This window comes from Reyranella sp. (assembly GCF_017305915.1).
Classification (GTDB): Bacteria; Pseudomonadota; Alphaproteobacteria; order Reyranellales; family Reyranellaceae; genus Reyranella.
Genome location: NZ_JAFKJN010000005.1, coordinates 334,772 through 388,380, shown reverse-complemented (window position 1 = coordinate 388,380; position 53,609 = coordinate 334,772). Strand labels below are relative to the sequence as shown.

Genomic DNA, 53,609 nt, shown 5'->3' with positions numbered 1-53,609 from the left:
TGGGACCCTCCGTGTAGACAACCAATATGCGGATTGTCCGGCGGCACCGGAACAGACATGATCCGAACTCAGTCTTCCAGAGAATGGAATAATCCATGGACCGCCTGGACGAGCTCGCGATCTTCGTGCGCATCGTGGAGGACGGCAGCCTGGCCCGCGCCGCCGCCCGCCTGCGCCGCTCGCCGCCGGCGGTGACTCGCGCGCTGGCGGCGCTCGAGGGCCGGCTGGGCGTGCGCCTGGTCGACCGCACGACGCGGCGGCTGGCGCCGACCGAGGCCGGCCGCCTGCTCTACGACAAGGCGCGCGGGCTGCTGGGCGACTACGAGGCGGCGACGCTGGGCGTCCGCGAGGCGCCGGTGCGCGGGCTGCTGCGGATCGCAGCACCCGTCCAGTTCGGTCGCCGCCACGTCGCGCCGATCGCGACAGCCTTCCTCGACGCCCATGCCGACCTCGAGGTCGAGCTGCTGCTGAGCGACCGCAACGTCGACCTGATCGACCAGGCGATCGACATCGCCGTGCGCATCGGCCCGCTCGCCGATTCGGGCCTGACCGCGCGGCCGGTCGGCGCGGTGCGGCGGCTATGGGTCGCGAGCCCCGCCTATCTCGAGGCCCGCGGCACGCCGCAGACGCCGGCGGCGCTCAGCAGCCACGAGGCGGTGCTCGGCACCTTCCGCACGGCGCAGTCCTGGACCTTCGCAAGGGCGCGGCGCGCGGCCGTCCGGGTCGCCGGGCGGCTCAGGGTCGACGATGTCGAGACCCGCCTGCAGGCGGTGCTCGATGGCCGCGGCATCGGCCAGTTCCTGTCGTACCAGGTGGCCGATGCGCTGATGGCCGGCCGGCTCGTCCGTCTGCTGCGCGCCTTCGAGCCGCCGGTCCTCCCGGTTCATCTGCTGACCAAGGGCCGGACCAACCGGCCCCCGAAGATCGAGGCGTTCCTGGGCTTCGCCGCCGAACGCCTTCAGGCCTTGCCCGTGCTCGCGGACACAATCAGAGGATCCGCAGCACGAGGAACAGGCCGGCCGCGAACAGCGCCGAACCCAGGATCACGCAAGCCGGCAGGGTGAGCACCCAGGCCAGCAGGATGTTGCGTAGCGTCTCCTTCTGCAGGCCCGAGCGGTTGGCCGCCATGGTGCCGGCGATGCCCGACGACAGGATGTGGGTGGTGCTGACCGGCAGGCCGAACCCGTCGGCCACGCCGATCGTGGTCATGGCGACCAGCTCGGCCGAGGCGCCCTGCGCGTAGGTGAGGTGCGACTTGCCGATCTTCTCGCCGACGGTGACGACGATGCGCTTCCAGCCGACGGTCGTGCCGAGGCCGAGCGCCACCGCGACCGCGATCTTGACCCACAGCAGGATGAAGTCGGTCAGGCCCTGCAGCTCGCTGCGCAGCTTCGCAAGCGCGGCCTTGTCCTTGGCGTCCTTGATCGTGCCCGCCTTGTTGAGCTTGGCGATGCCTTCCTCGACCAGGTAGACGTCGCGCCGCACCCGCGAGCGCTGCTCGGGCGTGAACTCGCTGACCGACTTCACCGTGCCGAGCGCCAGCGCCACGGCGCCGTTCTTGACCGCGAGCGAGGTCATGGTCTGGTCGGTCGGCTTGCCGCTGGTCAGGAAGCGCGACAGCTCGGCATCGGCGACGTCGTTGGCGAGCCTGTCGGACGCATCCGGTCCCTTGCCGAACACCGGCGCCGCGGCCTGCGAGGCGGCGACGATCGACTGCAGCTTGCTGGCCGCGGCATCGAGATTGAGGGCGTAGGTCGCCGGCACGATGCCGATCAGGATCAGCATGATCAGGCCCATGCCCTTCTGGCCGTCGTTCGAGCCGTGCGCGAAGCTGACGCCGGTGCAGGTCAGCACCAGGATGCCGCGGATCCACAAGGGCGGCGGCGTCTTGCCCTCGGGCGCCCGGTAGAGCGCGGGATTGCGGATGACGACCTTCGCGGCGAGCAGCAGCAGGCCGGCCGCGACGAAGCCGACCACCGGCGAGATCAGCAGCGCCATCGCCGTGTCCTGCACCTTGCCCCAGTTGACGCCTTCGCCGAACTGCTGGCCGCTCGAGATCAGCGAGTTCATCAGGCCGACGCCGACGATCGAGCCGATCAGCGTGTGCGAGGACGAGGCCGGCAGGCCGAGATACCAGGTGCCGACGTTCCAGATGATCGCCGACAGGAGCAGCGCGAACACCATCGCGAATCCGGCGCCCGATCCGACGTTCAGGATCAATTCGACCGGCAGCAGCGCCACGATGCCGAAGGCGACCGCGCCGGTCGAGGTGAGCACGCCGAGGAAGTTCCACAGGCCCGACCAGACCACCGCCTGGGTCGGCGTCAGCGTGTGGGTGTAGATCACCGTCGCCACCGCGTTGGCGGTGTCGTGGAAGCCGTTGACGAACTCGAAGCTCAACGCCAGCGCCAGCGCGGCGAACAGCAGGATCACCGTGCCGATGCCGACCGGGCCGCCGAAAAACGATTCCATCGTTATCCCCCTGTACCTGCTTGCCTCCGGGTTCGCAGGCGCGATCGCCCCACGATCTTCGTGGCCGCCCGCGAACCCCGATTGCGCCGATACGACGCCTAGTGTTTGCCGTGATGCTCGGCGTGATGCTTGCTCGCCTCGCTCGCGTGATGCGTGGCGTGCGCGGAATGGCCGTGCGCCGAATGGGCGTGATGCGCGGCCTTCTCGTGGGCGTCGGACTCGTGATGCCTGGCGGCCTCACGATGATGCCGGGCGGCGTGCTCGTGGTGCTCCGCGGCGGCGTGATGATGCTCGACGATCTTGTCCTTGGACATGCATGCCCTCCATGGGGTGAGCGGCGAAGCCACGCTTCGTCGCCCGACCGACTGTAGGAAGGGGATGTTGCACGGCCGTTAAGTTGCGGCCGCAGTCAGTGTGAGGTCAGGCGGGCGTGGACTCAGTCGGGCGTGACGCCGAAGCGGCGCTGCCAGAACTCGCGGCTGCGCCGCTCGCCGACGTCGCAGCCCAGCTCGTACTCGGGCCGCACGAACTTGGTGTAGTCCTCGTCCTCGCGCACGCGCGACGGCCGGCCGGTCTGTGCCAGCTGCGTGCCGTCCGGCAAGGGTCCGAGGCCGATATCGGTATCGGGCCGCGGGCCCCAGTGAGAACCCAAGTCGGCCACTTCCTGCAGCAGCTTCTTCCGCACCGCTCTCGGGAAGTCCTCGAAGCTGCGCGCGACCTCGACGAAGGAGCGCGGGCCGCCGGTCACGCAATGCAGATAGTAGCGGTCGAGGTCGGCTTCGTTGGGGAAGCCGAACGGGTTGGGCCGGTCGTTCATGATCGGCAGGCCGTTGATGATGATCTTCTCCTTCAGCGCCTCGTAGCGTATCTCGGTGACCATGCCGCCGTCGTTGTTCGAGCCGTCGCCCGAGATGTCGAGCACCTTGCGCTGCGGCTCGTAGGGGCTGCGGCCGAACAGCGGGATCGCGTAGCGGATCGCGCCGCTGATCGAGGTGCGCCGCGCGATCGAGATCGGCATGTCGCTGAGGCGGCGGGCGAAGGCTGCGATCGCCGCCTCGCTGTCGAGCAAAGTCCAGTCGATCAGCAGCTTCTGCATCCAGCTGTCGGACCATTCGTAGTAGGCGACGGCGATGCGGCCGTTCGGTCCGCCCAGGATCGCCTTGACGATCACCGGATCGCTGAAGGCGGCGACATAGCCCTCGCGCTGCAGCTTGGCTTCGTCGGGATCGATGCTGCCGGAGATGTCGATGCCCAGCGCCAGCGCGAGGTCGACGTCCTTCTTGTCCTGCGCCGCCGCCGGCAGGGCGAGCAGGATCAGGGTGAACAGCCAAACGAGAGTACGCATGCACGCCTCCTGGTCGATCTCGTTGAGCCCTGGGCGGCGACGCAAAAAGCATACCGCCCCCGCAATGGCGCTGCTAGAGCGCATGCCGTCCGGCTCGCCGGATGGGATGCGCCCGTGTGATCAACATCGCCAGTGCGCGCGTTTGGAGCCAGATGGAACCGCAAGCGGTTCCATCTGGCTGCAAACCGCTCTAGCCTGGGCCGAAAGAAGGAGAGAAACGCCGATGGATCTCAGCCTCAGTGCGGAGGATCAAGCCTTCCAGGACGAGGTGCGCCGCTTCCTCGACGACAACCTGAGCGAGGATCTGCGCGAAGCCGGCGCCAAGACCGGCGGCGTGTTCGCCGACTTTGCAGCCGGTCTGCGGTGGCACAAGGTGCTGGCCAGGCGCGGCTGGTCGGCGCCGAGCTGGCCCCAGGAATATGGCGGCACTGGCTGGAACGCCACACAGCGCTACATCTTCGCGCGCGAATGCACGGCGGTGGACGCGCCGCGCATCTTCTCGATGGGCCTGCGCATGGTCGGGCCGGTGATCATGAAGTTCGGCACGCCCGAGCAGAAGGCCAAGTACCTGCCGAAGATCGTCGCCGGCGACATCACCTTCTGCCAGGGCTACTCCGAGCCGGGCTCGGGCTCCGACCTCGCCAGCCTCAAGACGCGCGCGGTGCGCGACGGCGACGACTACGTGATCAACGGCACCAAGATCTGGACGACCGGCGCCCATGTCGCCGATCACATGTTCTGCCTGGTGCGCACGGCGGCCGAGGGCAAGCCGCAGGACGGCATCTCCTTCGTGCTGATCGATTCGATGCAGACGCCCGGCCTCAGCGTGAAGCCGATCGTGACGCTGGCCGGCGACCACGAGGTCAACCAAGTGTTCTTCGACAACGTGCGCACGCCGGTCGCCAACCGCATCGGGCCGGAGAATGCCGGCTGGACGGTCGCCAAGTACCTGCTCGAGTTCGAGCGCGGCGGCGACGCCTACACGCCGAACCTCTATGCCCGTATCGAGGACGTGCGGCGCATCGCCAGGGAGGAAGCCGCCGACGGCTCGGGTCGGCTGATCGAGGAGCGCGGCTTTGCCGAGCGGCTGGCCGAGGCCGAGATCGCCATCCAGGCGCTGGAGATGATCGAGCTGCAGGTGCTGTCGGATCTCAGCAAGGGACGCAATCCCGGCGCCGTCTCCTCGCAGATGAAGATCCGCGGCAGCGAGACCTTGCAGGCGCTCGATCATCTCGGCGTCGAGGCGCTCGCCTGGTACGCGGCGCCGTTCGAGCCCGAGGCCCGTACGATGGGCCGCAACGAGCCGACCGTGGTGCCCGACCTCGGCCTGACGGCGATGCCGCTCTACCTCAACAACCGGGCGGCCACGATCTACGCTGGCTCCAACGAGATTCAGCGCAATATCGTCGCCAAGGCCGTCCTGGCCCTCTGATTCAGGGGACCGCGGGATTCTAGCCCGCTCATGAGCGCGCAGGAAGCGCGCGCTCCAATGAGAAGGGAACGTGGACAACCTTTCCGCGTTTCCTTGCGATGCCCTCAGCCACGCTTCCAACCACGATCATGGGTTACGTGCTGCGCACCTCGGGTAAGCACCAACTCGGGCTCGCAGCGCTGGCGGTAGGGGTGTTCGGGCTGACCTCCGTGCCGCTTGAGATCCAGCGCCGCATCGTCAACGACGCCATCAAGAACGGCGCCACCGAGACGATCGTGTGGCTGGCCATCGCCTATGGCGGCGTGGCGCTGCTGGAACAGGCCTTCAAGCTGGCGCTCAACGTCTATCGCGGCTGGGTCAGCGAGGATGCGGTGCGGACCTTGCGCCGGACGCTGCGCGAGGTCGGCCTGCACGAGCCCGCGCATCGCGACGTGAACCGCGAAGCCAAGAGCGAGGCTACCCCGGACGATGACAGCGAGACCGGTACGCACGCCGCCATGGTCGTGTCCGAGGCCGAGCCGATCGGCGGCTTTGTCGGCATGGCGATTTCCGAGCCGCTGCTGCAGGTCGGCATCCTGGTCAGCGTGATCGGCTACATGACCTCGCTCGAATGGTGGGCGCTGCTGCTGAGCGCGAGCTTCCTGCTGCCGCAACTCCTGTTCGTGCCGATGCTCCAGCACGCCATCAACATGCGGGCGGCCGAGCGGGTGACGACGCTGCGTCACGTCGGCGGCGACATCGTCTCGAGGGGCGTGCCGGAAGAGGAGGGCATCCAACGCGTGTTCGAGCTGAACATGGGCATCTACAAGATCAAGTTCAGCATGAACCTGGCGATGAACTTCATGTATCACGCCGCCGTCGCCATCGCGCTCGGCGTGGGCGGGCTGATGGCGGTGCAGCACAAGCTCGAGGTCGGAACGGTGGTGGCGATCGTGTCGGGCCTGGGCAAGCTCAACGACCCGTGGGGCGACCTCGTGAACTGGGGCCGCGAGCTCTCGGTCGATTCGGTGAAGTACCGGCTGTTCGCCGATGCCGTGAGCCGGCGGGGCCTTGCAACCGCCTGAACCCGCACAATATTTGGGGCCATGAGCGATCCCTATACCGTCCTGGGGGTGAGCCGGACCGCCTCGGACGAGGAGATCCGCAAGGCCTTCCGCAAGCTCGCCAAGAAGCACCATCCGGACCTCAATCCGGGCGACAAGGCTGCCGAGGCGAAGTTCAAGGAAATCTCCCAGGCCAACGAAATCCTCTCCGACGCCGAGAAGCGCCGCCGCTTCGACGCGGGCGAGATCGACGCGACCGGCCAGGACGTGCCGCCGCGCGGCTTCTATCGCGACGCGGCCGGCGGGCCGGGCGGCTTCAAGTACAGCCGCGGCGGGGGCCACGAATCCTTCGCCGACATGGGCGACATCTTCGAGATGTTCCGCCAGCGCAGCGGCGGGGCGCGCGGCTTCGGCTTCGGCGGCGAGCGCCCGGGCTTCGATGAGCAGGGCTTCGACATGGGCGGCATGCCGCTGACCTATTCGCTCAGCGTGCCGTTCCTGGTGGCGGCGCGCGGCGGCAAGCAGCGGGTCGGCCTGCCCGACGGCCGCACGCTCGACATCGACGTGCCCGAGGGCACCGCCGACGGCACGACGCTCAGGCTGAAGGGGCAGGGCATGCCCGGCCGCGAGGGCCAGCCCGCGGGCGACGCCTATGTCGAGATCCGCGTGCAGCCGCATCCCTTCTTCGAGCCGCGCGACAACGACGTCCATGTCGAGCTGCCGGTCACCGTCACCGAGGCGGCGTTGGGCGGCAAGGTCAAGGTGCCGACGGTCGGCGGCCCGGTGATGCTGAACATCCCGGCCGGCTCCAACACCGGCAAGTCGCTGCGGCTCAAGGGCCGCGGCCTGCTCGACCGCCGCACCAAGCAGCGCGGCGACCAGTATGTGAAGCTCAAGGTCGTGCTGCCCGACGCGCCCGACGACAAGTTCAAGGAATTCCTCCAGTCGTGGGAGCAAGGCAAGGCGTACGATCCGCGCGCGGCGATGGAGCCGTTCACATGACCACGCTCGCCGAGCTGCTCAGCCTGCACGACCGGCTGACCGCGATGCATGTCGAGCGCTGGGTGGCGCGTGGCCTGCTGCGGCCGACCGGCAGCGGTGACGCCTGGAGCTTCGAGCAGATCGACGTGGCGCGCGTGCGCCTGCTGGCCGAGCTCGAGGGCGACATCGGCTTCGACAACGAGGCGGTCGAGACGATCGTCGGCCTGGTCGACCAGGTCCACACCCTGCGCGGCCAGCTCGACCTGCTGGCGCACGCGATCGCCGCGCAGCCCGTCGAGATCCGCGAAGCCCTCGCCGCCGCGCTGCGCCGCCTCGGCCGCACTTAGAGCGAAATTGGTCTTGCTGAATCGCGCGCCGCAATCCTCCCCTTTTGACTGGGGCGGAAGGCTGCTCACTTTGTGGATAACCCGCCGCGTGGCGATTCCATTATGGGCAATGGACTACCGATTCGAGCCCTAATTTCTTAGAAAAAAAGCCAGTCCATTGCCCGTAATAGGTGTTCGGCGCGCCCTGATGCAGTGTGGCGCGCATGATCAGTCGCGTTGCGCCCATCGCCGTTGCCCTCGTCCTCCGCTATCGCCGCTTGGCGGCGAAAGCGGGTGTTTTTCGAGGGGGTGGGGGGTGTCGGTGGATTCGTGGACTCTCGGGCGAAAACGCTGATCCATCAAAGACTTGGGAGTCCAGTCAGAAGTCCGCTCCGGTGGACGATCGTGGACTTTTACCGGCCCTTGGCGAGCGCTTGCCAGACCTTCTCGGCCGTGATCGGCATGTCGAGATGGCGCACGCCGAACGGCGCCAGCGCATCGAGCACGGCATTGGCCACCGCTGCCGGCGCGCCGTTGGTCGGCAGCTCGCCGACGCCCTTCAGGCCCATGAAGTTATTGGGCGAGGGCGTGACGATGGTCTCGATCGCCATCGACGGCAGGTCGTCGGCACGCGGAAGCGCATAGTCCATCAGGGTCGCGGTCAGGAGCTGTCCCGTCTCCTCGTCGTACTTCGCTTCCTCCATCAGCGCATTGCCGACGCCGTGGGCGATGCCGCCGTGGAGCTGGCCCGCCAGCAGTCGCGGGTTGATCACCACGCCGCAGTCCGCGACCTCGGTCAGCCTGTCGAGCGTCACGGCGCCGGTGTCGCGATCGATCTCGACCTCGCAGACCATCACCGCGGTCGGGAAGGTCTCGATCTTGTCGGCGAACGTGGCATCGCCCTCGAACGGCTTCCACGCCGCCAGCTCGAACAGGCCGATGCGGCGGTCGGTGCCGACCACCTCGAACTGCCCATCGCGATAGGCGATGTCGGCCGGCGCCGTCTCCAGCCGCTCGGCGGCTGTTTCGCGGCCGCGCTGGATCACCACGTCGGCCGCGCGCTTCAAGGTCGTGCCGCTGATGATGGTCGACGAAGAGCCGCCGGTGCCGCCGCCATGCGGGATGGTGCGGGTGTCGCCCTGGCGGACCTCGATGCGCTCGACCGGCACGCCGAGGCCCTCGGCGACGACCTGCGCGAAGACCGTCTCGTGCCCCTGGCCCTGGCTCTGTGTGCCGGCATACGCGATCAGCCGATCGGGCGTCACCTGGATCACGGCATGTTCGTCGGCGATGCCGCCGGTGCCGTGCAGGTGGCAGGCGACGCCCAGGCCGCGCAGCTTGCCCCTGGCCTCGCTGGCGGCGCGGCGCGCGGCGAAGCCTGCTTCGTCGGCCGCCCTCAGCGCCGTCTCGAACAGGCGCGGCGCATCGGCGGCATCGTAGGTGTAGCCGCTGGCCGCCTTGTACGGCATGTCGCTACCGTGCAGGAAATTGATCCGGCGCAGGTCGGCCGCCGTCCGGCCGGTCTCGCGGGCGGCGATGTCGATCAGCCGCTCGAGCAGGAACAGCGCCTCGGGCTTGCCGGCCCCGCGGATGGCGTCGACCGGCACGGTGTTGGTGAAGGCGCAGTCGAACAGGATGTGCATCGCCGGGATGCGGTAGAGACCCGACATCACCTTGGCGAGGCCGGTGGTCGGGATCGACGGCGCGAACATCGACAGGTAGGCGCCGAAGTTCGCCTCGGCCTTCACGCGCAGCCCGAGGAACCTGCCGTCGGCGTCGAGCGCCAGCTCGGCCGAGGCGACGAGGTCGCGCGAATGACTGTCGGACAGCGCATGCTCGGCGCGATCGGCGCTCCAGCGCAGCCCGCGCCTGAGCTTGCGTGTCGCCCAGGCGATCAGCGACGACTCGGGAGAGATCGGATACTTCGGCCCGAAGCCGCCGCCGACGTCCTGAGTCACCAGCCGCAGCTTGTCCTTCGGCAGGTCGAGGACCTTCTCGCACATCAGCCGATGCGGGATCTGCACGCCCTGCGAGGCGAAGGTGACGGTGACGAGGTCCTCGGCCGCGTCCCAGGCCGACCATGCGGCGCGCGTCTCCATGTAGTGCACGACCTGGCGCGGCGAGCGGATCGACAGCGTCGAGACATGCGCGGCCTGGGCGAAGGCGGCAGCAGTTGCGGCTTCGTCGCCGCGCGGCCACAGGCACATCAGGTTGCCGGGCGCCTCGTCGTGGACCAGCGGCGCGCCGGGCGCCAAGGCCTGGGCAACGGTGACGACGGCGGGCAGGGGATCGTAGTCGATCGCCAACATCTCGGCGGCGTCGCGCGCCTGGTCGAGCGTTTCGGCGACGATCATCGCGGCGATGTCGCCGACATGGCGGACCTTGCCGACCGGCATCGGCAGGTGCGGCGGCTCGCGATGGCGGTTGCCTGCGGCGTCCTTGATCTCGCTGATGCAGGGCAGGTGGCCGAGCCTGTCGGCGGCCGTGTCCTCGGCGGTGTAGATCGCCGCGATGCCGGGCAGGGCCAGCGCCTCGGCCTTGTCGATGCCGACGATCCGCGCATGGGCGTGCGGCGAGCGCACGAACAGCACCGCGAGCGCCTCGCGCGGTGCGGTGTTCTCGGTGTAGCGGCCGCGCCCGGTGAGGAAACGCTGGTCCTCGCGCCGCTCGAGCGGCTGGCCGATGCTCACGCCGCCATCACGTCGCTGATGACCTTGAGCGCGGCGTCGATGTCGGCACGGTTGACGTCGAGATGCGTCACGGCCCGGATGCGCGTGGTGCTGCCGGCGCTGGTGCCCATGCCGACGCCGCGCTCGTTGCAGGCGGCGACGAACTGCGCGCCGGTCATTCCCGGCTTCTTGATCTCGAAGAACACCAGGTTGGTCTGCATCTTGGCGACGTCGCAGTCGAGGCCCCTGACGTTGGCGAGGCCGGCCGCGAGATGGTGGGCGTTGTCATGATCCTCGGCCAGGCGATCCCAGTTGTGCTCCAGGGCATAGAGCGCGGCCGCGGCGATCACGCCCGACTGGCGCATCGAGCCGCCCAGCATCTGCTTCTGGCGCCAGGCTTCCTTGATGAAATCCTTGGAGCCGGCGAGGCTCGCGCCGACCGGCGCGCCCAGGCCCTTGGTGTAGTCGAGCCACAGCGAATCGGTGCAGGCGGCATAGTCACGGGCTTTGGTGCCGGACTTCACGGCGGCGTTGCACAGCCGCGCGCCGTCCATGTGGACCGCGAGGCCAGCATCGTGCGCGACCTTCGACACACCCTGCAGCGTCGCCAACGGCCATACCGTGCCGAAGCCGCCGTTGGAGGTGTTCTCGACCGAGACCAGCCGCGAACGCGGGGCGTTGCGGCTGTTGGGATCGCGCAGGGCGGCCTTCACCTGGTCGGCGGTGAACACGCCGTTGGGGCCGTCGAGCATGCGGATCATGACGCCGGAATTGGCCGCCGTGCCGCCGGTCTCGGCGTTGATGATGTGGGCGGTCCTGTCGGCGATCACCTCGTCGCCCAGCCGGCAATGGACGCGGATGGCGGCCTGGTTGCACATCGTGCCGCTCGGCATGAAGACGGCGTCCTCCTTACCCAGGATCTCGCAGATCCGGTCGCGCAACCGGTTGACGGTGGGGTCCTCGTACTTCTGCTCGTCACCCACGTCGGCCTCGGCCATGGCTTTCCGCATGCCGGGCGAGGGTTTGGTCTTGGTGTCGCTGTAGAGATCGATGAACCGATTTTGCATGGCGTACGTTGTTCTCCTGCGCCACCATACCGGCAAACCCCGGAGGGAGGAAACATGAGCCAATTTGCGGCTCAGCCTGCATCGCAGGTCATGCCGGAAGAGCTGCTGTATCGCGTCGATGGGCCGATCGCGACCGTGACGCTGAACGCGCCGCAGCGCATGAACACCATCTCCGGCCCGATGCTGAAGCAGCTCACCGATGCGCTGGTGAAGGCAGCGGAGGATCGCGAGGTGCGGGTGATCATCCTCACCGGCACCGGCCGCGCCTTCTGCGCCGGCCTGAACCTCGAGGCGCAGAGCAAGGGCACCGACAATCTCTCGGTCGGCTCGGGCGCCACGCCGACCAACATCGATCTGCGCAACACGCCGCCGCCGGTGCTGCACGCGCTCGACAAGCCGGTGATTGCCGCCCTCAACGGCTCGGCCGCGGGCTACGGTCTCGACCTGGCGCTCGGGGCCGACATTCGCGTCATGGCGCAATCGGCCAAGCTGGCGGCCTCCTACGCCAAGCGCGGCGTGCTGCCCGAGTCGGGCGGCACCTGGTACCTGCCGCGCATGCTGGGCTGGGCCAAGGCGTCCGAGCTGATCTTCACCGGACGCACGCTGAACGCGCAGCAGTCGCTCGAGCTGGGGCTGGTCAACCGCGTCGTGCCCGACGCCGAGGTGATGGGCACCGCCCGCGAGCTGGCGCTGGAGATCGCGGCCAACGCGCCGCTCGCCATCCAGGCGGCCAAGCGCATGATGCGCATGGCCTGGAACGAGCCGTTCAACGAGCATGTTCATCACGTCTTCCTGCAGCTCCTGCCGCTGATGCAGACCGAGGACATGAAGGAGGGCATCAAGGCCTTCCTCGAGAAGCGCGAACCCAAGTTCACGGGGCGATAGATGCTGCCGTCGCACCGAGCGAAGCCGAGGGGCCTCTTTTCGTCGGCCGCGAAAAGAGGTCCCTCCACTCCGCTGCGCTCCGGTCGGGACGACGAGGGAGGGATGCGATGAAGTTCACCTGGTTTCACCTGATGCCCTGGCCGCACATGCCGGACGACTTCCGGCAGAAGCACCGCTCGGTCTGGGTCGATCTGCCCAACAGGATGTACCAGCCGGAGCTGGGTCACATCGCCTACCACCAGTATCTCGACCAGCTCGAGTACGCCGAGAAGGTGGGCTTCGACGGCATCGGCGTGAACGAGCATCACGCCAATGCCTACGGCCTGATGCCGTCGCCCAACATCATGGCGGCGACCTTGACGCGGCGGACCTCGAAGGCGGCGCTGGTCGTGCTGGGCAACTCGATCGCGCTCTACAATCCGCCGCTGCGCGTGGCGGAGGAGATGGCCATGCTCGACGTCCTGTCGGGCGGCCGGCTGATCGCGGGCTTTCCGGTCGGGACGTCGATGGACACCAACTACGCCTACGGCACGATACCGTCGCTGACCCGCGAGAAGTATGCCGAGGCGCACGAGCTGATCCGCAAGGCCTGGGCGGCCGACGAGCCGTTCGCCTTCAACGGCCGCTACACCAAGCTGCGCTACGTCAATTGCTGGCCCAAGCCGATCCAGAATCCGCCGCCGGTCTTCATCCCGGGCGGCGGCTCGGTCGAGACCTACGACTTCTGCCTCGACAACACCTATTCCTATTCGTACCTCAGCTACTCGGGCTACCTGCGCGCCAAGCTGCTGATGGAGGGCTACTGGAAGCGGGTGGCCGAGCGGAAGGCCGACGAATCGCCCTACCGTGCGGGCTTCGCCCAGGTGATCTGCGTCGCCGACACCGATGAAGAGGCCGAGCGGCTGTACGGCCCGCATGTCAGCTACTTCTACAATCGCTGCCTGCACGTCTATCCGGGCTTCGCCGACGCGCCGGGCTATCGCACCATCAAGACCATCCAGACCGGCGCGCTGTCGCAGTTCGCGCCGGGCACCGGCCGCGACTATCCCAGCATGAGCTGGAAGGACCTGACCGAGGGCCGCTACATCGTCGCCGGCTCGCCCGAGACGGTGCGCCAGCAGATGGAGGAGCTGATCAAGACGCTGCGGGTGGGCAACGTCTTCTGCCTGCTGCATATCGGCGACATGCCCGACGACAAGGTGCGCCATTCGACCAGGCTGTTCGCCGAGAAGGTGATGCCGCATCTGCGCAACCTGTGGCCGGACTGGAAGAATCACGATGACCGCTTCTGGTGCCATCCCATGCACGAGCCGGTGCCGACGCGGATCGCTGCCGAATGACGGCCCGTGGCCGTCACCCCGAGGCTTTGCGAGGGGTCTTTCCGCAATCCATAGAGTCCTCGCTGAAGCGCGGGGATTACCCCGCGCGACTCGGAATGACACGATGCTGACGTTCAAGAATCCGCCCACTCGCATCGAGGTGGTGCAGACCGGTAAAGGCCGCGACCTCCTGTTCCTCCACGGCGCCGGCGGCCACATGCCGAACGATCCGCTGATCGCGGCGTTGGCCACCAAGTATCGCGTCTCCGCGCCCCTGCTGCCGGGCTACGGCCGGTCGGAGGGCGAGGAGGGCTTGCGCGACATGCTCGACGTGACGCTGCATGCGCTCGACGTGCTGGAGAAACTGAAGCTCAGCAAGCCCATCGTGGTCGGCCATTCGATGGGCGGCATGATCGCGGCTGAGATGGCGGCGATCGCCCACACCGAGATCGAGAAGCTCTGCCTGCTGGCGCCGGCCGGGCTGTGGCTCGACGACCATCCGATCGCCGACATCTTCGCCAAGCTGCCCTACGAGCTGCCGTCGCTCTTGTTCCACGACGCCGAGGCGGGCCGCCGGATCCTGACTGCGGGCGGCGGCGACATGGGCGACATCGAATTCCTGAAACAATTCCTGGTCATGAATGCCCGGCGGCTGGGCATGGCCGGCAAGCTCCTGTTCCCGATCCCCGATCGGGGACTGGCGGGGCGGCTGTACCGGGTCACGGCCAGGACGCTGATCGTCTGGGGCCGGGAGGACGTGCTGATCCCGCCGGTCTATGGCGATGCCTTCAAAAAGGCGATATCCAAATCGAAGCTCGTCCGGATCGGCCGGGCGGGCCATGCGGTCGGACAGGAGAAGCCGGCCGCGGTGCTTGACGCGATCCAAGACTACTTTTGATGACGGGGGAGCAGGGGAGCGATGAGGACTTTGACGCTGGGGATGGCCCTTGCTCTTTTCGGCATCGGTGCCGCCTGGGCCGAGGCCGCGGTCTACAGCCTGACCGGCATGGGCACCGGCGTCGCCGGCACCTCCAGGTGCGCGACTTATCAGATCACCATCGACGTCACCGTGGACGGCAAGGCCGTGAAGGGCCTGTTCAAGCAGCAGGGCCGGCCGGAGCGGGCGTTCACCGCCACCCTCGACGACAAGGGCGCCTTCAAGACCAAGGCCGATGTCGGCGAGGGCAACACCATGGATGTGAACGGCACGATCTCGGACAAGGAAGGCCGCATCCTGCTCGACGGCTATTGCAAGTTCGAAGGCAAGCTCAGCCGCAAGTCGTAGTTCTTTGATCAGGGAGACGAGTACCGTGACCAAGCAAGCGATCCTCGCCAGTGTTTTCGCCACCGCTCTGTTCGCTGGCGCGGCTTTTGCCCAGCAGGCGGCCTATACCTGGACCGGCATGGGCCAGAACGTGGCCGGCAGCTCCAAGTGCGACCGCTACAAGATGACGATCAACGTCACGGTCGAGGGCAACGCGGTGAAGGGCCAGTTCCAGCAGGAAGGCCGCGACCAGCGCCATTTCGAGGCGACTCTCGGCCAGGGCGGCGTGTTCAAGACCAAGGCCGTGGTCGGCGGCGGCAACACCATGGACGTGACAGGCACCATCAACGGCACGGAGTCCAAGGTGCTGCTCGACGGCTACTGCAAGTTCGACGCCAAGCTCGGCAAGAAGACCAGCTAGAGCATATTCCGTTCGGCTGGAATCAGCCGAACGGAATATGCCTGCTGCAACAACAACCCCCGTGCGCGCAATTCCGAGCAGATGGAACCGCGAGCGATTCCATCTGCTCGGAATTCGCTCTAACCTTCCGGCACCGCCAGCGCGATCTGCTCCAGGCAGGTCTGGCGCTTGAGGCTGTAGTTGGACGGCGTCCGCCAGCGGTCGCCGTTCTCGGCGACGTGGCTCAGATCTTCGATGTGCAGGCAGCGCCATTCACCCTTGAACGGCAGGCTGCTGGTCGTCTCGCCGCGATACTGGAAGACGAAGGCGGCCGGGACGTTCTTCGAGGTGAAGCCCACGGCATGCGGCGCGAAATGCCGGCGCGTGCGCTTGTGGATCGCCGTCAGGCAGCGCTTGTCGCGGATCGCTTGTGCGAGGATGTCAAGGATCATTCAATCGTAACGGCGACCCGGCCGGTGACGCTGCGCTCCAGCAGAGCCTGCATCGCCTGCGACGCCTCCTCGAGCCTGTAGGTGCGGTCGACATGCGGCCGGCAGAGCCCCGCCTCGCACCAGCCGCGGATGCGCTCCATCAGCGCGAAGGTGCGGTCGGCCTCCTCGAAGCGCGCATCGTGCGGGCTCCAGCCGACATAGTAGCCGTAGTTGAAGCCCATCACGGCGATCGACTTGACCAGCAGGATGTTGGCAGGGACCTGCGGGATCGTGCCGCCGGCGAAGCCGATCGGGCAGATGCGCGCCTCGACCGCCATGCAGCGCAGCGACTGGGTGAACACCTCGCCACCGACCGGATCGTAGACGCGATCGACGCCGCGGCCGCCGGTGAGCTTCAGCACCTCGTCGCGGAAGTCGGCGGCCCGGTAGTCGATCACGTGGTCCGCGCCGCGCTCCTTCGCGAAGGCTACTTTGCGCGGCCCGCCCGCGGTCGCGATCACCGTCGCGCCCAGGATCTTGCCGATCTCGACCGCCGCCATGCCGACGCCGCCTGCCGCCGCATGGACCAGCAGGGTCTGGCCCTTCTGCACGTCCAGCACGTGCGGCCAGGTCAGCGACCCCGCCGAGGTCGGATAGGAGATCGCGAGCTGGATCGCCTCGACGAAGCCCACGGTCTTCGGCTTCGGGAAGACATTGACCTCGTGAGCGACGGTCTCCTCGGCGAGCCCGCCCCAGTCGAGCACCGCCACGACCTCGTCGCCGACCTTGAGGCGTGTGCAGCCCGGCCCGACCTCGGTGACCACGCCCGAGCACTCCGTGCCCGGCGCGAACGGCAGCGGCGGCTTGCGCTGGTACTTGCCGGCGATCACCAGCGTCGTCGCAAAGCTCACGCCCGCCGCCTTGATGCGGATGCGCACCTGGCCGTCCTTGAGCGGCGGCGGCGCGACCTCCTCGAGCGCCAAGTCTTCGGGGCCGCCCCACCGGCGGCAGATCATCGCTTTCATGCCGCCGACTATAGCGCGCCCTATAGCAGGACCGGCAGGCTCTTCACGCCGCGCAGGATCAGCGAATCGTGCCACTCCGGCTCGCCCTCGCCGCTGAGCCGGATGCCGGGCAGGCGCTCGGCCAGGCGCTGTGCGGCGATCTTCGATTCCAGACGGGCCAGCGGCGCGCCGAGGCAGAAGTGGATGCCGTGACCGAAGGTCACGTGCGGGTTGGCCGGCCGGCCGATGTCGAACCGCTCGGGATCGTCGAACGCCTCGGGGTCGCGGTTGGCCGAGTTCATGAAGGCGAAGACGCGCTGGCCCTCGCGGATCGCCTTGCCGCCCATCTCCAGGTCGGCCGCCGCCACGCGCGCCAGCGCGCCCGACGGGCCGTCGTAGCGCAGATATTCCTCGACCGCCAAATCGGCCAGGGCCGGATCGGCGACCAGGCGCTGCCACTGCTCGCGATTCTTCATCGAGTAGAGGAAGCCGTTGCCGATCAGGTTGGTCGTGGTCTCGTGGCCGGCGAATAGCAGCAGGATGCAGGTGCCGATGATCTCGTCGGTCGAGAGTGCGTCGCGGTCGTCGCGCGCCAGCACCAGGTGGCTGATCATGTCGTCGGTCGGCGCCGCGGCGCGCGCCTCGATCAGGCCGCCGAAGTAATCGGACATCGCCTTCGCGCCCGCCTCGGCACGCAGGTACTTGTTGCCGGCGACCTGGGCGGTGCCGATGAACAGCGCGATGTCGTCCGACCACAGCTTCACCCGGTCGAGATCGGCGCGCGGCACGCCCAGCAGGTCCATGATCACCGAGGCCGGCAGCGGATAGGCGAAGTCGGCGATGAAGTCGACCGGCTCGCCGCGCCGCGCCCGCGCCTCCATGCTGTCGATCAGGTGGGCGACGATGCCCTCGATGTTGGGCCGCAGGTTCTCGACCGAGGTCGGGGTGAAGGCCTTGGTGAACAGCCGGCGCAGGCGGGTGTGGTCGGGCGGGTCGCGGAACACCATCCAGTGATTGAGGTAGCGCACCAGGCTCTCGATCGAGCCGCGCCGGTACTCAGCGTTGGTCTTGAAGAACGGGGTCAGCCGGTCGGCCGAGATCTGCCGGTTGTTGAGTGCGACCTGCTTCACATCGGCGTAGCGGGTGACGATCCAGGCCTTCATCGCCGGCGACCAGTGCACCGGGTCCTCGGCGCGCAGCCGCGCGAACTCGGGGAACGGGTTGGCGTTGGTCTCGGGCCGGCCGAGGTCGAAGACGTACGACATGGCCTGAGGCTAGCGGCAGCCGGCTTACCAAACAAGTGTTTGGTTGATAGACTCGGGCCGACATGTCGCGCGCCAAGCTCCTGTCGGTATCGGCCCGGCTGTTCGCCAAGAACGGCTTCGAGGCGACCTCGATGCGCGACATCGCGGCCCGCGCCGGCATGCTGGCCGGCTCGATGTATTACCACTTCCCCTCGAAAAACGACCTGATCGCCGCCGTCTATGAGGCCGGCGTGGCCGAGATCGGCGCCGCGGTCGACGAGGCGCTGGAGAAGGCGCGCGGGCCCTGGCCGCGGCTCGAGGCGGCCTGCGCGGCGCATCTCGGATCGCTGCTGGCCGATGCGGCGCACGCCGCGGTTATGACGGCGGACCTCGGCCAGCTCGACAGCCGGCTGCGGCGCCGGCTGGTGACCCTGCGCGACGGCTACGAGAAGCGCTTCGTCGAGCTGGTCGCGGCGCTGCCGCTGCCGGCCGGCACCGACCGTAGCCTATGGCGCTTGCACCTCTTGGGCGCGCTCAACTGGACGCGCACCTGGTACCGGCCCGGCGGCAAGTCGCCGGCCGAGGTTGCCCGAGCGATGGTCGTTGCCTTGCGCTGACTTTGGCTGGGGGCACGCCCCTCCAGCACGTCAATGCAGCGACGCGATGCCCAGCGCCTGGCCGAAGCGGCGGCTGCAATCCTGCGGATCGCCGTACTTGCGATGCCGCGCGGTGTGCTGGGCGGCGGCAAGCAGCAGCCGGCCGCGGCCGGGATTGCGGTTCTTGCCGAAATCCTCGAGCTGGCAGAGCGCGATCTCCTGGTTGTGCGGATCGTTGCCCAGCCGCGAGCAGGCCATCGCCAACGCCCGCACCAGCGGCGCCGTGTCGTGCCCGCTCTCCAGATAGGCCTGCGTCCAGCCGACCGCCTTGGGTGCGTCGAGCGCCAGCGTCGCGGCCTCGACCGCGGCCGCGATGCGCTCGGCGTCGAGGCCGGAAGCGTCGGGTTTCTCGATGCGCGGCGGCAGCAGGTCGCCGGTCAGCCGCTGGTGGTGCGCCGCCTGGTTGAGATAGGCGGCCGCGAGATAGAGCAGCTTGATCCGCTGCGGATGCTCGAAGCTGTCCCAGAACCAGCCCAGCGTGTTGTGGTACTCGTAGCAGTGCTGCGGCAGGGAGAAGTTGAGCTCGTTGTGCGTCTCGATCACGACCTGGGCAGCGCCGACCTGCAGCGCATCGAGGATCGAGCGCGCGCTCCTGCCGGCCTTCAGGAGCTCGGTGACCTTGAGCAGGTACGCCGGCTCGGGCTGGCGCAGCACGGCGTCAAGCAGCGCGTCGGACTCCGGCTGGCTGAGCGGCGCCTTGTTGTTGGCGAGGATCTCGCGCTCGAGCTCGGTCGCGCCGGCGTAGGGCACCGCGTGCAGCGTCTGGCCGCCGAGATAGACCATCACCGCGTTGCAGGCGACCTCGTAGAGCGAGTACCAGCGCGGGCCGACCGCGATGTCGAGCGCGCCGGCATAGAGCACGTCGTGCGCGGCGTCCCAGCCGATCGCGTCGCCCAGCTCGACCGTGGCGCGGGCGCGGAACGACTTGTGGCCGGTGGTGTAGGAGCGGTTCTGGAACGAGCGGTCCTGAATGTCGATCAGGCCGGCGAAAACCAGCTCGGCCAGCGCCGCGCGCCGCTCGGCGGGAATCTCCATCAGGCCGAGGAACACGCGATAGGCGTCGATCACCTGGCCGCGATGCACCAGCGTCGCCCAATGGTCCAGCCGCTGCTTCAGCGGCCCGTCGAGCGCCAGCGGCTCCTGGTCGGGCCAGTGCACCACCGGCGACGGCGGCGTTCCTTCGACCTTCATGGCGCGCGAATAGTGGCCGGGCGCCTTGCCGATCTTCTGGTTCCAGATGTCGAGCCCGGTCGGGATGTACCAGATGGTTTGCGCCAGCGGCAGGCCGGCGGCCGCACTCGGCACCATCTTCGACAGGTGCAGCGACGCGCGCGCGCTCAGCAGGCAATGGTCGTTGTTGACGAAGTTCACATAGCCGTCGTCGAGACGCTCGTGATAGGGCACGTGGGTGTAGGGCGCATGGATGCGCACCGCCTCGCGCAGCATCTCCGGCAGCGGCCGGCCCGATTTCACAAGGCCGTAGTAGACCTCGCTCGCGCCTTTCTGGTCGCGGTCGAGGATGCGTTCCTCGAGGGCCTTGTAGAGAGGGTCGGTCGTACTCGAAGCGAACGCTGAGTCAGGCGACATGGGCACCTCCGACGAGGCCGCCATTAGACGCCGGCGGGCGATACGTTCCAAGTCGCCAATTTCGCAGTTAGTCGGCCCACGGCCCGAAGGGCGGCATGTCCTTCGACGGCTTGAGCGGGAAGGCCGGCGGCCGCTTCTCGAAGAACGACTTGATGCCTTCCTGCGCGTCGGCGCCGGCGGCGAGGTAGCCGACGCAGGCGACGTCGAGCGTCACCGCGTCGAGCGGATCCTGCGCGCCCATCATGCTCCACATCAGCCGGCGGTTGACCGCGGCCGCGACCGACGACGAGCCGCTGGCGGCGAACTTCCTCGCCAGTGCTTGCGCCGCGGGCAGCAGCTCCTCGGGGGCATGGACGGAGCGCACCAGGCCGCCCCTGAGCGCTTCCTCGGCACCGAACAGCTCGGCGGTCATCACCCATTCCTGCGCCTGCTGCATGCCGACCAGGCGCGGCAGGAACCACGAGGAGCCGGCCTCCATCGCCATGCCGCGCTTGTTGAACACGAAGCCGATCTTGCCTGCCGTCGAGATCATGCGGATGTCCATCGGCAGGCACATGGTGATGCCGACGCCGACCGCCGCGCCGTTGATCGCCGCCACGATCGGCTTGAGACAGTTGAAGATCGCCAAGGTGATCGACTCCCTGGGATCGCGCTTCACCGGCTTGCTGCCGTCGTTCCACACCTGGAAGGCGCCGCTGCCGCCCGAGATGTCGGCGCCAGCGCAGAAGGCGCGGCCGGCGCCGGTGACGATGATCGCCCGCACCTCGTCCATCGCGTTGACGCCGTGGAAGAAGTCGATGAGCTCGCGGCTCATCGCCGTGTTGAACGCGTTGAGCTTGTCCGGCCGGTTGAGTGTCACGGTCATGGCGCCGTCTTCCAGTTGCGTCAGCAGGGTCTCGTAGGCCATGGATCGGGCGCTCCTTCCAGAAGGTTCCGCGCAGCAAGACGGAATGCCGTTGCGCGGGCTCAGTCTTTGGGAAACATTCGCTGCAACAGACGCAATCCGCAATCCCGGAGGAGATCCATGCCCGACCTGCTGAAGTCCGTCGAAGACGGCGTGATGAAGCTCACCTTCAATCGCCCCGATGCGATGAACGCGCTTTCGCGCGACATGATGAACGCCTTCAACGAGTCGCTCGAGGAAGCGGCGTCGAGCCGCGCCATCGGCTGCGTCGTGGTGCGCGGCCAGGGCGAGAAGGCGTTCTGCGCCGGCGGCGACGTGAAGTCGATGGCGGCCGGCCGCGACCAGGAAAAGACCTACGAGGACAAGGTCCACGACATCCGCATCCGCATGCGCGTCTCCGAGCTGCTGCACGAGATGGGCAAGCCGACCATCGCCATGGTGAACGGCGTGGCGGCCGGCGCCGGCCTGTCGATCGCGCTGGCGGCCGACATGCGCTTCGTCGGCAAGAACGCGCGCATGACCACCGCCTTCGCCAAGGTCGGCTTCTCGGGCGACTTCGGCTCGCACTATTTCCTGCACAAGCTGGTCGGCACCGCCAAGGCGCGCGAGCTCTACTTCACCGCCGAGATCCTGAGCGCCGAGCAGATCGAGAAGCTCGGCCTCGCCAACCGCGTGATCGAGGACGACAAGCTCGACGCCGAGACCATGGCCTTCGCCCGGAAGCTCGCCGCCGGCCCGCGCGTGGCGTGGTGGCACGTGAAGAAGAACATGAAGGTGGCGGAGGAGGGCACGCTCTCCGAGGCGCTCGACTCCGAGGCCGCGCGCATGATCCGCACCGGCGAGACCGAGGACCACAAGGAAGCCGCCCGCGCCTTCGTCGAGAAGCGCGCCCCGGTGTTCAAGGGCTACTGACCCCCTCTCCTAACCTCTCCCCCGAACAGGGGAGAGGAACTTGAGCGCGCCGGCGATGCCGTTGGGCATCGCCACGATGGCGCCGATCAGCAGCACCGCATAGAGCAGCGCCGACAGGCCCTTGCCGAGCCCAGCGACGATCCCCGGCAGGAACTCCAGCACCACGCCGCCGATGATGGCGCCCGCGATCGAGTTCATGCCGCCGACCACCAGGCCGAACAGCATCTGGACCGACAGGGCGAAGTTGTAGCTGACCGGCCCGACGTAGCCGTACTGCATCGCCGACAGGCAGCCCGCCAGGGCGAGGTAGCCGCCGGCCAGCCCGGTGGCGATCGCCCGCGTCGCGACGACATCGATGCCCTGTGCCGCCGCCGCCAGATCATGATCGCGCGTTGCCAGCAGGGCGCGGCCGGAACGGCTGGTGACGATGTTGTGGGCGAGCCACGCGCCCGCGCCGAGCAGCGCCAGGCTCTGCAGATACAGCCAGCGGTCGCTGCTGAGGACCTCGAACGGCGCCGAAGGCAGGTCGAGATAGAGGCCCGACACGCCGCCGGTCCACTGCTCGATCACCCGCCAGCGCAGCAGTTGCGGGAAGGCGATGGCCAGCGCATAGCCGATCAGCGCCTGGGTCCAGAGATCGTGTCGGGCGGCGACGCGACCCAGCCCATAGCCCGCGGCATAGCCGACCAGCGGCGCGACCAGCAGGGCCAGCGAGGCCGGCAGCGCCGTATGGGTCGCCAGCAACGCCGCCGAATAGCCGCCCATGCCGTACAAAGCCGCCTGGGCGAAGGAGAACTGGCCGCTGACACCGCACAGCAGCACCAGCCCGATCAGTGCCATCGCCCAGATCACGGCCTGGGTGAAGCGGAAGACGATGAAATCCGGAAAACAGAAGGAAAGGGCGGCCGCTGCCACGAAGCCCATGGTCCACACGGTCCGCATGGCGCTACCATAGGCCGGATAACGGAAGAATTGGAGGGAGTGATGAAGCTCAGGCAGGCCGTCTTCGTCTGCAAGGACCTCGAGCGCAACGCCCGAGAGCTGTGCGACACCCTCGGCATCGAGATCGCCTATCGCGATCCCGGCGTCGGCAAGTGGGGGCTGGCCAACGTCGTCTGCCCGACCGGCCATGACTTCCTCGAGATCGTCTCGCCCATCCAGGACGGCACCTCGGCCGGCCGCTACATCGATCGCCGCAAGGGCGATGGTGGTTACATGGTGATCCTGCAGGTGCCCGACGCGATCAGGGAACGCGAGCGCATCACCGCGCTCGGCGTCCGCGCGGTCGAGAAGAAGGACCTCGCCGAGTACAAGTACACACATTTCCATCCCGCGGACACCGCGGGCGTGCTGCTGTCGATCGACCAGACGGTGGCGCCGGCCGGTGTCCAGCCGAAGCTGTGGTGGCCGCCGGCCTCGAAGGCTTGGCTGCCGCACGCCAAATCGGGCGTGACCAACGGGCTGGGCGGCGTCGAGATCCAGGCGCACGATCCGGACGCCGCGGCGGAACTGTGGTCGAAGATCCTGAACCGGCCGGTCGAGGGCGACATCATCCGGCTCGAGGACGACGGCGAGATCCGCTTCGTGCCGATCGCCGACGATCGCGGGCCGGGCGTCTCGGCGTTCGACATCAAGACCGTCGACCGCGAAGCCGTGCTGAGCGGAGCGCACAAGCGGCATCATCCGCCGGCTCACGTTCCGTCGAGCCCGGCGCAGATCGAGCTGTGCGGCTGCCGCATCAACCTGGTGTGACGTCGGTCTAGGCATCGCATGTTGCCGTTTCCGATCGGCCAGGTCGCGGGCGCCGTTCTGATCGGCGCGCTCGGCGGCCTGTTCGTCAATGCCTCGTCGATCGTCGGCTTCGCCATCGCCATGGGCATCGGCGCGCTGGCCAGCGTCTTCATCTGCAAGATCTGGCCCGGCTGGAACGGGCCGGGCTGGCAGCTCTGGCTCGTCGGCGCGCTGGCCAACCCATTGCTGCTGGTGGCGCTGTTCTTTGCCGCCGACGCCGCCGACTGCGTGATCGGCAAAGCCAAGGGCCCGGCCTGCCTGTTCGGCGACATCGGCCCGCTGGTGGTCGGCGTCTGCCTGCTGCCGCCGCTGGTCGGCGTCGGCCTGCGCTGGTTGTTGCGGCCACGGCCGCTGCCACGACCGCCTGATTGAATGGAAGCGATCGCGTACAACATGCAAGAGGGTCGCCCATGAAACCCCTGCTCGTCGTCGGCAGCTATCTCTCGCCCTATGTCCGCAAGGTGCTGGTCTGCCTGGAGGCCAAGGGCATCCCCTACGAGGTCGACCATTTCGCGCCGTTCTTCGGCGACGACCGGTTCTCCAGGCTGAGTCCGCTGCGCCGCATCCCGGTGCTGGTGGACGGCGACCTGGAGCTCACCGATTCCAGCGTGATCTGCGAGTACCTCGACGAGCTCAAACCCGAGCCGGCGCTCTATCCGAGAGAGATCCGCAGCCGGGCACGCGCCCGCTGGCTGGAGGAGTTCGCCGACACGCGCATGGGCGACGTGCTGATCTGGCGCTACTTCAATCACATCGCCATCAAGCCCGCGGTGTGGGGCGAGAAGGGCGATCGCGCGCTCACCGAGAAGACGCTGACCGAAGAGGTGCCGACGGTGCTCGACTATCTCGAAAGCGAAGCGCCGGCGGACGGATTCAAGTTCAGTGCGCTGTCGCTGGCCGACATCGCGCCGGCCTGCTTCTTCCGCACCGTCGCCTTCGTGCGCTTCCAGATCGATTCGGCGCGCTGGCCGAAGACGGCGGGCTGGATGTCCCGCACGCTCGCGACGTCGCCGTTCCAGAAGCTTGCCCGGATCGAGGACGCCATCGTGCGCATCCCGCCGCGCGAGCAGCGCGCCGCCTTGATCGCCCTGGGCGCTCCCGTATCCAACGAAACATACGCGACGACTTCTCCGAGACGCGGCGTGATACCAATCTAGGATGCCGACTCTGGAGTGGGGCGACGGACGCAAGCTCAACTGGCGCGAAGAGGGCAGCGGGCCGGCGCTGGTCCTGGTCCATGGCTCGCCGGCCGACGGCCGCGCCTGGATCCGCGTCGTGCCGTTCCTGAAGGACCGCTTCCGGCTGGTGATGCCCGATCTGCCGGGCTATGGCGCGTCGGATCCTGTCCGGGACGAGCCCGAGGGTCGCGCCGCCCTGATGGGCACCGCGATCGCCCGCCTGATCGAGAACGTCGGCCCGGCCGCCGTTGCCGGCCATTCCTACGGCGGGCTGGTGGCATTGGCGGCGACCTTGCAGGTGAAGCCCGGCGCCGTGACGAAGCTCACCCTGCTCGAGCCGATGTTCCAGTGCGGCCTGAAACTCGTGGACGATCCGACATTGCCGCCGGTGCGGGACTTCTTCGAGGCCTATGTCAAGCGCGTCGATTCGGGCGAAGCCGACGCGGTCGGGCTGATGATCGACTACTGGTTCGGCAAGGGCGCGTTCACGCGCCTGCCCGATCCGGTGCGCGGTTATCTCAACACCAACGCCCCGCGCAACGTGCTTGACGTGCGCTCGAGCTTCGCCGCCGACATGACCGCCGAGCAGCTTGGCGGACTCGCCTTGCCGATCCTGATGGTGTGGGGCGACCGAAGCCCAGAGGTCATTCCAGCGATGGGTCGTGCGCTGATGAAGCTCGTGCCCGGCGCGCGCATGGAGGCGATCGCCGGCGGCAATCACGGCATGCTCGACTTCCACCCTGAAGCGGTGGCCAAGCACATCGCCGCCTGAGCCGTGCGCCGGATCCCGTCCTTCGTCTATGGCCACGTGATCGGCGCGCTGATCACGGGCCTGGTCGGCGGCGCTTTCCTCGATCTGACGGCGGTGCTGGTGTTCGGCGCCGGCCTCGCCGCGGCGGCGGTCGTGGGCGCGCTGGTCTGCTGGTGGCGGCCCAAATTCGATGCTTCAGCGTGGAAGCTCTGGCTGGTCGCCATCGTCGCCAACCCGCTGTTCATCGCCGGACTGGTCTGGACCGTCATCATGCGCGACTGCCTGACCGGCGAGCTGAAAGGCTGGAGCTGCCTGTTTGCCGAGGTCGGGCTCGTCGCTGCGGCTGCAACATTGCCGTCGCCGGTCGTCGGGCTGATCGTGCGTTGGTACTGGGCGCGCTGGCGCCCGAGCCGCTAGGCGGCGACCGCCTGGGCCAGCCGGCCTTTGATCATGCCCTCGGCCTCGCCGACGATGCGCTCGACCAGTTCCTTGCAGCTCGGGATGTCGTTGATCAGGCCCATGCAGGTGCCGGCCGACCACACGCCATGCTCGAGGTCGCCGGTCTCGTAGACGATGCGGCCCTTGGCGCCCGACACGATCGGGCCGATCTCCTGGATGGTCTTGCCCTCGGTCTCCATCTCGATTGCCTTCTTGGCGACCGAGTTGCCGTAGACGCGGCTGGTGTTGCGCATGGTGCGGAAGATCAGCGAGGTCGAGCGCTCGTCGGAGGAGACGATCTTCTCCTTCACGTTCTGATGGATCGGCGCTTCCTTGGTCGCCATGAAGCGGGTGCCCATGTTGATGCCGTCGCAGCCCAGCGCCAGCGCCGCAACCAGGCCGCGCGCATCGGCGAAGCCGCCAGAGGCGAGCATCGGGATCTTGATCACGTTGGCCGCGGCGGGCAGCAGCACGAGGTTGGGGACGTCGTCCTCGCCGGGGTGGCCGGCGCATTCGAAGCCGTCCATCGAGATCGCGTCGACGCCGGCCTTCTCGGCCGAGATGCCGTGGCGCACCGAGGTGCACTTGTGGATGACCTTGATGCCGACTTCCTTGAACTTCGGCAGGAACGGCTTGGGGTTGTTGCCCGCGGTCTCGACGATCTTCACGCCCGACTGGCAGATCGCGTCGATGTATTCACCGTAGGGCCGCGGCACCAGGGTCGGCAGGATGGTGAGGTTCACGCCGAACGGCTGGTCGGTCATCTCGCGGCAGCGCTTGATCTCCTTGGCAAGATCCTCCGGCGTCGGCTGGGTGAGACCGGTCAGGACGCCGAGTGCGCCGGCGTTCGACACCGCCGAGGCAAGCTCCGCCCGCCCGACCCACTGCATGCCGCCCTGCACGATCGGGTGCTTGATGCCGAACATCTCGGTGAAGCGCGTCTTGATCATCGTTTCCTGTCCCCGCTGGAGTTGATCCAGCATTAGCGAACAGGGCGCAGCGGCACTAGCCCCCGGAACGCGCTTCCGCGGAGCGGTTGCAAGGAGCGCGGCACGCCGTGCCGCTCTTTTCTTTTTGCCCCGATGGAAATTCGCCGCGTGCCGTCGGCACGATTCCTGAGGAATATGCAGGGATGAGCATGAGCGGCACGGCGCGACGCGTCGCACCAACGCCGTGTCGATCACCGAGCCACCCCGGGCCCCCGGTCCACTGCCCCCCGGGGCGCCGGAGACTTTGAAACTCCGGACGCGCAGATCCTTGTACCATCGGCGTCGGAGCGGGTCTCACGGCGTGAGACGAAGATCAGCCCTCGAGCTTGGCGTCGAGCGTGATGTCAGCCTTCAGCACCTTGGAGATCGGGCAGCCGGCCTTGGCCTTGTTGGCCAGCTCCTCGAAGGTCTTCTGGTCGGTGCCGGGAATCTTGGCGCGGAGCGTGAGATGCACGGCGGTGATCGAGAAACCGCCCTCGACCTGCTCCAGCGTGACCTTGGCGGAGGTGCTCATCTCGGTCGCGGTCAGCTTGGCCTCTCCCAGAATCAGCGACAGCGCCATGGTGAAGCAGCCGGCATGCGAGGCGCCGAGCAGCTCCTCGGGGTTGGTGCCCTTCTGGCCCTCGAAGCGGGCGGCGAAGCCGTAGGGGTAGTCCTTCATCGCGCCCGACTCGAGCGAGATCGCGCCCTTGCCGTCGCGCAGGCCGCCGGTCCAGTGGGCAGATGCAGTGCGAACGATCTTTACGGCCATGTGATCCTCCTTCGATCAGGCGTTGCCGCCGAGCGCCCGCACTTTCTCCGCGAGTGCCAGCGAGGCGGTGAGTCCGGGAGACTCTATGCCGAAGAGATTGATCAATCCTGTGACACCGTGCTGGGCCGGCCCCTGGATGGTGAAATCCTGCGCTGGCGCGCCCTGCGGCACGATCTTGGGCCGGATGCCGGCGTAGCCCGGCTGAAGGGCGCCGTCCTTCAGCTCCGGCCAGTATTTGCGCACGGCGGCGTAGAACTTGTCGGCGCGGTGCGGATCGACCGAGTAGTCGATGCCCGGGATCCATTCGACGTCCGGCCCGAACTTGGCCTGGCCGCCGAGATCGACGGTGATGTGCACGCCGAGCCCGCCCGGCACCGGCACGGGATAGATCAGCCGCGAGAAGGGCGAGCGGCCGCTCAGCGTGAAGTAATTGCCCTTGGCATAGTAGGCGGTCGGGATCTTGTCTGCCGGCATGCCCGCGATCTTGGCGGCCAGCGTCGGCGCATGCAGGCCGGCCGAGTTCACCACCAGGCGCGCGCGCAGCTTCATCGGCTCGGCGCCGCCGACCTCGAGCTCGATGCCGCCGTCGGTGGCGCGCGCCCGCTCGACCGGGCTGAAGAAGGCGAGCATCGCGCCGTTGGCCTCGGCATCGCCCTGCAGCGCCAGCATGTAGCTGTGGCTGTCGACGATGCCGGTGGCGGGCGACAGCAGCGCCGCCGTGCAGTACAGGTTGGGCTCCATCGCCATCGCTTCGGCAGCGCTCAGGAAGCGCATGCCCTCGACGCCATTGGCCTCGGCGCGGCCCTTGATCGACTGCAAGAGCTCCGCTTCCTGTGCGTTGGTGGCGACGATCAGCTTGCCGCAATTGCGATGCGGCACGCCGTGCTCGGCGAAATAGGTATAGAGCAGACGCCGGCCGGCGACGCAGGTCTCGGCCATCAGGCTGCCCTTGGGATAGTAGATGCCGGCGTGGATGACCTCGGAATTGCGCGAGCTGGTTTCGGTGCCGATGCCTTCGGCGGCCTCGACGACGATGACCTCACGGCCGGCAAGGGCAAGCGCGCGGGCGACGGCGAGACCGACCACGCCGGCGCCGATCACCACGCAGTCGACCGTTTCGAACGGGGACGAACTCATGGGCGCATGCTACTAGACCGGCATGCTGGAGAGAGCAAATTGAAGGGGGCCCTTGTCACCGGGGCGGGCATGCGCATCGGCCGGGCGCTGGCGATGGCGCTGGCCGAGGACGGCTATTTCGTCTTCGTGCACCACAACCGCTCGGCCGAGGGCGCGCGCCAGACCGTGGCCGAGATCCAGGCCCAAGGCGGCAAAGCCAAGGCGGTGAAGGCCGATCTGGCGTCCGCCAAGCAGGCCGAGGCGCTGGTCGGCCGCTGCACCGCGCCGGGCGTCAAGCTGGTCTGTGCCGTCAACAACGCCTCGATCTTCGAGCTCGACCGCGCGCCCAACGCGACGGCGGTGGCGTTCGACAAGCACATGGCGATCAACGCCCGCGCGCCGCTGCTGATCGCCCAGGCGCTGACGCGGCAGTTGCCCAAGGGCGAGGTCGGGCTGGTCATCAATCTCGAGGACCAGAAGCTCTTCAACCTCAATCCCGACTTCCTGACCTACACGGTGTCCAAGATCGGCCTGCACGGCGTCACCCATCTGCTGGCCCAGGCGCTGGCCCCCAGGGTGCGGGTGATGGGCATTGCGCCCGGCCTCACGATGCAGGGGCTGCACCAGACGGCGGCCAGGTTCGCCGAGCAGCACGTCGCCAACCCCTTGGCGGTCGGCGTCAGCCCCGACGACCTGGTGCGCGCGCTGCGCTACATCGTGGCGACGCCCAGCGTCAGCGGCGACACGCTGATCGTCGATGCCGGCGAGCATCTCACCGGCCGGCCGCGCGACGTCGCCTTCTTCAAGGAAAAAAACAAGTGAGCCGCCGCATCTTCCTGCGGGATTTCCGCCTCAAGGTCTCGATCGGCATCCACGATTTCGAGAAGGAAGGGCCGCAGACCGTCGTGGTCAATGTCGACCTCGAGCTGGCGCCGGCGGAGAAGGCGCACAACGACCGCATCGCCAACGTGCTGAACTACGACGTGGTGCATGGCGGCATCGTGGCATTGGCCGGCAGCCGACACTTCAACCTGCAGGAGACGCTGGTCGACGCCATCCTCGACCTCTGCCTCGCCCAGCCCGGCGTGATCGAGGCGCGCGTCTCGACCGAGAAGCCCGACGTCTACGGCGACTGCCGGGTCGGCTACGAGGCGGTGCGGCGCAAATAAAGTGGTGACGCTCGTAGCCCTTCCTCCCCATTTATATGGGGAGGTGCCGCCGTCTTCGGCGGCGGAGGGGTCATGAGCAACCGCACGTCTGTCGCTCCTGACCCCTCCGTCCGCGATGACGCGGGCACCTCCCCCGCTGACGGGGGAGGAAGGGCTCGTCGTCACCTCTTCGGCGCTTTCGCCGCCATGCTGTTCGTCGGCGCGAGCTGGGGCGCCAACCTGCCCGTCACCAAGGTGATGCTGGGCTACTTCGACCTGCTGCCGATGGCCGCGGTCCGGACGGCGGCAGCGACCGCAGCGCTGGCGGTGCTGCTTTGGCTGGTCGAGGGGCGAAAGGCGCTGCGCATCGGCCTGCCGCTCGGTCGCTTCCTGGCGCTGGGCTTCCTGATGGGCGGGTTCTTCGCCGTCTACGCCTTCGGCATCTATCTCAGCAATCCGATCACCGCCGCGGCGGTGGGCATCGCGGGGCCGTTGGTGTCCGCCGCCACCGTCTGGCTGATGACGCGCCAGGCCTTCGACCCGGGCTTCGGCGTCGCGCTCTGCCTGACGGTGACGGGCGGCCTGATCCTGGCCTCGGGCAGCCTGCTCGGCCGCGAGGCGACCTTCCGCGGCGGCGAGATCATCGTGCTGCTGAGCAGCGCGATCTGGACGGTCTACAGCCTCAAGGCCCAGGCCTGGTTCGACCGCGCGAGCCAGCTTCATCGCGCCTATGTCGCCTCGCTGTCGGCGCTGGGCTGGCTGATCCTGATCGCCGGCGTGCTGGTGGCGCTCGGCCGGTCGCGGCAGCCGTTCAGTGTCGATGATGGCTGGGTGTGGACACAGCTGCTCGCGACCGCGGTGCTGGCGAGCGGGCTGGGCGGCTACTACTGGAACGTCGGCGCCAGCCGGCTGGGGGTGCCGATCGCCTCGCTGTGGGTCAATCTCGTGCCATTCTTCGCCGTATTGTGGGCTGTGGCGTACGGGTTCATGCCCAACGCCTATCAGATCGTCGGCGGCTTGGTCGCCCTGAGCGGAGTAGTGTACATGCAGGCGCGCAAACTTCGGACACCGATCAGAGCATGACCGACACCCTGAAGGCCCGCGGCTGCCGTTGGATCGCCGTGCCCCGCGCAGCGGATGCGCGCGGCAGCGTCAACTTCCTGCAGCTCGGCAAGGGGCTCGACTTCCCGCCCAAGCGCCTGTTCTGGCTGCATCACATCGCCGCCGGCCAGTGGCGCGGCCGGCATGCCCATCGCGAGACGCAGCTTGTGCTCATCGCGATGCACGGCGGCTGCCGCGTCCATCTCGACGACGGCACGACCAAGGAGACCGTGGCGCTCGAGGACCCGACCCAGGCGCTCTACCTGCCGCCGTGGATCTGGCACGAGTTGACCGACTTCGCGCCTGAGACGACCATCCTGGTGGCCGCCTCGACCCTGTTCGACGAGGCCGAGTACCTGCGCGACTACGAAACCTTCAAGCGCGAGCTGGCCCAAAGAGAGATGAACACGTGATCCCATTCCTCGACCTCAAGTCCGCCTATGCCGAGCTGAAGCCGGAGCTGGACGCTGCCTACGCGCGGGTCATGGAGTCGGGATGGTTCGTGCTGGGCAAGGAGGTCGATGCCTTCGAGCAGGAATACGCCGCCTTCTGCGGCACGCGCCATTGCATCGGGCTGGGCAACGGCCTGGAGGCGCTGGAGCTGGTGCTGCGCGGCTGGAACATCGGCGCGGGCGACGAGGTGATCGTGCCCTCCAACACCTACATCGCGACCTGGCTGGCGGTGACGGCGGTGGGCGCCACGGTCGTGCCGGTCGAGCCGACGCCGGCCGGCCCCAACATCGATCCCGACCGCATCGCCGCGGCGATCACGCCGCGCACGCGCGCCATCATGCCGGTTCATCTCTACGGCGAGCCAGCCGACATGGACGCCATCATGGCGCTCGCGGATAGGCACGGCCTGAAGGTGATCGAGGACGTGGCGCAAGCGCAGGGCGCGAAGGTGCGCGGCCGGCGCGCCGGCGCGCTGGGCCATGCCGGCGCGCACAGCTTCTTCCCGACCAAGAACATCGGGGCCTTCGGTGACGGCGGCGCGGTCACGACGGACGATGCCGCGCTGGCCGACCGGCTGCGCGCGCTGCGCAACTACGGCAGCAAGGTCAAATATGTGAACATCGAGCGCGGCTACAACTCGCGCCTCGACGAGATGCAGGCGGCATTCCTGCGGGTCAAGCTCGAGAAGCTCGACGACTGGAACGAGCGGCGCCGCGTGCTGGCGGCGCGCTACGACGACCGGCTGGCGGGAATCGCCTCACTCGGCCTGCCGCGGGTGCCGCAATGGGCCGAGCCGGTGTGGCATCTCTATGTCGTGCGCACGAAGAACCGCGCCGAGCTCGTGAAAGCGCTCGACGCGGCCGGTATCGGCTCACTGATCCACTATCCCATTCCGCCGCATCTGCAGCAGGCCTACGCCGATCTGGGCCTGCCGCGCGGATCGTTTCCGCTGGCGGAGACGCTCGCCGAGACGGTGCTCAGCCTGCCCATCGGGCCGCATATGAGCCTCGACTCGATCAATGCGGTCGCCGCCGCCGTGCGGCGCGCGTCCTAGTCAGTAGACGCGGACGTATCGGCCGCTCGACGGGTAATAGTAGTAGCCGTTCGAATAGTAGCGGTCGCCGTAGTACTCGGCGCCCGGCACCGCGACCGGCCGCTCGTAGGCCGGGCCTGGCGCCTGGACGGCGTAGGTGCGCTCCGAGTAGCCGCAGCCGGCGGTCAGAGCGGCGAGGACGACGACGGCGACGCCGAAGACGACGGTTTTCATCATGAATTCCTCCGCTCGATGCGCGGCCGCAGCCGTTACATCGCGCTCACTTCGTTGGTGGAGTGGATGCCGTTGTAGTTGCGGTAGTAGTCGTACCGCGACCCGTAATAGTTCGGGCCATAGTAGTACGGCTGGCCGTAGTAGACCGGCGCGCTCGAGTAGTAGACCGGGCGGCTCGAGTAGTAGTTCGGATAGTAGTAGTCCGACGTGTAGGCGTAGCTGCGATTGCGATATCCGTAGTACGGATCGGCGCAGGCGCCCACGGTTCCGGCCAACACAACGGCGGCGAGCAGAATCCCGACTTGCCTCATGGTGGTCTCCTGTAGGCTATGAAGACGACCAGATAACCGGTTCGCGACCGCGAGGTTGCGCCCACAATTCCGCCCTAATGCTATAGTCGACCGCGAAAAATCAGGGGAACCGCATGAAACTCGGCCTGTCGATCGGCTACTCCCGGGCGCATCTCGACGTTCCGGTCGCGCTCGTGCAGCGCGCCGAGCAGCTCGGCTACGATTCGGTGTGGACGGCCGAGGCCTACGGATCCGATGCCGTAACGCCGCTCGCCTTCCTCGCCGCCAAGACCGAGCGCATCAAGCTCGGCACCGGCATCATGCAGCTCGCCGCGCGCACGCCCGCGAACGCCGCGATGTCGGCGGCGACGGTCGATGCGCTGGCCGGCGGCGGCCGCTTCATCGCCGGGCTCGGCGTCTCCGGCCCGCAGATCGTCGAGGGCTGGTACGGCCAGCCGTGGGGCCGGCCGTACTACCGGATGAAGGATTACGTGGCGATCATGCGCAAGATCTTTGCGCGCGAGGCGCCAGTGACGCACGAGGGCAAGGAGATCTCGCTGCCTTACACCGGCCCGGGCTCGGCGGGACTGGCCAAGCCGCTGAAGTCGATCCTGCACATGAACCAGATCCCGATCTATCTCGCGACCGGCAGCGAGACGACGGTCAAGCTCGCCGCCGAGATCGCCGACGGCTGGCTGCCGATGGGCTTCGTGCCCGGCGCGATGGAGGAATACCGGCCGTGGCTCGAGGAGGGCTTCCGTCGCGCCGGCAACGGCAAGGGCTTCCACAACTTCACCATCCAGGCCTCGGTCCATGTCGAGGTCGAGAACGACGTGAAGACGGCGCTGCAGAAGCTGAAGCCCGAGGTCGCGCTCTATGTCGGCGGCATGGGCCACAAGACCAAGAACTTCCACAACGACATCATGGTGCGCCGCGGCTTCGGCGACGCCGCCAAGCGCATCCAGGAGCTCTACCTCGCCAAGCGCAAGGACGAGGCGATCGCCGCCGTTCCCGACGAATGGGTCGATCTGAAGTCGCTCGTAGGGCCGGCCGCCCGCATCAAGCAGCGCTATCGGGCCTGGGAGGAATCGGGTGCCGATTCGCTCAGCGTCCGCTCGCGCCAACCCGAAGCGATCGAGGTGATGGCCCAGGCGGCGCGGCTGAACTAGCCCTGAAGATTAGCCAAGCAGCTCGCGGCAATCGAGGTCGTCGGCGGCGAGGTGGATGCGCTCGAGGTGAGGCCACCAGATCACGGGCGGGATACCGGCGGCGCGCAGCCAGATCGGTCGCGTGATCTGCCACAGCACCGTGAGCCGATAGTCGTCCTGCAGCGCGCGCCGGTCGTAGCTGGTCACGCCGCCGGCCAGCAGCTCTTCATGGAAGGCATCGAGCAGGCGCCGCTCGGTGCGTCGGCGCAAGTCGGGGTACCAGTGCATGGCGATCATGTAGGCGAGATCTTCGGCCCCGATCGTCGCACGCCAGCCGTCCCAGTCGAACAGGCGCGGCGTGCCGCTCGCGTCCTTGGCGAGGAAACAGTTCCAGAAATGGGAGTCGCCCTGGATGACCGTCTGGTGGCGATGGTTGCGGTAGCGCTGCTGCAGCTTGGGCGCGTGGGCGAATAGCCTCTCATAGAGCTCGCGCCGATGCGGCGGCAGCCGTTCGCCGAGCGCGTCGGCGAAGGCCTCGTACTCCTTGACCAGCCCGGCGGTCCACACGTCGATTTCGGCGTCCGACGCCCAGGTGCCGACCTCTCCGCCGAGCCGCGGATGGTCCCACCACGCCGCCTGGAAGCGCGCCCGGCAGCGCACGATCGCCTCGCTCTGCGCGAGAGTCGGCGGCAGGGGCCACTGGGTGGCGATGGAGTGCGTGTCGGTCAGGTCCTCGAGCAGCAGGTGCCAGGCGCCGTCCGGCGCGCTCGCCGCCTCGAAGCAGCGCGGCAGCAGGCCGGGTGGCGTCGCCGGCGCGACGGTGGTGTAGAAGGCGACCTCGCGGGGGCCGCTGTCCCAGCCCGGGGTCGGCCGACCGGCCAGGTCGGTCTTGAGGTAGAGATGGCGCGGTCCGTCGGCGCCCTCGTAGTCGAGCTTCAGGCGATGGAACTGCGACAGCAGGGTCGGGAAGGAATGCACGACCCGCGCCGCGGCGACGCGGCCGCTCTCGAGCACACCCGCTCTGCGAAGCGCCGCCGTCAAATGATCCGGATCGGCGGTTTTCGGCGGGGCGTGCGTCGTCATGCCCGATCATCCTACACTGGTCTCGAAACGGGAGAAGCGAAGCCATGAAGATCGGCGCCGTCATGTTTTTCACGACAGACTCCATGCGACCGGCGCCGCTGGCGATGGAGCTGGAGAAGCGCGGCTTCGAATCGCTGTGGGTGCCGGAGCACACGCACATCCCGTCGTCGCGCAAGACGGCCTATCCGGCGGGCGGCGGCCTGATCCGGCCGTACTACGACATCATGGATCCGTTCCTGGTGCTGAACGCGGCGGCGACGGTGACGACCAAGCTCAAGGTCGGCACCGGCATCGCCCTGATCGTGCAGCGCGATCCGATCATCACCGCCAAGGCGGTGGCGACGATCGACCAGCTTTCCAATGGCCGCTTCCTGTTCGGCGTCGGCAACGGCTGGAACCAGGACGAGATCGAGAACCACGGCACCGCCTTCAAGAGCCGCCACAAGCTCGCGCGCGAGCGCATCGAGGCGATGAAGGCGATCTGGGCCAACGAGGAGCCCGAGTATCACGGCGAGTTCGTGAAGTTCGACAAGATGAAGATGTGGCCCAAGCCCTACCAGAAGCCGCATCCGCCGATCATCGTCGGCGGCCGGCTGGAATATGCCGCCAAGCGCGCCTTCCGCTACGGCGACGGCTGGATCCCGCGCGACGACTGGCTGGAGACCGAGGGCATCCAGTCGATCCACACCTTCCGCAAGATGGCGGCCGACGCCGGCCGCGACCCCAAGAGCCTGCCGATCAGCGTCTTCCGCCATCCCGACAATCTCGACCGGCTGAAGCTCTGTCAGGACCTCGAGATCGACCGGGTGGTGTTCACCCTGCCGGCCGAGAAGGCGGACAAGCTCATGCCGATCCTCGACCGCTGGTCGGAGCTCAAGCGCCAGCTGGGATGACGGACCTGCGTGCCCCTATCGCAGTTCGACGGCGATGCCGGCCGTCAGCCGGCTGCTGGGATGGGCGCCCCTCGATGCTCCGCATGGCACCTCTCGTCTGTGATCAGAGTGTGACCGCGCAACCTATCCGATACAAACCCGACTGCGATGTCGGCCATGGTGCAGAAAATCCCCTGAAAACGCGTTCTTTTCTTCCGATGCCCCGGGGCGTCCAGGGGTGTGCGCTGTGCGCCACACTTTGATCACGTGTCATGTCCGACCCTGATCCATACCGTACGGGCGACTACGACGGAGGGATTGGGTGAAGCTCGCGATCGTCGAAGACGAAGTGATCCTCGCGATGGCGCTGACGCTGATGCTGGAGGACTGGGGTCACCGGGTGGTGGGCACCGCCGACAGCGAAGCCAGCGCGCTGGCCCTGTTCAAGGCGACACAGCCCGATGCCGTGGTGATGGATGTCCGGCTAGGCCGCAGGGACAGCGGGCTGCGCGCGGCCGGTCTGATCCGTTCGCTCAGAGATGTTCCGATCGTATTCTGCACGGCCTATGCCGACACCCCCTCGATCCAGGCCGAGGTGCGGGGCATCGGCAACGCCTACCTGGTCGGCAAGCCGGTCGACGAGGATCAGTTCGAGTACCTGCTGCGCAGCATCGAGCTGCGCCAGCGCAAGATGGCGACCGACTCGTCTGTCGTGTCGCGGTTCACGCGGGTCCTGCAGCCGGCTTCGAACGATCTCTAGTACGCAATACGCCCGGGGACGAACGAAAAAGGGCGGACGGCTTGCGTCCGCCCTTTCTCTTCGGGCGCGTCGGTTAGTCCTGCACGACCACGACCGGCGTGCCGACGCTGGCGTGCTCGCTGACGACGGTGCGGCCAGACGGCGTCTGCCGCTCGACAGTTTCGGTCTTGTAGGTGCAGGCCGCGATCGACAGCGCGGCGACGGCCAGTACGATCAAGCTGCGCATGGGGGTCTCCTGTCATTCGAGCGGGAGACAACGTAGGCAACGCGCGACGGTTGCCGGGCCGCCGTGGCTATTCGTGGGCCAGTCCCAGCCGCTCGCCGCGATAGGCGCCGCTCATGACCCGTTCCCACCACAACGGATTGTGGATGAACCACTGAACGGTCTTGCGCAGGCCGGCCTCGAAGCTGTGCCGGGGTCGCCAGCCCAGCTCGTCGCGGATTTTCGAGGCGTCGATTGCATAGCGTGCGTCGTGACCCGGCCGGTCGGTGACGAACTCGATCAGCCGCTCGTGCGGCCGGTGCGGGCTCGCCGGCTGCAACTCGTCGAGCAGGCGGCAGATGCCGCGCACGACATCGATGTTCCGCTGCTCGCTGTCGCCGCCGACATTGTAGGTCTCGCCCGGCCGGCCCTTCTGCAGCACCAGCGAGAGGGCCTCGGCATGGTCCTCGACATGCAGCCAGTCGCGCACGTTCTCGCCCTTGCCGTAGACCGGCAGCCGCTCGCCGCGCAGCGCGCGGATGACGATCAGCGGGATCAGCTTCTCGGGGAAATGATAGGGGCCGTAGTTGTTGGAGCAGTTGGTGGTCAGCACCGGCAGGCCGTGAGTGTGGTGCCAGGCGCGCACCAGATGGTCAGACCCGGCCTTGCTGGCGGAGTAAGGCGAGTTCGGCGCGTAGGCCGTCTGCTCGGTGAACTTGCCGGTCGCGCCGAGCGAGCCGAACACCTCGTCGGTCGAGATGTGCTGGAAGCGGAAGCGCTGGCGGGCCTCGGCGTCGAGCGTGCGCCACCAGGCCAGGGCGGCCTCGAGCATCGTCCAGGTGCCGACCACGTTGGTCTGGATGAAGGGCGCGGCGCCGTCGATCGAGCGATCGACATGGCTTTCGGCGGCGAGGTGCAGCACGGCGTCGGGCCGGACCTCGCGGAATATCGCATCGATCGCCGTCCGGTCGCAGATGTCGACCGGGAAATGGCGATGGCGGTTGCTGGTGCGCGCCTCGGCGAGCGATTCGAGGTTGCCGGCGTAGGTCAGCTTGTCGACGTTCGCCACCGACCAGTCGGTGGTGCGAATCACATGGCGCACGACGGCCGAGCCGATGAACCCCGCGCCGCCGGTGATCAGGAGTTTCATGTCTTCTTCCGGACCGCGGACCTCCAGGTCCGCTCATCTCATGATGCGGGCCTGGAGGCCCGCGGTCCAATGATCAGTGATGCAAAATCTGGCCGAGGAAGGTCTTGGTGCGCTCGTTCTTCGGATGGGCGAAGAACGCCTCGGGCTCGTTCTGCTCGACGATCTCGCCGCGGTCCATGAAGATCACGCGGTCGGCGACGGCGCGGGCGAAGCCCATCTCGTGGGTGACGCAGATCATCGTCATGCCCTCGCGCGCCAGCTCGATCATCACGTCGAGCACTTCCTTGACCATCTCGGGGTCGAGCGCCGAGGTCGGCTCGTCGAACAGCATGATCTTGGGCCGCATGCACAGCGCCCGCGCGATCGCCACGCGCTGCTGCTGGCCGCCCGAGAGCTGGCCGGGATACTTCAGCGCCTGCTCGGGAATGCGCACGCGCTTCAGGAGATTCATCGCCACCTCCTCGGCATCCTTTTTCGGCATCTTCTTCACCCAGATCGGCGCCAGGGTGAGGTTCTCGAGGATGGTGAGGTGCGGGAACAGGTTGAACGACTGGAACACCATGCCGACCTCGCGGCGGATGGCCTCGATGTTCTTGACGTCGTTGCTGAGCGTCACGCCGTCGACGACGATGTTGCCCTGTTGATGCTCCTCCAGCCGGTTGATGCAGCGGATCAGGGTCGACTTGCCCGACCCCGACGGCCCGCAGACGACGATCTTCTCGCCGAGCTTGACGTCGAGGTTGATGTCGGAGAGCACGTGGAACTGGCCGTACCACTTGTTCACGCCCTTGAGCGTGATCACCGACGGCGCGTGCGACAGGTCCTGCTTGGGTTGGGCAGCGGTAGCCATCAGCGGCGTGTCCCCTTGTTGAGCTCGATCTCGAGGTGCTTGGAGTAGCGCGACATCGAATAGCAGAAGCAGAAGTAGATGAAGGCGGCGAACAGGTAGACCTCGCCCGGGAAGCCCGCCCAGTTGGGATCGACCAGCGCCTGATTGGCGGTGTTGAGGAAGTCGAAGATGCCGATGATCAGCACCAGCGAGGTGTCCTTGAAGAAACCGATGAAGGTGTTGATCAGCGGCGGGATCACCACCCGCAGCGCCTGCGGCAGGATGATCAGCGTGGTCTTCTGGACGTAGTTGAGGCCCATCGCGTCGGCCGCCTCGAACTGGCCCTTGGGCAGCGACTGCAGGCCGCCGCGGATGATCTCGGCGATGTAGGCGCCGGCGAACAGGATCACCGCCACCTGGGCGCGCAGGAACTTGTCGATGGTCATGCCCGAGGGCAGGAACAGCGGCAGCATCACCGAGGCCATGATCAGCAGGCTGATCAGCGGCACGCCGCGGATCAGCTCGATGAAGCCGACGCACAGGCCCTTGATCAGCGGCAGGTTGGAACGCCGGCCGAGCGCCAGCAGGATACCGAACGGGAAGGCGAACACGAGGCCGTAGGTGGCGAGGATGAGCGTCACCGGGATACCGCCCCACAGGCCGGTCTCGACGTAGCTGAGCGGCGCGATCGCCAGACTCCAGGTCGGGATCACGCCGGTGATGCGGCCGATCAGGCCGAGGGCGCCGACCGCGGCCAGCGCACGCCAGCCGTTCAGCTCGCCCGGCGTGGCGATGGCACCGCGCAGGATCATGCCCAGCCCGCCCGCGGCCAGGGCCACGAACAGGATCAAGCCGAGCGAGATGTGGATCTGGCCGAACATCAGCAGGAAGGCGACGAAGCTGCCGACGCCCCAGATGGCGATCAGGCGCTTGTTCCACATCCGCCGGTCCGAGCTCAGGATCAGCATGGCCAGCATGGCGACGACGGCGAACAGCGGCCGCCAATGCTGCTCGTAGGGGAACGAGCCGAAGAAGATGTAGCGGTACTTCTCGCGGATCAGCGCCCAGCAGGCGCCGTGGCCGCGGCATTCGGCGCCGCTCTTGGCGTCGAAGGTGGCGGTGAACACCGCCCAGTGCAGGAAGCCTGAGAGGATCCAGCCGATCGCCACGATCAGCACGACCGTGGTGATGCCGTTGCCCCAGCTCGAGAACAGGTTCTTGCGGACCCAGCCGAGCGGGCCGGTGTCGTCGACCGGGGGAGCGAGCTGTGGGCGTTCGCCCGGGAGGACGTCTGCCATGTCAGCGCTCCCTCAAGGCGATGCGCTTGTTGTACCAGTTCATGAAGGCGGAGATCGACAGGCTGACCGACAGGTACGCCGCCATGATGATCAGGATGTTCTCGATCGCCTGGCCTGTCTGGTTGATGGTGACGTTCACCGAGGCAACCAGGTCGGGATAGCCGATGGCGATCGCCAGCGAGCTGTTCTTGGTGATGTTGAGATACTGGCTGGTCATCGGCGGCACGATGATGCGCAGCGCCTGTGGCAGCAGGACCAGGCGCATGACCTGGCCGCGCGACAGGCCGATCGCCATCGCCGCCTCGCTCTGGCCCTTGTGCAATGCCAGGATGCCCGAGCGGACGATCTCGGCGACGAAGGCAGAGGTGTAGAGCACCAGGCCGACCAGAAGCGCGGTGAATTCCGGCTGGATCACCATGCCGCCGTCGAAGTTGAAGCCCTTGAGCTCGGGCCAGCTCATGTGGTGCGGCGCGCCGCATGCCAGCCAGACCAGGATCGGCAGGCCGACGATCAGGCCGAGGCCGGCCTTGATGGTGGGGAACGGCAGGCCGGTCGCGTCCTGGCGCTTCTTGGCCCAGCGCGCGACGAAGACCGTGGCGACGATGCCGACCAGGAAGGCTATACCCATCCATTCATAGGCCGGATCGGCGAGCGGCACCGGGAAGTAGAGACCTCGATTGCTGAGGAAGAAGGAATTGAGGACGTTGATCGCCTGTCGCGGCCCGGGGAAGGCCTCGCTGATCAGCTTGTAGATCAGGAACAGCCACAGCAGCAGCGGCACGTTCCGGAACATCTCGACGTAGGCTTCGCAGATCTTGGCGAGCAGCCAGTTGGGCGACAGCCGGCCGACGCCGATCATGGTGCCGAGGACGGTCGCCATGAAGATGCCGAGCACCGCGACCTTCAGCGTGTTGAGCAGGCCGACGAAGATCGCGCGCGCATAGGTGCTGGCCGGCGAGTACTGGATCATGGTGTCGCCGATCTCGAAGCCCGCCTCGCGCTCGAGATAGTGGAAGCCCGAGGCGATCTTCTGGCGCTGCAGGTTCTCGATGGTGTTGCTCACCAGGAACCAGGCGAGCAGACCGACCAGCGCCACGACGACGATCTGGAACACCCAGCCGCGGATGACCGGGTCGTTCCACGGCGGGACTTTGGCTTTGGTTTGGGAGCCGAGGGCCTCGACTGCCATGCTTTATTCCCCCTGCGAGCTCAGCGGATCGGCGGTGCGTACTGCAGACCGCCCTGCGTCCAGAGCTTGTTCACGCCACGGTCGATCTTGAGCAGCGAGCCCGAGCCGACATGGCGGTCGAAGCTCTCGCCGTAGTTACCGACCTGCTTGACGATGGTGTAGACCCACTTCTCGTCGACGCCCAGTGCCTTGCCCATGCCCGGGGTGACGCCGAGGATGCGCTTGATGGTCGGATTCTCGCTTTTCAGCATCTCGTCGACGTTCTTGGAAGTGATGCCGTACTCCTCGGCCTCCAGCATCGCGTACTGCGTCCAGCGGATGATGTCGGTGAGCTGGTTGTCGCCATGGCGCACCATCGGGCCGAGCGGCTCCTTGGAAATGATCTCCGGCAGGATCATGAAGTCGTCGGGCGTGAGCGGCGCCGGCGTGTTGGCGACGCGCGTCGCCGCCAGGCTCGATACGTCGGTGGTATAGACGTCGCAGCGGCCGGAGTAGAACGCCGCGCGGATCTCGTCGACCTTCTCGATGACCACCGGCTTGAAGGTCATCTTGTTGGCGCGGAAGTAGTCGGCGAGGTTGAGCTCGGTAGTGGTGCCGGGCGCGACGCAGACGGTCGCTCCGTTCAGCTCCTTGGCGCTCTTCAGCCCGAGTTTCTTGGGCACCATGAAGCCCTGGCCGTCATAGTAGGTGATGGCCGTGAAGTCGAGGCCGAGCGCGGTGTCGCGCTGCAGCGTCACCGTGGTGTTGTTCGACAGCAGGTCAACCTCGCCCGACTGCAGCGCGGTGAAGCGCTGCTGCGAGGTGAGCGGCACGTACTTGACCTTCTCCGAATCGCCGAAGATCGCCGCCGAGACGGCGCGGCAGACATCGACGTCGAGGCCGATCCACTTGCCCTGGCTGTCGGCCGCGGCGAAGCCGGCGATGCCGGTCGGCACGCCGCAGATCACCGCGCCGCGCGCCTTGATGGCATCGAGATCCTTGCCGGCGAGCGCGCTGCCCGAGGCGACGAGGGCGGCGGCTCCGATGGCCGCCGCGAAGAGGCGGCGTTTCATCAGCGGATCGGCGGGGCGTATTGCAGGCCGCCCTGCGTCCACAGCTTGTTCAGGCCACGCTCGATCTTGAGCACCGAGCCCATGCCGACATTGCGCTCGAAGCTCTCGCCGTAGTTACCGACCTGCTTGACGATGGTGTAGACCCACTTCTCGTCGACGCCCAGCGCCTTGCCCATGCCCGGGGTCACGCCGAGGATGCGCTTGATGGTCGGATTCTCGCTCTTCAGCATCTCGTCGACGTTCTTGGAGTTGATGCCGTACTCCTCGGCCTCGACCATCGCGTACTGGGTCCAGCGCACGATGTCGGCGAACTGGTTGTCGCCGTGCCGCACCGCCGGCGCCAGCGGCTCCTTGGAGATGATCTCCGGCAGCACGATGAAGTCCTCGGGCTTGAGCGGCGGTGGCGGGTTGGCGGCGCGCGTCGCATAGAGGCTCGACGAATCGTTGGTGTAGACGTCGCAGCGACCGGAGAAGAAGGCGGCGCGGACCTCGTCGACCTTCTCGATCACCACCGGCTTGAAGGTCATCTTCTGGGCGCGGAAGTAGTCGGCGAGGTTGAGCTCGGTGGTGGTGCCGGGGGCGACGCAGACCGTGGCGCCGTTCAGCTCCTTGGCGCTCTTCACGCCGAGCTTCTTGGGCACCAGGAAGCCCTGGCCGTCGTAGTAGGTCACCGCCGTGAAATCGAGGCCGAGCGCGGTGTCGCGCGTCAGCGTCTGGGTGGTGTTGTTCGACAGGATGTCGACCTCGCCCGACTGCAGCGCGGTGAAGCGCTGCTGCGAGCTGAGCGGCACGTACTTGACCTTCTCGGAGTCGCCGAAGATCGCCGCCGAGACGGCGCGGCAGACGTCGACATCGAGGCCGACCCACTTGCCGGTGCTGTCGGCCATCATGAAGCCCGCGGTGCCCTGGCCGACACCGCAGACCAGGCTGCCGCGCGCCTTGATGGCGTCGAGGTCCTTGCCGGCCCAGGCGCTGCCCGAGGCCAGCATCGTGGCCACCGCGGCCGCGGCTGTCAGAGTGAAATTACGCATTACGTTCTCCCATTGATGCCCTGTAGAACCCGGGCGCAGAGTCTCGCCTTCCCGGCCCCGTCAGGCAACAGTCGAAATGAAATGAATCGCGCGCGGCTCAGTTGTGGCCGGCGAACGGGTTCTGGCTCCACGGCTCGCTGCGGCGCGTCGAGCGCTGCTGCTCGCTCGCCGTGCGCACGTCCTGCTGCCACTTGCGATAGGCCACCAGCGACTGGCCGCCCAGCTCGTCGTGGCCGCCATTGCCCGAGATGTAGGGCTGCGGATCGACGAAGCGGCCGCCGACGATCACCGAGAAGTGCAGGTGCGGGCCGGTCGAGCGGCCGGTCGAGCCAACATAGCCGATGACGTCGCCCTTCTTGACCTTGCTGCCGACCGCCAGGCTGGTCTCGAAGCGGGACATGTGGGCGTACAGGGTCTCGAAACTGTCGGCATGGGTGATCTTCACCGTGCGGCCGTACTGGTAGTACCAGTTCTGGTGATTGATCACGCCATCGGCGGCCGCGAGGATCGGTTCGCCGACCTTGCCTTCGTAGTCGATACCGTCATGGAAGCCGCCGCCGCTCGAGCGGCCGTAATAGCGGCGGTTGCCGAACGGCGAGGAGATGCGCGAATCGGGCTTGGGATCGGTCAGGACGTTGCCGCCCAACCGCTTGCCGGTCTCGTCGAACCAGCCCTCCGGCTGGTCGAGCGGCGTGAACCACCAGTAGGACTTCTTGCTCTTGCCCTCGCCGATGCTGGCGTAGAGCAGGCGACTCGAGCCGTCGGCGGTGCGGCCTTCCAGCATCTCGACCTTGGGCGCGCCGGCCGCGAAGCCGGCGAAGGCGTCGCTGAGCGGCTTGAGCGCGCCGGCATTGGCGCCGCCCGGCAGGAAGCCCGCGGCGGCCGTCTTGGCGCTCACGAGCTTGACCGAGCCGGTGACGAGGGTGCGCGCCCCGGCGTCCGGCAGGGTAACCGTGCTGGGGGTCGGGGCATCCTCGGTCTTGCCGGCGGCGGCGGCCGGAGCCTCGGCGGTGGCGCCACTGTTGTGCTGCTTCAGCCACTGCTCGTTGAGCTTGTCGGCCTGGTTGTCGGTGGGCGAGGCGGCCTCTTTGGGCGGCAGCTTGAGATGGCCCTTGGCGGGCGCCTTGACCTGGGCGAAGGCAGGAACGACAGCGGGTGCGGACAGGAAACCGAAGAGGGAAACGGCGGCGACGGCCACAAAGGCGCAAACCTGCCGCGACCGGTCGGCGCGCTCAGCACGCGTCGTCGTGTACGCCATCAGCCTCTCCCGCCTAAGTCTTCAACACCTGAGGCTGACAGCGAATTTCCGACCTCCCGTCGGAGCCCGCCGCAATTGCCCCCGTTGCGGCCGATAGTGGACACGAGTTTTTCTCAAGTCCAACAAAAAGTGGCAAAAATGCAACACCTGTGCATGTAGTTGAAAACGCTGGAGAATCGCCGAATTATCATAGTTGGCGGCGTTTCCGGTCGTGGAAAACCCCACCGGGCAGAGTGTCGCTGCGGGCCGAATTCCGCAGGATCGGGTAGCGGGCCAGCAGCCCGGCGGCCTCGGCCATCTCCTCGACGTCGTTGAACATCGGCACCCCGGCTCGCTCCATGGTGGCGAACCAGTCGGCTTTGCCGGGCAGGGTGCCCATCATCGAATGCATCACCGGCAGCCGGGCCGCGCCGGCGAGCTCGGCCAGCCGGGCGATCACCGGACCCGCATCCACCATGAACGGCACGACATGGATCATCAGCACCATGTCGTAGGCCGACGCGGCGTGGGTCATGGCGGCCTCGAAGGCGAGGCCAAAGCGGTCGTCGCGGGCGTCGGCCAGCAGGTCGATCGGGTTGGCGGCCGAGGCCTCGGGCGGCAGCCGCTGGCGCAGCACGTCGGCCATCGGCTGGGGCAAGGCTCCCATCTCCAGCCCCTCGAGCGCCGCCCGGTCGGCGCAGATCACGCCGGGGCCGCCCGAGTTGGACAGGATCAGCGCCCGCTTGCCCAGTCCCTGCGGGAAGCGCCCGAACGCCTTGGCCGCGATCAGCAGCCGCCGCAGGCTCTCGACGCGGACGATGCCGCACGAGGTGCAGAAGGCATCGATCGCCGCATCGTCGTTGGCGATCGCGCCGGTGTGGGCCGCCGCCGCCAAGCCGCCAACGACAGTGCTTCCACCGAACAACGCGATCACCGGTTTGATCGCCGCGACCTCGCGCGCCAGGGTGCGGAAGCGCTCGTGATCCTCGATCGATTCGACATAGAGCAACGCCGCGCCGATCTCCGGCCGCGCGCCGAGCCAGGCGAGATAGTCCTCGACGCCGAGATGCACCGCGTTGCCGACCGACACCACCGAGGTCAGCGGCAGCCCGCGCGCATTGGCCTTGTCGATGAACTCCTCGGCGAGCGCCCCTGACTGCGAGATGAAGGCGAGCCCGTTCGCCGCGGCGCCCGGCGGCAGGTCGCGCAGGAAGGTGGCCGCGAAGCGCCAGGCCGGGTCGAGATGCACGATGCCGGCGCAGTTCGGCCCGGCGACGGTGAGGCCGCGCTCGGCCGCGAGCTTCAGCAGCGCCTCGTTGCGCGCTACGCCTGCAGGGCCCGCCTCGGCGAAGCCGCCGGGCAGGATCAGCAGGTTTCTGATGCCGCGGCCGGCGCACTCGGCAGCAGCCTCGAGGATGGCGTCCGGCCGGATCACGATCACTGCCAGATCCACCGGCGGGTCGATGGCGCCGATGGCGGTCACCGACTCGTAACCGAATATCGTGCCGCCTTTGGGATTGACCGGGACGACCCGTCCGCCGTACGCCGCCCGTTGCAGCATCTGCATGATCGCGCCGCCGGAGGAGGTGGCGCGCTCGCCCGCGCCGATGACGGCGATGCTGCGCGGCGCGAAGAAGGGCGAGAGGTCGCGAGGGCTCATGGCTATTTGTTTGCAGCACAAACAATGCGGGAGGACAAGATGACCGATCCGATCGAGCTCCTGGTCCAGGGCCGCGCCCACGAGCTGGGACCGGGCTTCGCGGTGCGCCGCGTGCTGCCGAGCGTCAAGCGGCGCATGGTCGGGCCGTTCATCTTCCTCGATCATTTCGGGCCGATGACGATCCCGCCGGGCGGCGACGGCATGGAGGTGCGGCCGCATCCGCATATCGGGCTCGCCACCGTCACCTACCTGTTCGAGGGCGGCATCTTCCATCGCGACAGCCTGGGCTACGCCCAGGCGATCCGGCCGGGCGACGTCAACTGGATGACGGCGGGAAGCGGCATCGCCCACAGCGAGCGCACCGAGCCGGAGATGAAGCGCACCGGCTTCACCATGCACGGCGTCCAGACCTGGGTGGCGCTGCCGCACAGCCACGAGGAGACGGCGCCGGTCTTCCAGCACGTGGCCAAGGCCGACCTGCCGGCGTGGCGCGAGGGCGGCACGGCGCTGCGCCTGATCGTCGGCAGCTACGCCGGCCGCAAGGCGCCGACCACGCATTTCTCGCCGATCTTCTACGTCGCGGCCGAGATGCCGGCGGCGGCCAGGATCACGGTCGCGCCGGAGCACGCGGAGCGCGGCGTCTATGTCAGCCACGGCAACGTCATGATCGGCGACCGCCAGCTCGCCGTCGGCGACCTCGCCGTGCTGGCGGCCGGCGTGCCGGTCGACGTGCTGGCGGGCGCCGACGGCGCCAAGCTGATGCTGCTGGGCGGGGCGGCGATGGATGGGCCGCGCCACATCTGGTGGAACTTCGTGTCCTCCTCGAAGGAGCGCATCGAGCAGGCCAAGGCCGACTGGAAGGAAGGCCGCTTCGCCAAGGTGCCGGGCGATCCGGAGTTCATCCCGCTGCCCGATCGCTGAGCGTCCTGCGAGTCCCGCGGACTTCCCACCGACTTCCCACCAATCTGTGGATAAGTCCGCTCAGGACGGGCAGATGTAGCCGGTGCCGCTGGGATTCTTGAAGCAGCCGACGGCCTGCGGCATGACCTGCTTGGGCAGCCACAGGATCACGCTGGGCGCGAAGATGGCGAACACGATGGTCGTCAGGAACACGACGTAGATCGGCAGCGCCGCCTTCAGGGCTTTCGAGAAGGGCACGCCGACGAATTTCGAGGCCATCAGCAGCACCAGCCCGTAGGGCGGGGTGATCAGGCCGAAGGCCAGGGTCAGGATCAGCACCACGCCCATGTGCACCGGGTTGATGCTGCCGGCCTCGGTCAGCGCGTTCACCAGCGGCATGAAGATGATGATGGTGGGGACCGGCTCGATGAAGTCGCCGACGATGGTGAACAGCAGCACCAGCAGCAGCATGATCAGGTGCGGGTCGCTGCCGGCGAGGTCGGTGATGAAGTCCGAGATCACGATGGCGCCGCGCAGGTAGGCCAGCATCCAGCCGAACGCCGTCGCCGCCGCGATGGTGATCAGCGGCAGCGAGTAGATCAGGCCGGCATAGCAGAAGTCGCGCGGCAGGTTGCGGATGTGCCGGGGATTGAGCATCGGGATCACCACCAGGATGATCCACGACACCGCCACCACGCCGGCCTCGGTCGGCGTGAACCAGCCGGTCAGGATGCCGCCCAGCAGGATCACCGGGATCATCAGCGGCAGCGCGGCTTCCTTGGTCGCCTGGCCGACCTGGCCGAAGCTCGAGCGCGGCCGGCGGATGCCCACCGGGCCGAAGAAATAGCAGTAGATCATCAGCCCGATGCCGATCATGAAGCCGGGCAGGAAGCCCGCCATGAACAGGCCGGCGATCGAGACGTTGCCGACCGCGCCGTAGACCACGGCGGTGATCGAGGGCGGCACCAGGGCGGCGATGGTCGAGGCCGAGGCGATGATGGCGGCGACGAACGGCGGGTCGTAGCCCTCCCTCTTCATCGACACGCAGAGCGTGCGGCTCATCACCGCCACGTCGGCGGTGGTCGAGCCCGACATCTCGGAGAAGAACATGCTGAACACGGCGACGACCTGGCTGAGGCCGCCCTTGAGATGGCCGACCAGCGACAGCGACAGGTTGATCACCCGCTGCACCACGTTGGCCGAGCTCATCAGCTCGCCGACCAGCAGGAAGAACGGGATGGCGAGCAGCGCTTCCGAATCGACACCGTCGAACATCTTCTGCACCAGCGCCGCGTAGGTGACGTCGGTGAAGGCCGAGCCGATGATCACGCCAGCGGTCAGCGAGAACGCCACCGGCACGCCGAGATAGCCGAAGAACAGGAACAGGAAGGTCATGAGGCCGAGAACCAACGCGGGGCTCATGGCGCACCGGCTCCTTCCTCGGGCATTGCGTCCTCGGGCGGTGTCTCGAAGCCGTTCCTGAGACCGTTGACCAGCTGCTCGAAGGCGAACAGCGCGATCAGGGCGCCGGAGATCGGGATCGCGGCATAGAGCGAGGCGATCGGCGTCATCGACGGCATGCGGAAGCTCGCGAAGCCGCGCAGGAAGTTCTCGTAGCCGAACCAGGCGAGGAACAGCCCGACGCCGATCACCACCAGGCGGATCGCCGCCTCGATGATCGTGCGCGGCCGGCCGGTCATCGATTCGCCGACCGCCGCCAGGTAGAGGTGGTCGTTGCGCCGCGTCGCCACCGCGGCGCCGATGAAGATGCCGTAGACGAAGAAGGTCGAGGTGACCTCCTGCAGCCACAGCCACGGCCGGCCGATCTCGCGGGTGACGATGTCGCACACCACCGACAGGCTGAAGCCGAACAACGTGACGCCGCACAGCGTCATCAGCACGGCTTCGAGCCCGTCGAGGGCGCGCCACTTCAACTGGCGCTGCCGGAGGAGCACCAGCGAGCGGTCGTCGGCCACTCTACTTAACCGCGGCGATCAGCTGCTGGATCTTGGCGGCGTGGGGACCGAGATCCTTGGCCATCTTCTCCAGATAGGGCGCGGCGATCTTGGTGAAGCCCGACTTGTCGATGTTGTCGACGATCTTTACGCCCATGCCCTTGAGCTTGGTTGCCGACTGGCGCTCGAGATCGAGCGCCTTGCCCGGCTCGACCTTGCCGACCTCGTCGGCCGCAGCCTGTACCCAGCCCTTCTGCTCGGCCGTCAGGCTCGACCACAGCTTGTCGCTGATCCACAGCAGGTTGTTGTTGGCCTCGTGCTCGGTCATCGACATCACCGGCGCCACTTCATAGTGCTTGTTGACCAGGAAGACATTGACGCCGTTCTCGGCGGCGTCGACCACGCCGGTCTGCAGCGAGGTGTAGACGTTGCCGAACGGCATGTGGACGATCTGCGCGCCGTAGGCCGGGAACATGGTGTCCTCGGTCGGCGTCGCCTGGACGCGCACCTTCATGCCCTTGATGTCGTCGAGCTTCTTGATCTCCTTCTTGGCGTAGATGTTGCGGAATCCGAGCGTCAGCAGCGACAGCACGTGCGCGCCCTGCACCGTCTCGTCGATCATGGTGCGCACCGCCCTCACCACCTCGGGATCGGCGATCGCCTTCTTGAGATGGGCCTCGTCGCGGAACAGGAAGTGCAGCGACATCACGCCGGCCTGCGGCGACAGCGTTGCGGCATTGGCCGAGGCGCTGAAGCAGAATTCGATGTCGCCGGCCTTCACCAGCTGCAGCACCTGCGGCTCCTGGCCGAGCTGGGCGCCGGGGTACTGGTCGATCAGCATGGTGCCCTTGCTCAGCTCATTGAGCTTGTCGGCGAAGATCTTGCCGCCGACGCCGTAGCCGGTGCCGACCGGCTGGTCGTAGGCGAGCTTGTAGTGCTTGGCCTGGGCGAACGCATCGCCCGTGAAGGCGAGGCCGGCCAGCAACGCGATACCGGCGGCTATCCGATTGAAACCCTTCATCGCGTCTCCCCTCGCAAATCGTTGTTTGCAGAAGGGTCGCATTTCAAAAGTTGTCGGACAACCTTTTCGGCTTCATATGATCTGCGATGCCGGTCGTGCCCGGCGGCTACTTCTTCTCGATGTTCCAGAACACCGTGACCGGCGAGGCGACGTTGCCGACGATGTTGGTGCGCCGCGCCGTCGGCTGGACGAACTGGCCGAGCGGCACCGTGATGCCGAGGTCGAGCACGCGCTTCTGGACCTGCTCGGCGAGCGCGAACTGCTTCTTGGGATCGTTCTCTTTGGCGAACGCCATGCGCAGCTTCTCGATCTCCTCGTCGAGCGGCCAGCCGAACTGGGCGCGGTCGCCGGTCGCCTCGGTGTAGTGGTTGACGATCGGGTCGGAGAGCAGGACGGTCGCCGCCGCGGTCATCGAGATGTTCCAGCCGCCCTTGTTGACCGGGTCCTTCTTGGCGCGGCGCGAGACCTGGGTCTGCCAGTCCATCGACTGCACGTCGACCTTGAAGCCGCCTTTCTCGAGCAGGCTCTTGGCGACCGGCGCGAGATTGACGTGCGTGTTGATGTCGGTGGTCTGCAGCACGACGATCGGCTTGCCGTCGTAGCCCGCCTCGGCGAGGAGCTTCCTCGATACCTCGAAGTTCGATTGCAGGAGGCCCTCGGCGCCGGCGGCCGTCTCGAACGTCGCGCCGCAGCCGAACATCGCGCGGCATTCCTTGAAGTAGCGCGGATCGCCGATATTGGCCTTGAGGAAGTCGGGCTGGTTCAGCGCATATTCGGCGGCGCGGCGGACCTTGAGGTTGTCGAACGGCGGCTGCTTCCAGTTGAAGCGCAGGACATAGGTGCTGCCGAGGTGATCGGGCACCTGGATCACGACGTTCTTGTCCTTCTCCAGCACCGGCAGCAGGTCGTGCGCCGGCGTCTCGATCATATCGACCTCGCCCGACAGCAGCGCGTTGATCGCGGTCTGGCCGTCGGGGATCGAGATCCATTCGACGCGGTCGAGCTTGGCGACCTTGCCGCCGGCCAGGCTCGACGGCGGCTCCTTGCGGGGCACGTAGTCGGGATTGCGGACATAGACGACCTTCTCGCCGGGTTTCCATTCGTCCTTCTTGAAGATGAACGGACCCGAGCCGGTGGTGTCGGAAATCTGCTGGCTGATCGGCGTCTCGGCGACCCGCTTAGGCATGACGAACAGCGGCACCGAGGCCGACTTGGCGAGCGTCTTCAGCACCAGGCCGAACGGCTCGCTGAGCACGATCTGGAAGGTCTTGTCGTCGACCGCCTTCATCTCCTTCGTCACCTTGGCGAGCAGGCCGCCCTGCACGTCCTTGTCGGTGAAGCGCTTGATCGAGGGGAGGACGTCGGCTGACGTGGCCGGCGTGCCGTCGGTCCATTTCAGGCCGTCGCGCAGCTTGAAGGTCCAGGTGAGCTTGTTGTCGCTCACCGTCCAGCTCTCGACCATCTGCGGCTGCGGCTCGAGCTTGGCGTCCAGCGCGAACAGCGTGTCGTAGATCAGGTAGCCGTGGTTGCGCACGATGTAGGCGGTGGTCCAGATCGGATCGAGGATCTTGAGATCCGAGTGCATCACGACCCTGAGCGTCTTGGGCTGCGCCAGCGCGGACCCCGCCAGCATCGAAACGCAAAAGGCAAGCAGCAGACGGCGCAGCATGGACGGACTCCCTCACCGATTCATCGTTACTGCAAGTGAAGGGCGTGAGCGCCGGCCGGTCAAGCTCTCATGCGGACCGCCGGCCTCCAGGCCCGCTCATGAATCTGATGCGGACCGGGAGGTCCGCGGTCCGGAAGACCCTTGACTCAAACGCGCTCGGGCGGCGTCCAGGCGGTCTCCTCGTCGAGCGGGTAGACCGGGCGCGGCAGCTTGGTCCAGGTGAAGTTGGCCAGCACCGGCGAGGTCAGGCCGGGGCAGTCGACCTCGTAGATCTGGTCGGGCTTGAAGAACTCGTCGAAGCCGCCGCGGAAATGGCCGCGGCTTTTCACCACCACGACCCGCGCCTGGGCGATGTCGAGGCCGAAGCTCTCGAACTGGCGCGGGTCCATGCACTGGCAGCGGTGGGTGATCACCACGATCTGGATGCCATCGAGGTCGAGCACCGCCGACGGCCCCATGTCGGCGGCGACGTTGCGCAGCACGCCGCGGCGGCCGACGAACTTGCCGTCGGTGAGCTTCACGACCTTGGCGTTCTCGCAATCGAAGGGCAGGGAGAACTCGTGCGTCTCCTTTGTGTTGAACGAGGCGGTGAAGATCGCACCTTCGCCCAGCGCGTGCGCCTGGGCGGCGAGGGCGGCGTCGTTGAACACGCCGAAGATCACGCCCTTGGCGCTGGCGCTCTTCAGCGCACGCAGCAGGTAGGTGGTGTTGCCGCGCGCCCCGCCGCCGGGATTGTCGGCGACGTCGGCCACGATGATCGGCTTGCGGCGGCGGTCGCGCCCGACCGAGGCGGCGAGCTGCACGGCGTCGGACATCGCCATCATGCCGCGCTTGAAGCGTTCCTTCATGCCCCAGGCGCGCTTCGCCAGCTCAAGCGACAGCGCCGCTGCCGCCTCGCGCTTGCCGTTGCGCGCGGTGACCACGGCGGCGAGGCCGTTCTTGGGCGAATCGGCGTAGGCGAAGCCCGCCATCACCGAGACGTTCATGATGTCGCCGCCGACCCTGGTCTGGCCGTACTTGATCAGGTCGGCATAGGGGCCGCGCGCGGTCAGCAGCGCGATCGGCGGCGAGACGATCGGCACCTTGACCATGGTGACGGCGGTCTCGGTGCCGGCCAGGCACTCGCGTAGGTGCTTGGCGGCCTCGACGCCGCGCTCGTAGATGTCGTTGTGGGGGTTCTCGAGGTAGCCGACGAACACCGAGAGAGTGTCGGTCATGCGCCGCGAGACGTTGGCGTGCAGGTCGAACACGGCGACCACCGGCACGTCGGGGCCGACGACCTTGCGGACCATCTCCAGCAGGTCGCCGTCGGGATCGTCGGTGCCCTCGGCGAGCGCCG

General features: G+C 67.5%; 58 protein-coding genes (2 of these 58 running past the window's edge). 26 read left to right on the top strand and 32 right to left on the bottom strand.

Going from position 1 to position 53,609, the window contains the following annotated elements; translation table 11 throughout:
* Window position 1, bottom strand: partial view of a GFA family protein gene (locus J0J01_RS01970; protein ID WP_296378456.1) — a 1-nt sliver only. 395 nt of this gene lie to the left of the window's left edge; a 1-nt sliver of its 396-nt coding sequence is all that appears in the window; its start codon straddles the left edge of the window (only 1 of its three bases is visible, at window position 1); its stop codon lies beyond the left edge, outside the window.
* A gap of 94 nt (window positions 2–95) precedes the next feature.
* On the opposite strand from J0J01_RS01970, the gene J0J01_RS01965 reads away from it, so the two are divergent.
* Complete coding sequence (locus J0J01_RS01965; protein ID WP_296378455.1) at window positions 96–1,064, top strand: LysR substrate-binding domain-containing protein; 969 nt, start codon at window positions 96–98, stop codon at window positions 1,062–1,064.
* Here the strand turns inward: J0J01_RS01965 and J0J01_RS01960 are convergent.
* The 3 genes from J0J01_RS01960 to J0J01_RS01950 form a co-directional block, all read right to left on the bottom strand.
* Window positions 988–2,472: an inorganic phosphate transporter gene (locus J0J01_RS01960; protein WP_296378454.1), complete on the bottom strand. Its 1,485-nt coding sequence runs from the start codon at window positions 2,470–2,472 to the stop codon at window positions 988–990. The two genes, J0J01_RS01965 and J0J01_RS01960, sit on opposite strands and share 77 nt — an antisense overlap.
* Before the next feature lie 98 nt (window positions 2,473–2,570).
* Window positions 2,571–2,786, bottom strand: coding sequence for a hypothetical protein (locus J0J01_RS01955; RefSeq protein ID WP_296378453.1), 216 nt, complete (start codon window positions 2,784–2,786; stop codon window positions 2,571–2,573).
* 122 nt (window positions 2,787–2,908) lie between these two features.
* Window positions 2,909–3,817, bottom strand: coding sequence for a DUF1194 domain-containing protein (locus tag J0J01_RS01950; RefSeq protein ID WP_296378452.1), 909 nt, complete (start codon window positions 3,815–3,817; stop codon window positions 2,909–2,911).
* Between the two features lie 223 nt (window positions 3,818–4,040).
* On the opposite strand from J0J01_RS01950, the gene J0J01_RS01945 reads away from it, so the two are divergent.
* The 4 genes from J0J01_RS01945 (at window position 4,041) to J0J01_RS01930 (ending at window position 7,620) form a co-directional block, all read left to right on the top strand.
* Window positions 4,041–5,249: an acyl-CoA dehydrogenase family protein gene (locus tag J0J01_RS01945; RefSeq protein ID WP_296378451.1), complete on the top strand. Its 1,209-nt coding sequence runs from the start codon at window positions 4,041–4,043 to the stop codon at window positions 5,247–5,249.
* A gap of 128 nt (window positions 5,250–5,377) precedes the next feature.
* Window positions 5,378–6,313 (top strand): ABC transporter ATP-binding protein, encoded by a 936-nt coding sequence (locus J0J01_RS01940; protein WP_296378450.1) that lies wholly within the window; start codon window positions 5,378–5,380, stop codon window positions 6,311–6,313.
* A 21-nt stretch (window positions 6,314–6,334) separates the two neighbouring features.
* Complete coding sequence (locus J0J01_RS01935) at window positions 6,335–7,294, top strand: J domain-containing protein (RefSeq protein WP_296378449.1); 960 nt, start codon at window positions 6,335–6,337, stop codon at window positions 7,292–7,294.
* Window positions 7,291–7,620, top strand: coding sequence for a chaperone modulator CbpM (locus tag J0J01_RS01930; protein ID WP_296378448.1), 330 nt, complete (start codon window positions 7,291–7,293; stop codon window positions 7,618–7,620). Before J0J01_RS01935 ends, J0J01_RS01930 begins: the two co-directional genes overlap by 4 nt.
* A gap of 392 nt (window positions 7,621–8,012) precedes the next feature.
* Here J0J01_RS01930 and J0J01_RS01925 read toward each other — a convergent pair whose 3' ends face one another.
* Together J0J01_RS01925 and J0J01_RS01920 are read right to left on the bottom strand one after the other, a co-directional pair.
* Window positions 8,013–10,289, bottom strand: coding sequence for a xanthine dehydrogenase family protein molybdopterin-binding subunit (locus tag J0J01_RS01925; RefSeq protein WP_296378447.1), 2,277 nt, complete (start codon window positions 10,287–10,289; stop codon window positions 8,013–8,015).
* On the bottom strand, window positions 10,286–11,335 hold the full coding sequence (locus tag J0J01_RS01920) for a threonine aldolase family protein (RefSeq protein WP_296378446.1): 1,050 nt from the start codon (window positions 11,333–11,335) through the stop codon (window positions 10,286–10,288). The genes J0J01_RS01925 and J0J01_RS01920 overlap by 4 nt, the downstream gene beginning before the upstream one ends.
* 54 nt (window positions 11,336–11,389) lie before the next feature.
* On the opposite strand from J0J01_RS01920, the gene J0J01_RS01915 reads away from it, so the two are divergent.
* The 5 genes from J0J01_RS01915 (at window position 11,390) to J0J01_RS01895 (ending at window position 15,224) form a co-directional block, all read left to right on the top strand.
* Entirely contained in the window at window positions 11,390–12,220 is an 831-nt protein-coding gene (locus J0J01_RS01915; protein ID WP_296378444.1) for an enoyl-CoA hydratase-related protein, read from the top strand.
* A gap of 107 nt (window positions 12,221–12,327) precedes the next feature.
* Entirely contained in the window at window positions 12,328–13,560 is a 1,233-nt protein-coding gene (locus tag J0J01_RS01910) for an LLM class flavin-dependent oxidoreductase (RefSeq protein ID WP_296378443.1), read from the top strand.
* A gap of 103 nt (window positions 13,561–13,663) precedes the next feature.
* On the top strand, window positions 13,664–14,437 hold the full coding sequence (locus J0J01_RS01905) for an alpha/beta hydrolase (RefSeq protein ID WP_296378442.1): 774 nt from the start codon (window positions 13,664–13,666) through the stop codon (window positions 14,435–14,437).
* A gap of 42 nt (window positions 14,438–14,479) precedes the next feature.
* The gene (locus J0J01_RS01900) at window positions 14,480–14,824 is read left to right on the top strand and encodes a hypothetical protein (protein ID WP_296378441.1); all 345 of its coding nucleotides are present in this window, start codon (window positions 14,480–14,482) and stop codon (window positions 14,822–14,824) included.
* Between the two features lie 25 nt (window positions 14,825–14,849).
* A complete protein-coding gene (locus J0J01_RS01895; RefSeq protein ID WP_296378440.1) occupies window positions 14,850–15,224 on the top strand; it encodes a hypothetical protein in 375 nt (124 codons plus the stop codon).
* Between the two features lie 119 nt (window positions 15,225–15,343).
* Here J0J01_RS01895 and J0J01_RS01890 read toward each other — a convergent pair whose 3' ends face one another.
* The 3 genes from J0J01_RS01890 to J0J01_RS01880 are packed head-to-tail and all read right to left on the bottom strand — an operon-like array spanning window position 15,344 to window position 17,903.
* Window positions 15,344–15,655, bottom strand: coding sequence for a hypothetical protein (locus tag J0J01_RS01890; RefSeq protein ID WP_296378439.1), 312 nt, complete (start codon window positions 15,653–15,655; stop codon window positions 15,344–15,346).
* Window positions 15,652–16,659 carry an NADPH:quinone oxidoreductase family protein gene (locus J0J01_RS01885; RefSeq protein ID WP_296378438.1) on the bottom strand — a complete coding sequence of 336 codons (1,008 nt, stop codon included), beginning with the start codon at window positions 16,657–16,659 and terminating at the stop codon, window positions 15,652–15,654. The genes J0J01_RS01890 and J0J01_RS01885 overlap by 4 nt, the downstream gene beginning before the upstream one ends.
* Before the next feature lie 20 nt (window positions 16,660–16,679).
* Window positions 16,680–17,903, bottom strand: a complete 1,224-nt coding sequence (locus J0J01_RS01880; protein WP_296378437.1) for a cytochrome P450 — start codon at window positions 17,901–17,903, stop codon at window positions 16,680–16,682.
* A 62-nt stretch (window positions 17,904–17,965) separates the two neighbouring features.
* Here J0J01_RS01880 and J0J01_RS01875 point away from each other — a divergent pair, with 62 nt between their 5' ends.
* Window positions 17,966–18,499 (top strand): TetR/AcrR family transcriptional regulator, encoded by a 534-nt coding sequence (locus tag J0J01_RS01875; protein ID WP_296378436.1) that lies wholly within the window; start codon window positions 17,966–17,968, stop codon window positions 18,497–18,499.
* Between the two features lie 30 nt (window positions 18,500–18,529).
* Here the strand turns inward: J0J01_RS01875 and J0J01_RS01870 are convergent, their stop codons facing one another.
* Entirely contained in the window at window positions 18,530–20,125 is a 1,596-nt protein-coding gene (locus J0J01_RS01870) for a hypothetical protein (RefSeq protein ID WP_296378435.1), read from the bottom strand.
* 67 nt (window positions 20,126–20,192) lie between these two features.
* Window positions 20,193–21,032 carry an enoyl-CoA hydratase-related protein gene (locus J0J01_RS01865; RefSeq protein ID WP_296378434.1) on the bottom strand — a complete coding sequence of 280 codons (840 nt, stop codon included), beginning with the start codon at window positions 21,030–21,032 and terminating at the stop codon, window positions 20,193–20,195.
* 117 nt (window positions 21,033–21,149) lie between these two features.
* On the opposite strand from J0J01_RS01865, the gene J0J01_RS01860 reads away from it, so the two are divergent.
* Window positions 21,150–21,941: an enoyl-CoA hydratase gene (locus J0J01_RS01860; RefSeq protein WP_296378433.1), complete on the top strand. Its 792-nt coding sequence runs from the start codon at window positions 21,150–21,152 to the stop codon at window positions 21,939–21,941.
* 9 nt (window positions 21,942–21,950) lie between these two features.
* Here the strand turns inward: J0J01_RS01860 and J0J01_RS01855 are convergent, their stop codons facing one another.
* Complete coding sequence (locus tag J0J01_RS01855; RefSeq protein WP_296378431.1) at window positions 21,951–22,883, bottom strand: branched-chain amino acid ABC transporter permease; 933 nt, start codon at window positions 22,881–22,883, stop codon at window positions 21,951–21,953.
* 42 nt (window positions 22,884–22,925) lie between these two features.
* Here J0J01_RS01855 and J0J01_RS01850 point away from each other — a divergent pair, with 42 nt between their 5' ends.
* Genes J0J01_RS01850 through J0J01_RS01830 form a run of 5 tightly spaced genes read left to right on the top strand, consistent with a single transcriptional unit; the run spans window position 22,926 to window position 26,078 of the window.
* On the top strand, window positions 22,926–23,693 hold the full coding sequence (locus tag J0J01_RS01850; protein ID WP_296378430.1) for a VOC family protein: 768 nt from the start codon (window positions 22,926–22,928) through the stop codon (window positions 23,691–23,693).
* An 18-nt stretch (window positions 23,694–23,711) separates the two neighbouring features.
* Window positions 23,712–24,104 (top strand): hypothetical protein, encoded by a 393-nt coding sequence (locus J0J01_RS01845; RefSeq protein WP_296378429.1) that lies wholly within the window; start codon window positions 23,712–23,714, stop codon window positions 24,102–24,104.
* Window positions 24,105–24,142: 38 nt separating this feature from the next.
* Window positions 24,143–24,889 (top strand): glutathione S-transferase family protein, encoded by a 747-nt coding sequence (locus tag J0J01_RS01840; RefSeq protein WP_296378428.1) that lies wholly within the window; start codon window positions 24,143–24,145, stop codon window positions 24,887–24,889.
* Between the two features lies 1 nt (window position 24,890).
* A complete protein-coding gene (locus J0J01_RS01835; RefSeq protein WP_296378427.1) occupies window positions 24,891–25,682 on the top strand; it encodes an alpha/beta hydrolase in 792 nt (263 codons plus the stop codon).
* Window positions 25,683–25,685: 3 nt separating this feature from the next.
* Window positions 25,686–26,078, top strand: coding sequence for a hypothetical protein (locus tag J0J01_RS01830; RefSeq protein WP_296378426.1), 393 nt, complete (start codon window positions 25,686–25,688; stop codon window positions 26,076–26,078).
* On the opposite strand, the gene J0J01_RS01825 is transcribed toward J0J01_RS01830, so the two are convergent.
* The 3 genes from J0J01_RS01825 to J0J01_RS01815 form a co-directional block, all read right to left on the bottom strand.
* A complete protein-coding gene (locus tag J0J01_RS01825; RefSeq protein ID WP_296378425.1) occupies window positions 26,075–27,049 on the bottom strand; it encodes a nitronate monooxygenase in 975 nt (324 codons plus the stop codon). The two genes, J0J01_RS01830 and J0J01_RS01825, sit on opposite strands and share 4 nt — an antisense overlap.
* Window positions 27,050–27,401: 352 nt before the next feature.
* Window positions 27,402–27,839, bottom strand: a complete 438-nt coding sequence (locus tag J0J01_RS01820) for an OsmC family protein (RefSeq protein WP_296378424.1) — start codon at window positions 27,837–27,839, stop codon at window positions 27,402–27,404.
* 15 nt (window positions 27,840–27,854) lie between these two features.
* Window positions 27,855–28,976 (bottom strand): NAD(P)/FAD-dependent oxidoreductase, encoded by a 1,122-nt coding sequence (locus J0J01_RS01815; protein ID WP_296378423.1) that lies wholly within the window; start codon window positions 28,974–28,976, stop codon window positions 27,855–27,857.
* Window positions 28,977–29,015: 39 nt separating this feature from the next.
* On the opposite strand from J0J01_RS01815, the gene J0J01_RS01810 reads away from it, so the two are divergent.
* The 5 genes from J0J01_RS01810 to J0J01_RS01790 all read left to right on the top strand — a co-directional run bounded on the left by J0J01_RS01810 (window position 29,016) and on the right by J0J01_RS01790 (window position 32,711).
* The gene (locus tag J0J01_RS01810; RefSeq protein ID WP_296378422.1) at window positions 29,016–29,777 is read left to right on the top strand and encodes an SDR family oxidoreductase; all 762 of its coding nucleotides are present in this window, start codon (window positions 29,016–29,018) and stop codon (window positions 29,775–29,777) included.
* Window positions 29,774–30,124: a dihydroneopterin aldolase gene (locus tag J0J01_RS01805; RefSeq protein ID WP_296378421.1), complete on the top strand. Its 351-nt coding sequence runs from the start codon at window positions 29,774–29,776 to the stop codon at window positions 30,122–30,124. Before J0J01_RS01810 ends, J0J01_RS01805 begins: the two co-directional genes overlap by 4 nt.
* 186 nt (window positions 30,125–30,310) lie before the next feature.
* Window positions 30,311–31,186: a DMT family transporter gene (locus J0J01_RS01800; protein ID WP_296378420.1), complete on the top strand. Its 876-nt coding sequence runs from the start codon at window positions 30,311–30,313 to the stop codon at window positions 31,184–31,186.
* Window positions 31,183–31,617 carry an FdtA/QdtA family cupin domain-containing protein gene (locus J0J01_RS01795; RefSeq protein WP_296378419.1) on the top strand — a complete coding sequence of 145 codons (435 nt, stop codon included), beginning with the start codon at window positions 31,183–31,185 and terminating at the stop codon, window positions 31,615–31,617. The genes J0J01_RS01800 and J0J01_RS01795 overlap by 4 nt, the downstream gene beginning before the upstream one ends.
* The gene (locus J0J01_RS01790; protein ID WP_296378418.1) at window positions 31,614–32,711 is read left to right on the top strand and encodes a DegT/DnrJ/EryC1/StrS family aminotransferase; all 1,098 of its coding nucleotides are present in this window, start codon (window positions 31,614–31,616) and stop codon (window positions 32,709–32,711) included. The genes J0J01_RS01795 and J0J01_RS01790 overlap by 4 nt, the downstream gene beginning before the upstream one ends.
* Here the strand turns inward: J0J01_RS01790 and J0J01_RS01785 are convergent, their stop codons facing one another.
* Complete coding sequence (locus J0J01_RS01785) at window positions 32,712–32,927, bottom strand: hypothetical protein (RefSeq protein WP_296378417.1); 216 nt, start codon at window positions 32,925–32,927, stop codon at window positions 32,712–32,714.
* Window positions 32,928–32,959: 32 nt separating this feature from the next.
* Window positions 32,960–33,235, bottom strand: a complete 276-nt coding sequence (locus J0J01_RS01780; RefSeq protein ID WP_296378416.1) for a hypothetical protein — start codon at window positions 33,233–33,235, stop codon at window positions 32,960–32,962.
* A 113-nt stretch (window positions 33,236–33,348) separates the two neighbouring features.
* Here J0J01_RS01780 and J0J01_RS01775 point away from each other — a divergent pair, with 113 nt between their 5' ends.
* On the top strand, window positions 33,349–34,383 hold the full coding sequence (locus J0J01_RS01775) for an LLM class F420-dependent oxidoreductase (protein ID WP_296378415.1): 1,035 nt from the start codon (window positions 33,349–33,351) through the stop codon (window positions 34,381–34,383).
* A gap of 9 nt (window positions 34,384–34,392) precedes the next feature.
* Here J0J01_RS01775 and J0J01_RS01770 read toward each other — a convergent pair whose 3' ends face one another.
* Complete coding sequence (locus tag J0J01_RS01770) at window positions 34,393–35,445, bottom strand: aminoglycoside phosphotransferase (RefSeq protein ID WP_296378414.1); 1,053 nt, start codon at window positions 35,443–35,445, stop codon at window positions 34,393–34,395.
* Window positions 35,446–35,489: 44 nt separating this feature from the next.
* Here J0J01_RS01770 and J0J01_RS01765 point away from each other — a divergent pair, with 44 nt between their 5' ends.
* On the top strand, window positions 35,490–36,338 hold the full coding sequence (locus J0J01_RS01765) for an LLM class F420-dependent oxidoreductase (protein ID WP_296378413.1): 849 nt from the start codon (window positions 35,490–35,492) through the stop codon (window positions 36,336–36,338).
* A 301-nt stretch (window positions 36,339–36,639) separates the two neighbouring features.
* On the top strand, window positions 36,640–37,077 hold the full coding sequence (locus tag J0J01_RS01760) for a response regulator (protein WP_296378412.1): 438 nt from the start codon (window positions 36,640–36,642) through the stop codon (window positions 37,075–37,077).
* A 73-nt stretch (window positions 37,078–37,150) separates the two neighbouring features.
* Here the strand turns inward: J0J01_RS01760 and J0J01_RS01755 are convergent, their stop codons facing one another.
* The 9 genes from J0J01_RS01755 to J0J01_RS01715 form a co-directional block, all read right to left on the bottom strand.
* Window positions 37,151–37,303, bottom strand: a complete 153-nt coding sequence (locus J0J01_RS01755; protein ID WP_296378411.1) for a hypothetical protein — start codon at window positions 37,301–37,303, stop codon at window positions 37,151–37,153.
* A 67-nt stretch (window positions 37,304–37,370) separates the two neighbouring features.
* Complete coding sequence (gene rfbB / locus J0J01_RS01750; RefSeq protein ID WP_296378410.1) at window positions 37,371–38,429, bottom strand: dTDP-glucose 4,6-dehydratase; 1,059 nt, start codon at window positions 38,427–38,429, stop codon at window positions 37,371–37,373.
* Window positions 38,430–38,502: 73 nt separating this feature from the next.
* Entirely contained in the window at window positions 38,503–39,279 is a 777-nt protein-coding gene (locus J0J01_RS01745; RefSeq protein ID WP_296378409.1) for an amino acid ABC transporter ATP-binding protein, read from the bottom strand.
* On the bottom strand, window positions 39,279–40,556 hold the full coding sequence (locus J0J01_RS01740; RefSeq protein WP_296378408.1) for an amino acid ABC transporter permease: 1,278 nt from the start codon (window positions 40,554–40,556) through the stop codon (window positions 39,279–39,281). The genes J0J01_RS01745 and J0J01_RS01740 overlap by 1 nt, the downstream gene beginning before the upstream one ends.
* A 1-nt stretch (window position 40,557) precedes the next feature.
* Window positions 40,558–41,745, bottom strand: a complete 1,188-nt coding sequence (locus J0J01_RS01735) for an amino acid ABC transporter permease (protein WP_296378407.1) — start codon at window positions 41,743–41,745, stop codon at window positions 40,558–40,560.
* Between the two features lie 20 nt (window positions 41,746–41,765).
* On the bottom strand, window positions 41,766–42,797 hold the full coding sequence (locus J0J01_RS01730; protein WP_296378406.1) for an amino acid ABC transporter substrate-binding protein: 1,032 nt from the start codon (window positions 42,795–42,797) through the stop codon (window positions 41,766–41,768).
* Complete coding sequence (locus J0J01_RS01725) at window positions 42,797–43,786, bottom strand: amino acid ABC transporter substrate-binding protein (protein ID WP_296378473.1); 990 nt, start codon at window positions 43,784–43,786, stop codon at window positions 42,797–42,799. The genes J0J01_RS01730 and J0J01_RS01725 overlap by 1 nt, the downstream gene beginning before the upstream one ends.
* Window positions 43,787–43,925: 139 nt before the next feature.
* Window positions 43,926–45,086, bottom strand: coding sequence for a M23 family metallopeptidase (locus tag J0J01_RS01720; protein ID WP_296378405.1), 1,161 nt, complete (start codon window positions 45,084–45,086; stop codon window positions 43,926–43,928).
* A 187-nt stretch (window positions 45,087–45,273) separates the two neighbouring features.
* A complete protein-coding gene (locus J0J01_RS01715) occupies window positions 45,274–46,725 on the bottom strand; it encodes a CoA-binding protein (RefSeq protein WP_296378404.1) in 1,452 nt (483 codons plus the stop codon).
* A gap of 39 nt (window positions 46,726–46,764) precedes the next feature.
* Here J0J01_RS01715 and J0J01_RS01710 point away from each other — a divergent pair, with 39 nt between their 5' ends.
* Complete coding sequence (locus tag J0J01_RS01710) at window positions 46,765–47,646, top strand: pirin family protein (protein WP_296378403.1); 882 nt, start codon at window positions 46,765–46,767, stop codon at window positions 47,644–47,646.
* A gap of 60 nt (window positions 47,647–47,706) precedes the next feature.
* On the opposite strand, the gene J0J01_RS01705 is transcribed toward J0J01_RS01710, so the two are convergent.
* The 5 genes from J0J01_RS01705 to J0J01_RS01685 form a co-directional block, all read right to left on the bottom strand.
* Entirely contained in the window at window positions 47,707–49,047 is a 1,341-nt protein-coding gene (locus J0J01_RS01705; protein ID WP_296378402.1) for a TRAP transporter large permease, read from the bottom strand.
* On the bottom strand, window positions 49,044–49,601 hold the full coding sequence (locus tag J0J01_RS01700) for a TRAP transporter small permease (protein ID WP_296378401.1): 558 nt from the start codon (window positions 49,599–49,601) through the stop codon (window positions 49,044–49,046). Before J0J01_RS01700 ends, J0J01_RS01705 begins: the two co-directional genes overlap by 4 nt.
* A 1-nt stretch (window position 49,602) precedes the next feature.
* Entirely contained in the window at window positions 49,603–50,601 is a 999-nt protein-coding gene (locus J0J01_RS01695) for a TRAP transporter substrate-binding protein (protein ID WP_296378400.1), read from the bottom strand.
* A 106-nt stretch (window positions 50,602–50,707) separates the two neighbouring features.
* Entirely contained in the window at window positions 50,708–52,270 is a 1,563-nt protein-coding gene (locus tag J0J01_RS01690) for an ABC transporter substrate-binding protein (protein ID WP_296378399.1), read from the bottom strand.
* 146 nt (window positions 52,271–52,416) lie between these two features.
* Window positions 52,417–53,609, bottom strand: partial view of a M81 family metallopeptidase gene (locus tag J0J01_RS01685; protein ID WP_296378398.1) — the 3' portion only. 346 nt of this gene lie beyond the right edge of the window; the window shows 1,193 of its 1,539 coding nt (coding positions 347–1,539); its start codon lies beyond the right edge, outside the window — the gene reads right to left on this strand; it ends in the stop codon at window positions 52,417–52,419.

What these genes read in the sequence shown, in the direction of transcription:
- J0J01_RS01965 (WP_296378455.1), top strand. Translation starts at nt 96, where the DNA reads ATGGACCGCCTGGACGAGCTCGCGATCTTCGTGCGCATCGTGGAGGAC.
- J0J01_RS01960 (WP_296378454.1), bottom strand. Translation starts at nt 2,472, where the DNA reads ATGGAATCGTTTTTCGGCGGCCCGGTCGGCATCGGCACGGTGATCCTG.
- J0J01_RS01955 (WP_296378453.1), bottom strand. Translation starts at nt 2,786, where the DNA reads ATGTCCAAGGACAAGATCGTCGAGCATCATCACGCCGCCGCGGAGCAC.
- J0J01_RS01950 (WP_296378452.1), bottom strand. Translation starts at nt 3,817, where the DNA reads ATGCGTACTCTCGTTTGGCTGTTCACCCTGATCCTGCTCGCCCTGCCG.
- J0J01_RS01945 (WP_296378451.1), top strand. Translation starts at nt 4,041, where the DNA reads ATGGATCTCAGCCTCAGTGCGGAGGATCAAGCCTTCCAGGACGAGGTG.
- J0J01_RS01940 (WP_296378450.1), top strand. Translation starts at nt 5,378, where the DNA reads ATGGGTTACGTGCTGCGCACCTCGGGTAAGCACCAACTCGGGCTCGCA.
- J0J01_RS01935 (WP_296378449.1), top strand. Translation starts at nt 6,335, where the DNA reads ATGAGCGATCCCTATACCGTCCTGGGGGTGAGCCGGACCGCCTCGGAC.
- J0J01_RS01930 (WP_296378448.1), top strand. Translation starts at nt 7,291, where the DNA reads ATGACCACGCTCGCCGAGCTGCTCAGCCTGCACGACCGGCTGACCGCG.
- J0J01_RS01920 (WP_296378446.1), bottom strand. Translation starts at nt 11,335, where the DNA reads ATGCAAAATCGGTTCATCGATCTCTACAGCGACACCAAGACCAAACCC.
- J0J01_RS01915 (WP_296378444.1), top strand. Translation starts at nt 11,390, where the DNA reads ATGAGCCAATTTGCGGCTCAGCCTGCATCGCAGGTCATGCCGGAAGAG.
- J0J01_RS01910 (WP_296378443.1), top strand. Translation starts at nt 12,328, where the DNA reads ATGAAGTTCACCTGGTTTCACCTGATGCCCTGGCCGCACATGCCGGAC.
- J0J01_RS01905 (WP_296378442.1), top strand. Translation starts at nt 13,664, where the DNA reads ATGCTGACGTTCAAGAATCCGCCCACTCGCATCGAGGTGGTGCAGACC.
- J0J01_RS01900 (WP_296378441.1), top strand. Translation starts at nt 14,480, where the DNA reads ATGGCCCTTGCTCTTTTCGGCATCGGTGCCGCCTGGGCCGAGGCCGCG.
- J0J01_RS01890 (WP_296378439.1), bottom strand. Translation starts at nt 15,655, where the DNA reads ATGATCCTTGACATCCTCGCACAAGCGATCCGCGACAAGCGCTGCCTG.
- J0J01_RS01885 (WP_296378438.1), bottom strand. Translation starts at nt 16,659, where the DNA reads ATGAAAGCGATGATCTGCCGCCGGTGGGGCGGCCCCGAAGACTTGGCG.
- J0J01_RS01880 (WP_296378437.1), bottom strand. Translation starts at nt 17,903, where the DNA reads ATGTCGTACGTCTTCGACCTCGGCCGGCCCGAGACCAACGCCAACCCG.
- J0J01_RS01875 (WP_296378436.1), top strand. Translation starts at nt 17,966, where the DNA reads ATGTCGCGCGCCAAGCTCCTGTCGGTATCGGCCCGGCTGTTCGCCAAG.
- J0J01_RS01870 (WP_296378435.1), bottom strand. Translation starts at nt 20,125, where the DNA reads ATGTCGCCTGACTCAGCGTTCGCTTCGAGTACGACCGACCCTCTCTAC.
- J0J01_RS01865 (WP_296378434.1), bottom strand. Translation starts at nt 21,032, where the DNA reads ATGGCCTACGAGACCCTGCTGACGCAACTGGAAGACGGCGCCATGACC.
- J0J01_RS01860 (WP_296378433.1), top strand. Translation starts at nt 21,150, where the DNA reads ATGCCCGACCTGCTGAAGTCCGTCGAAGACGGCGTGATGAAGCTCACC.
- J0J01_RS01855 (WP_296378431.1), bottom strand. Translation starts at nt 22,883, where the DNA reads ATGCGGACCGTGTGGACCATGGGCTTCGTGGCAGCGGCCGCCCTTTCC.
- J0J01_RS01850 (WP_296378430.1), top strand. Translation starts at nt 22,926, where the DNA reads ATGAAGCTCAGGCAGGCCGTCTTCGTCTGCAAGGACCTCGAGCGCAAC.
- J0J01_RS01845 (WP_296378429.1), top strand. Translation starts at nt 23,712, where the DNA reads ATGTTGCCGTTTCCGATCGGCCAGGTCGCGGGCGCCGTTCTGATCGGC.
- J0J01_RS01840 (WP_296378428.1), top strand. Translation starts at nt 24,143, where the DNA reads ATGAAACCCCTGCTCGTCGTCGGCAGCTATCTCTCGCCCTATGTCCGC.
- J0J01_RS01835 (WP_296378427.1), top strand. Translation starts at nt 24,891, where the DNA reads ATGCCGACTCTGGAGTGGGGCGACGGACGCAAGCTCAACTGGCGCGAA.
- J0J01_RS01825 (WP_296378425.1), bottom strand. Translation starts at nt 27,049, where the DNA reads ATGATCAAGACGCGCTTCACCGAGATGTTCGGCATCAAGCACCCGATC.
- J0J01_RS01820 (WP_296378424.1), bottom strand. Translation starts at nt 27,839, where the DNA reads ATGGCCGTAAAGATCGTTCGCACTGCATCTGCCCACTGGACCGGCGGC.
- J0J01_RS01815 (WP_296378423.1), bottom strand. Translation starts at nt 28,976, where the DNA reads ATGAGTTCGTCCCCGTTCGAAACGGTCGACTGCGTGGTGATCGGCGCC.
- J0J01_RS01800 (WP_296378420.1), top strand. Translation starts at nt 30,311, where the DNA reads ATGCTGTTCGTCGGCGCGAGCTGGGGCGCCAACCTGCCCGTCACCAAG.
- J0J01_RS01795 (WP_296378419.1), top strand. Translation starts at nt 31,183, where the DNA reads ATGACCGACACCCTGAAGGCCCGCGGCTGCCGTTGGATCGCCGTGCCC.
- J0J01_RS01785 (WP_296378417.1), bottom strand. Translation starts at nt 32,927, where the DNA reads ATGATGAAAACCGTCGTCTTCGGCGTCGCCGTCGTCGTCCTCGCCGCT.
- J0J01_RS01780 (WP_296378416.1), bottom strand. Translation starts at nt 33,235, where the DNA reads ATGAGGCAAGTCGGGATTCTGCTCGCCGCCGTTGTGTTGGCCGGAACC.
- J0J01_RS01775 (WP_296378415.1), top strand. Translation starts at nt 33,349, where the DNA reads ATGAAACTCGGCCTGTCGATCGGCTACTCCCGGGCGCATCTCGACGTT.
- J0J01_RS01770 (WP_296378414.1), bottom strand. Translation starts at nt 35,445, where the DNA reads ATGACGACGCACGCCCCGCCGAAAACCGCCGATCCGGATCATTTGACG.
- J0J01_RS01765 (WP_296378413.1), top strand. Translation starts at nt 35,490, where the DNA reads ATGAAGATCGGCGCCGTCATGTTTTTCACGACAGACTCCATGCGACCG.
- J0J01_RS01755 (WP_296378411.1), bottom strand. Translation starts at nt 37,303, where the DNA reads ATGCGCAGCTTGATCGTACTGGCCGTCGCCGCGCTGTCGATCGCGGCC.
- rfbB (WP_296378410.1), bottom strand. Translation starts at nt 38,429, where the DNA reads ATGAAACTCCTGATCACCGGCGGCGCGGGGTTCATCGGCTCGGCCGTC.
- J0J01_RS01745 (WP_296378409.1), bottom strand. Translation starts at nt 39,279, where the DNA reads ATGGCTACCGCTGCCCAACCCAAGCAGGACCTGTCGCACGCGCCGTCG.
- J0J01_RS01740 (WP_296378408.1), bottom strand. Translation starts at nt 40,556, where the DNA reads ATGGCAGACGTCCTCCCGGGCGAACGCCCACAGCTCGCTCCCCCGGTC.
- J0J01_RS01735 (WP_296378407.1), bottom strand. Translation starts at nt 41,745, where the DNA reads ATGGCAGTCGAGGCCCTCGGCTCCCAAACCAAAGCCAAAGTCCCGCCG.
- J0J01_RS01730 (WP_296378406.1), bottom strand. Translation starts at nt 42,797, where the DNA reads ATGAAACGCCGCCTCTTCGCGGCGGCCATCGGAGCCGCCGCCCTCGTC.
- J0J01_RS01725 (WP_296378473.1), bottom strand. Translation starts at nt 43,786, where the DNA reads ATGCTGGCCTCGGGCAGCGCCTGGGCCGGCAAGGACCTCGACGCCATC.
- J0J01_RS01720 (WP_296378405.1), bottom strand. Translation starts at nt 45,086, where the DNA reads ATGGCGTACACGACGACGCGTGCTGAGCGCGCCGACCGGTCGCGGCAG.
- J0J01_RS01715 (WP_296378404.1), bottom strand. Translation starts at nt 46,725, where the DNA reads ATGAGCCCTCGCGACCTCTCGCCCTTCTTCGCGCCGCGCAGCATCGCC.
- J0J01_RS01710 (WP_296378403.1), top strand. Translation starts at nt 46,765, where the DNA reads ATGACCGATCCGATCGAGCTCCTGGTCCAGGGCCGCGCCCACGAGCTG.
- J0J01_RS01705 (WP_296378402.1), bottom strand. Translation starts at nt 49,047, where the DNA reads ATGAGCCCCGCGTTGGTTCTCGGCCTCATGACCTTCCTGTTCCTGTTC.
- J0J01_RS01695 (WP_296378400.1), bottom strand. Translation starts at nt 50,601, where the DNA reads ATGAAGGGTTTCAATCGGATAGCCGCCGGTATCGCGTTGCTGGCCGGC.
- J0J01_RS01690 (WP_296378399.1), bottom strand. Translation starts at nt 52,270, where the DNA reads ATGCTGCGCCGTCTGCTGCTTGCCTTTTGCGTTTCGATGCTGGCGGGG.